The following is a 55,979-nucleotide window of genomic DNA, read 5'->3' as shown; positions in this document are numbered from 1 at the left end:
TGGCGGTGGACGCGGCCGGACGGATCACGATCTGCAACGACGCCGCCGCGCGGCTCCTCGGCGGCATGCCGGATTCGGGCACCGCGGTCGGCGACGCGGGCCTGCCGGCCGGCGTACGCACGCTCCTGGCCGAGCACCGCACGGTCCGCGGGGTGCTCCTCGCCACCGAGGACAGGATGCTGGTCGCCACGGCCGGACCGGTGCGGCGCGGGCAGCATGACCTCGGCCACGTGGTCACGCTGCGGGACCGCACCGACCTGGACGAGATGACCCGCGAGCTCGACGTGGTGCGCGCGCTGTCGGACGCGCTGCGCGCGCAGGCCCACGAGTACACCAACCGGCTGCACACGCTGTCCGGCCTGCTCAGCCTGGAACATCGCGACGAGGCCGTGGCCTACCTCCGCGAGCTCGCCGACGATCCCCTCGCGACGGAGTACGGCGACGGCGGGCGGCTGCGCGACCCGTACGTCCGCGGGCTGCTGGCCGCGAAGACGGCGGTGGCCTCCGAGTGCGCGGTCGACCTGCGGCTCAGCCAGGACTCGTTCCTGCCCGGTCCGCTCGCCTGTCCGCTCGACATGGTCACGGTCCTGGGCAACCTGGTGGACAACGCGATCAGCGCGGCGCGCTCCGGCGCCCGCAGGCCCGCCTGGGTCGAGGTGTCACTGCTGGCCGAAGCCGGCATCCTGCACCTCGTCGTCGTGGACAGCGGCGACGGCGTCCCGCCACATGCCTGCGACCGGCTGTTCGACCAGGACTTCACCACCAGCGCCGACGACGCCCGCCCGCACGGTGTCGGACTCGCGCTCGCACGGCGCGTCGCCCGCAGGCACGGCGGCGACCTCGCCCTGACCCGGCCCTCCGGCGCCGACTGCGGAGCGGTCTTCGTCGCGCGGATCCCCGGCGCGGTCGAGCCCGCGCCTCACCTGTCCGGAGCCCGGTCCGCCGGGTCCGTGGGGGTGCCGTGATCCGGGTTCTCGTCGTCGACGACGACTTCCGCGTCGCCAACCTCCACGCGCGCTATGTCGGCCGGGTGCCGGGGTTCGAGGTGGCGGGCATCGCCCACACCGCCGCCGAGGCCGTCGCGCTCGCCGGGCGGCTGCGCCCCCACCTCGTGCTGCTCGACCAGTACCTGCCGGACGCGCCCGGAACCTCGATCGTCCCGGACCTCGGCGGGCATGTGATCATGCTGACCGCCGCCGCCGAGGCTGGGGTCGTCCGCGAGGCGCTCGGCCGTGGGGTGGTCAACTACCTGGTGAAGCCCTTCACCGAGGGTGACCTCGCCGAGCGGCTCCGCGCGTACGAGCGGTTCCACCGGCGGCTGGGCGGCGCCGCGTCGCTGAGCCAGGCCGAGATCGACCGCGCGGTCCGCATGCTGCACGAGGGCGACCGGGTCGACGCCGCGGTCAGGAAGGGCCGGTCGAGCCACACCGCGCAGCTCGTCATCGACGCCCTGCGCGCCGCCGGGGGGCCGGTGACCTCAGCGGACCTCGCCGCCCGGCTCGGGCTCTCCCGGGCCACCGCGCAGCGTTACCTGTCCGACCTCGCCGCCGACGGACGGCTGACCGTCGGGCTCAGGTACGGAACCACCGGCCGGCCCGAACACCTCTACCGGCTTCCTGAGACGCCGGCGCAGTAGCCTGCCCCAGTCCGACGGGCCCGGCATCGTGAGGAACGCCTCCGCCTGGAGCGCGGAGACGCCGATGCGCGGCAGATCGCGGGCGGTCGGGTAGACCAGGAACCTCGGCTCCCACAGCGGCCTGAACTTGGCGTTGAAGCGGTACAACGACTCGATCTGGAACCAGCGGGACAGGAAGACGAGGATGCCGCACCACGCGCGCAGCACCGGCCCCGCCCCCAGCCGCTCCCCCCGCGCCAGCGCGGAGCGGAACATCGCGAAGTTCAGCGACACTCTGGTCACGCCGAAGTCCGGCGCGGCCTGCAGGGCCCGTACGATCAGCAGTTCGTTGAGCCCGGGGTCGGCCTCCCGGTCGCGCCGCATGAGGTCGAGGGAGATGCCGTCGGCTCCCCAGGGCACGAAATGCAGGACGGCCCGGATGTCCCCGCCCGGCGGCTCCTCGCCCTCGGGCGTGGCCCGGTGGGCGGTGACCACCAGGCAGCCGGCGTCGGCGGGGTCGCCGAACCGGCCGAGCGCCATCGAGAAGCCGCGCTCGGTCTCGGTGCCTCTCCAGAAGTCGGCCGCGTTGCGGATGCGCTCGCGCTCCGCCTCGCTCAGGTCTCCCGCCCGCCGCACCCGGCAGGTGTAGCCGAGCCGCTCCACCCGCTTGACCATCTGGCGCACGTTGCGCATGGCCCGGCCTTCCAGCGTGAAACCGGCCACCTCCACGACGGCCTCGTCCCCGATCTCCAGCGCGTCGAGGCCGCCCTCTCTGGTCCACACCTCGCCGCCGGTCTCGCCGCATCCGATCACGGCAGGGACCCATGCGTGCCGCCTGGCCTCCTCCAGGAACCGCCTGATCGCGCCGGGCCACGCCTCCGGGTCGCCGATCGGGTCGCCGCTGGCAAGCATCACCCCGGCGACGACGCGGTAGGCCACGGCGGCCTTGCCGCTGGGCGAGAAGATCACGCTCTTGTCCCGGCGGAGCGCGAAGTATCCGAGCGAGTCCTGCCGGCCGTACCGGTCGAGCAGGGCCCGCAGACGCCGCTCGTCGTCCCCGGTGAGCGCCGCGACCGGCCGTTCCGGCCGGAGGGCCAGGTAGATCGTGGTGACGGCGGTGAGCGCGCCGAGCCCGGCGAGCGAGAAGTAGACCAGGTCGCCGGTGCGCTCGGACGTGAACACGACCGGCCCCTCCAGGCCGACCAGGCCGAGCACGACGTGCCGCAGCTGATCGCCGAATCCGGGGTGGCCGACGACCGTCCGGTGATGCGTGGCGACGAGGATCCACCCGATCACGACGTCGAACGCGCCGAGCACCAGCAGGTTCCACAGCGCCCGCCAGCGCGAGCGCGGGTCGGACAGGGCGTAGAACTCCCGTCTGTTGACCAGCAGCACCACGCACAGGAGCAGCGACACCGACGCGGCGACCGGGTGCCGGTGCAGCCCCTCGAGCACGGTGCCCACCGGCAGCAGCACCACGACCGCGCGCCAGGCCCGTGCCTTACGCCGCCTGAGAGCGTGGGCAAGCATGATCAGCAAAATGCCGACCAGCAACGACGCCGTCTCGGCGAGCGTGGTGACACTGCCCGGCAGGACGCTCGCGATCTCGCTGATCCTGCTTCCGCGCAGGCGCGGGAACACGCCTTTGACGATGTCCAGGATGCCGATGAACAGCGCGGCGTACGCTGCCGCTGCGGGCACCCATGGACGCGCTATCCCGTTCCGGGAAATGTGTGTCCGACGGCTCACGGGACGAGACCTTAAATGGTGATATCCGCTCCGGGAGCAAGGATCGCGATCCTTAACCGCTCCCTTACGCCTCGCGAGTACCTTTGCATGAACCGGCACCACGGGGGACTTTAGGAGAGGCCGGATTTGGAGCTCACAACGGCGCACGTGCAGGTCCTGTTCGTCGCGCTCGCCGTCGGCGGGCTGGTCGCGACGGTCTGGCTGTGGCCCCGGCTGAGCGGGCCGTCCTGGCGCTCCGTCGCCGCGCGGGTGGGCGTGCTGGTCGCGGACCAGACCCTGCTGCTGCTCGCGATCGCCGTCGTGGTCAACGCGTACTTCGGGTTCTTCGGCTCGTGGGGCGACCTGCTGGGGACGAACGCCGCCGACGCGCCGGCGATCACGGCAGGCTCGGCGGGTACGGCGGCCGGCGGGGCGGGCCTCGTCCGGGTGCTCGGCAGCAGGCCGGTCGAGGTCACCAGGCCGAAGGCCGGCCTGCCCGCGGGGCGTCTGGAGGAGGTGACGATCGCCGGGGCGAGGACCGGGCTGAGCTCGTCGGCGTACGTGTACCTGCCGCCGCAGTATTTCGACACGAAGTACGCCGGCCGGCGCTTCCCGGTGATCCTCGGGCTGACCGGCTATCCGGGCGACGCGGAGAACCTGGTCACCCGGCTCGACATGCCCACGCTCACGGCGACCTCGATCCTCACCCACGAGATCGGCCCGACCGTCCTGGTGCTCATGCGCCCGACGGTCGCGCCGCCCCGGGACACCGAGTGCGTGGACGTGCCGGGTGGGCCGCAGGTCGAGACGTACTTCACCTCGGACGTGCCGCGGGCGGTGGCCGCGACGTTCCGGGTCGGCACCGGAGCCGCCAGCTGGGGCGTTCTCGGCGAGTCGACCGGGGGCTACTGCGCGCTCAAGCTGACCATGCGGCACCCCGAGGCGTTCTCGGCCGCGGTGTCCCTGTCCGGGTATTTCCACGCCCCGATGGACGTGACCACGGGCGACCTGTTCGGCGGGAACCGGCGGCTCCGGGACGAGAACGACCTGATGTGGCGGCTGGCCAACCTGCCGGCCCCGCCGGTGTCCGTCCTGGTGGCGAGCAGCCGTCAGGGCGAGTCCGACTACCGTGCGACGACGGACTTCATGGCGGCCGTGAAGGCGCCCATGCGGGCGTCCTCGCTGATCCTGCCGAGCGGGGGCCACAACTTCGCCACCTGGAACAGGGAGCTTCCCCAGGCCCTGCCCTGGCTCGCCCAGCAACTGCACGCGCCCGCGCAGACGCCGTCCCGGTCCACGAGCGAACAGGAAACCAAGCGCCTCGCCCGCGGATCGCCCCGGCGGCCTCGCCCCGGCCGTCACTCCCTCGCCCACAAGGTCGCGAAGAGGAGAGGTCCCAGGCCGGCGGGGAGGACGTGAGAGCGTCGCGCGGCCGCTGGTATCTGTACGTCCCGTAATCAGGCGGGGATACGCGGATGAGACGTCCCGGCGCCGCGGAAGGGCGCCGGGACGCCCTTGGATCAGTGCCGCTCGGCGGCCTCGACGACGTTGGCCAGCAGCATGGCCCGGGTCATCGGCCCCACCCCGCCGGGGTTGGGGGCGACGAAGCCCGCGACCTCGCGTACGTCGGGGGCCACGTCACCGGTGAGCTTCCCGTCGACCCTGGAGACGCCCACGTCGAGCACCGCCGCGCCGGGCTTGACCATGTCGGCGGTCACGAGGTGGGGCACCCCGGCCGCGGCGACCACGATGTCCGCCCGGCGCACGTGGGACGCCAGGTCCTGGGTGCCGGTGTGACAGAGCGTGACGGTGGCGTTCTCCGCGCGGCGGGTGAGCAGCAGGCCCAGCGGCCGGCCCACGGTGATGCCCCGGCCGACCACGACGACCTCGGCGCCCTTGAGCGGCACGCCGTACTCCTGGAGGAGGACCACGATGCCGCGCGGGGTGCACGGCAGCGGGGCGTCGACCATGTGGACGAGCCTGCCCAGGTTGACCGGGTGGAGGCCGTCGGCGTCCTTGGCCGGGTCCATGCGCTCGATGAGCGCCTGGGTGTCCAGGTGGCGCGGCAGCGGCAACTGGACGATGTAGCCCGTGCAGGCCGGGTCGGCGTTCAGCTCGTCGACCGCGGCCTCCACATCCGCCTGGCCGGCGCTCTCCGGAAGGTCCTTGCGGATGGAGGTGATGCCGACCTCCGCGCAGTCGCGGTGCTTGCCCGCGACGTAGATCTGGCTGCCCGGATCGTCGCCGACGAGGATCGTGCCCAGGCCGGGGGTGACACCCCGGGCGGCCAGGGCCTTCACCCGCTCCGCCAGCTCACTCTTGATCTTGGCGGCGGTCGCCTTGCCGTCCAGAAGCCGCGCGGTCATGGCTCTCCCTGTCCTTCCGGGTGATCCTTCCGGATGCTTTACTGTCCCCCCTCGCGCCGCTCGATGATCCGGCGGGTGAAGGGGATGAACTCCACGATCCGCCAACCGAAGTAAGCGGCCAGCGCGGCGACGGGCAGCAGCGCGATGGGGCTGTTCCACACGCCGTTCATCGTCGCGAAGGAGCTCATGATCGTATCAAGGGGCATGGAGGGACTCCGTGGGGAGGATGGGGTGGGGCGCTTCAGGCTAACCGCCCCATCGGGGTGATCGTGCCTTTTTCACCCCATCCATCCCTACAGCCGCCTCTCCGTGGCGGTACGTCGGCCTTCGCGATCAGTGGAAGAAGTGCCGGGTGCCGGTGAAGTAGAGCGTGATGCCCGCTTCCTTCGCCGCCTCGATGACCAGCTCGTCGCGGATCGAGCCGCCCGGCTCGACGATCGCCTTCACCCCGGCCTCCGCCAGCACCTGCAGGCCGTCGGGGAACGGGAAGTACGCGTCGGAGGCGCCGACCGACCCGGCCGCGCGCTCGCCGGCCCGGGAGACCGCCAGCCGGGCCGAGTCCACCCGGTTGACCTGGCCCATGCCGACGCCGACGGTCGCGCCGCCGGCCGCGAGCAGGATCGCGTTGGACTTCACCGACCGGCAGGCCCGCCAGGCGAAGGCCAGATCGGCCAGCACCTCGGGCGAGGCCGCCTCTCCGGCCTTGAGCTCCCACGTGGACGGGTCGTCGCCCGGCGCGTCCACCCGGTCCACCGTCTGCACGAGCAGGCCGCCGTCGATGCGGCGGAACTCCGCGGCGTTCGACGGCCCCTGCGGGCAGGCGAGCAGGCGGATGTTCTTCTTCTCCCTGAGCACCTCGAGCGCGTCCGCCGCGAACGACGGCGCGACCACCACCTCCGTGAAGATCGGCGCGATCTGCTCGGCCAGCTCGCGGGTCACCTCGCGGTTGACCGCGATCACTCCGCCGTAGGCGGAGACCGGGTCGCACTCGTGCGCCTTGCGGTGCGCCTCGACCACGTCGGCGCCCACCGCGATCCCGCAGGGGTTGGCGTGCTTGATGACGGCCACGCACGGCTCGGCGAAGTCCCAGGCGGCCCGCCAGGCGGCGTCGGCGTCCACGTAGTTGTTGTAGGACATCTCCTTGCCGTGGAGCTGCTCGGCGTTGGCCAGGCCGTCCTTGCCCCCGGTGTAGAGGGCCGCCCCCTGGTGCGGGTTCTCGCCGTACCGCAGGGCGGTCTTGCGCTTCCACGCCGCGCCCATGAAGGACGGCCACTCGCCCTCGGGCGCGTACACGTTGGCGAACCAGGACGCGACCGCGACGTCGTAGGCGGCGGTGTGCGCGTACGCCGTGGCGGCCAGCCTCCTGCGCTCGGTCAGCGTGAAGCCGCCCTCGGCGACCGCGGCGAGCACCTCGCCGTATGCCTTGGGGTCGACGACCACGGCCACCGTGCCGTGGTTCTTGGCCGCGGCGCGGATCATCGCGGGCCCGCCGATGTCGATCTGCTCGACGCACTCGGCGTCGGAGGCGCCGGAGGCGACCGTGGCGGCGAACGGATACAGGTTCACCACCGCGAGCTGGAACGGCTCGATCTCCAGCTCCTCCAGCTGCTTGACGTGGGAGGGGTTGGCGCCGTCGGCGAGCAGCCCGGCGTGGACCCGTGGGTGGAGGGTCTTGACCCGTCCGTCCAGGCACTCGGGGAATCCGGTGAGCGACTCCACCTTCGTGACCGGCACGCCGTAGGAGGCGATCGCGGCGGCGGTGCCGCCGGTCGACACGATCTCCACGCCCGCGGCCTCGAGCCCCCGCGCCAGGTCTTCGAGACCCGTCTTGTCGTAAACGGTGATCAGCGCACGGCGGATGGCGATGCGGGTCACTTCGTGATCCTTCCTGGTGTCGGGCCTTCTGCGGCCTGTCCTGCGACTCGTCCCGTCCCCAGGCGCACGGTCCGCCCGGTCAGGGTCCAGCCCTCGCGGGCCATGCGGCCCACCGTCTCGACGAGGAGGCGTCGCTCGACCGTCTTGATGCGCTCGTGCAGCGACTCCTCGTCGTCCCCCTCCCGTACGGGCACCGCCTCCTGGGCGATCACCGGGCCCGTGTCCACGCCGGCGTCGACGAGGTGGACCGTGCAACCGGTGACGCGGACGCCGTACGCGAGGGCGTCGCGCACGGCGTGCGCGCCTGGGAAGGCGGGCAGCAGCGCCGGATGGGTGTTGACGACGGGGAACGCGCCCAGCACGCGGGAGCCGAGGATCTTCATGAACCCGGCGGAGACCACCAGGTCGGGCTTGTGCTCGGCGATGCGCCCGGCCAGCCTCTCGTCCCACTCCTCCCGGGTGGGGTGATCGCCCACCCTCTCGACGAACGTGGGGACGCCGGCGCGCTCGGCCCGGGCCAGGCCCTCGATGCCGGTGCGGTCGGCCCCGACGGCCACGACGGTCGCGCCGAACGCGTCGTCTGCCGCCGCGTCCAGCAGCGCTTGCAGGTTGGTCCCCGAACCCGAGACGAGGACGACGAGCCGGACGGACAGAGCGGAACTCCTTCGTGAGCTGCCTTCGTTTTGCAGGTGATTGCCGGGAGATGGTTCCTTAGAGAGTGGTCGAGCGTGGAGGGCCGTCCCTCGACGCAGCTAAAGCGTATCGGGCGCCGGCCATCACGACTTACGACGGGCTATGCGGAACGCGAGGCGAGGAGACCGTGACAACACCCCTACAGACGCCGACCCCTGCAACCGGAGGGCGCAGGGCCCTCGTGCTCGCCATCATGGCGCTCGTCTTCACGCTGATGCTGCCGGCGGCCGGGCTGGCGCTGTCACTGTTCGCGATCGTCATCGCGATCCGTGACCTGCGCCTGCTCAACCGCGAACGACGCGGGATCGGCATGGCGACCGGAGCCGTCGTGCTCTCGTCGCTCGCGTTCGTCCTGGGCATCGTGACCACGGGATTCCAGCTCTACTTCTCCGACGAACTCACCGCGTACAACGAGTGCCGCAAGGGCGCGGGCACGGTGACGGCCCAGCAGGACTGCTCCGAGCAGCTGATGCGGGCGTTCGAGCGGAAGATGGGCGTGGCCTGGCCCGCGGGCGTCCCGGCGCCCGCCTGACCGCACGACCGCATGTGAGCCGTCCGCGCCGTCGCGAACGGCTCACAGGTCTTGCCTTTGACGCGCGGGTCAGGGGTTAGCGTCGCGGGGCCGTGCGGCTGTGCCGCACGAGCGGTTCCCCTCCGACACCGTAGGAGTTCCCCATGCCCCGAACCCTGCCCCGCGCCGCACGGGAGATCCGGCTCGCCGAGGTTCCGTCCGGCCTTCCCGGCCCCGAGCACCTGACCGTGGCCGAGGTCCCGCTGCCCGTGCCGGGGGCCGGTGAGGTCCTGGTGCGCAACCGCTGGTTCCAGGTCTTCCCTTCGCTGCGCACGCTGATCGCCGGAGGCGTGCCGGGCACGCCCTTCCCCCCGCTTCGTCCCGGGGACGCGCTGTTCGGCCCGGCCGTCGGCGAGGTCGTCACGGCCCCCTTCGTCAAGGGCACGGATGACGGCGGTCTGCGGCCGGGCGACCTGGTCGCGCACTTCCAGGGCTGGCGTGAGTACGCCGTGGTCCCCGTGTCCGCGCCGCTGGGGGACGCCCTGCCCGATCCGGCCGCGCACCTGGCTTCTGGCGCCACCGCGTACGCCGCCCTGACCCGGATCGCCCGCCTGCGTGCGGGCGAGACGGTGCTCGTCACCGGGGGCGCCGGAGGCGTCGGGTCGCTCGCCGGCCAGGTCGCCCGGCAACTGGGCGCGGCACGCGTGATCGGCACCACCGGCTCACCGGCGAAGGCCGAGCGCATGACCGCCGAACTCGGCTACGACGCGGTGGTCCTGCGCGACGGGAGCCCGATCGGCGGCCGGCTGGCCGAGGCGGCGCCCGACGGCGTCGACGTGGTCGTCGACACCGTCGGCGGCGAGCAGCTTCAGGCGGCGGTGGCCGCGGCGCGGCCCGATGCCCGCCTCGTCGTGGTCGGCACCCTGGCCACGCAGCTGTCGGCCGCGTCCGGCGGCACGACGGCCCCGGTGGAGCTGGACGCCTTCCAGCTCATCGCCAAGAACATCACCCTCCGCGGCCTCACCGGCGTCGGCGACGAGATCCACGCGGAGTGGACGGAGCGTTTCGGCGCCTGGCTCCGCTCGGGCGCCGTCGTCTTCCCGCACACGCGGATCGCGGGCATCGAACGCGCGCCGCGGGCGTTGCGTGAGTTGTTCGAGGGACGGCACGTGGGAACGGTCGTCGTAGAAGCCTGAGCACGGCACAGGAGGTCTCATGCGGATCGGCGACGCCGCGGCGGCGGCCGGGACCACGCCACGCGCGTTGCGCCTGTACGAGCAGCGCGGGTTGCTCCTGCCGCCCCCGCGGACCTCGTCAGGCCAGCGGGAGTACGGCCCGCGGGACATCGCCCGCATCCGCCTGGTGCGCCAGTTGCTCACCCTCGGCCTGACCCTCGAGGACGTCGCCCGCTGCGCCGACCGCCTGGACCTGCTGGAGGGCGACACGCTCCCGCCGTACGGCAGCCCCGGCTGCTCCGGCGGCAGCGGAAGCGGCGGAAGCGGCGTCGTGCAACGCCGGATCGCCGCCCTGGACGCCGAGATCGCCCGCCTGACGGACCTGCGGGACCGCCTCGCCTCGGCCGTCGCCGAGCCGCCTCAGAGGGCTCAGTCGCGGTCCCAGGCGTAGGGATCGACGTAGATGACGTGACCCCCGCGGTCGTCGCTCTCGTCCACGATGTCCTTGCGCGGCTTCGGCGGGGGGCTCGGGGCACGACGCTTCGCGGCCGGTTTGCGCGGGATATCGGCTATAGGGGGAATGGCGCCGGCCCGCCGCGCGCCCATGTCGTCGAAGGTCTCCGCCGCCGCCGCGGCGTGCTCGTCGGTCCAGTCGTCCCTGATGACCGGGATCGGCTGGGTGTCCGCCTCGGTGGCGTCCAGCCAGTGGCCGGGCAGGTGGGCGCCGCGGGCGGGCCGCACCCGCCCGGCCGCCTTGGCGATCACGGCGCCGGCCTTCCGCACCGGCTCGGGCGGGGTGGCCGGCCGCCGGGAGATCAGCCACCAGTTGGCGATGCCGGCCGAGATGCCGGCGGCCACGCCGACCTCGAGCGTGACCGACAGCGCCACCTCCCAGGGAGACGGCCCCACCGCGGCCAGGCCCGCCCCGCCGAGCGGGCCGCCGGCCAGCGCGGCGAGCGTTCCCGCGACGAGGCCGGAGGTGATTCCGCAGACGAACCCCCACAGCGGCGCGGCCTCGATCGACGGGGTCGGCGCGACGCGGGCCGTCACCACGCCGGCGACCGCCCCGGCCGCGAACGGCACCGCGATCACGCCCATGACCCAGGGGGGCGCGGCGCCGGACGACGGCAGGGCGCCCAGCAGCGGCAGCATGGGCACCGCGCTGAGCTTGACCCCGGTGGGAGCGACCAGCGTCCCGGCGCCCACCGCGAACCCGGGCCCCGAGATGTACGCCATGCCCCAGATGACGGCGTTGAAGAAGTAGAGGACCTCCAGGAGCAGGAGCAGCAGGCCGCCGACCACTCCGGGGCTGAGGACCTCCGACATCTGCTGGATCCGGGCGAAGTTGACCACCACCGACCCGAGGACCAGCACGGCCCCGGCCACGAGCATCAGCGAGGTCGCGACGGCCGTGCCGACCACGAGCGACCGCGGGCGCTCGGGCAGCAGGCGCAGCATCGACCGCCACGGCCCGATCGTGCGGGCGGTGGCCACCGAGCCGGTGACGAAGGCCAGCAGCAGGTGGCTGATCAACGCCTCCCCCAGGAACGGCTGCATGACCTCGTTGCCGGAGACGAGGGCGATCACCCCGGCGAGCAGCGCGTACGGCGCGGCCAGCGAGATGCCGGCCTGGGCGATGAGCGCGAGCTGGGCGCGGCGCCGGGCGTTCTCGAGGTCGCGCGGCGTGCCCTTGGGTAGCCGGGCCGGCATCCGCACCCGCAGGTCGGCGTCCCGCGCCATCCACAGGCCGGCCCGGTAGAGCAGCACCCCCGGCAGGATCATCAGGCCGATGGGCAGCAGGCCCACCCGGCCGCCCGGGATCGCGAAACCGGCGTGGTGGGCGGCGAGCCAGAGCTGGCAGGCCGTGCGGAAGACGCCGGGCAGGCCCTCGCCGAACGGCCCCCGGGGCGCGGCCATCCAGCCGATGAGCGTGAGTGTGGTGAGCACGGCGAGGCCGACGCCGAGCGTCCCGACCGCGGCCAGCATGCCGGAGACGGGGAGCGGACGGCGGGTCTCCTCGTCGTCGCCGCCGCCCATGCGGCCGAGCACGGCGCGGGGAGCGGTCCTGAATTGATCGAGAAGGCCCGTCACGCTACCGCATCATCCCAGCCCCGCCGCCTCCCTCCACGTCGCCACGCCGAGGAGTACGCAATCCGGACGCATTGGCACGCGTACCGGCCGGGCCCGAAAACGACCGCGACCTTGCGCTCGCACCACCGCGGCGGTAGGAGCGCAAGGTCGCGGACGACAGTCGGATGTACGCGCGATCAGCGGCTGGACATGATCTCGCGCATCAGGCGGGCGGTCTCGCTGGGCGTGCGGCCGACGCGGACGCCGACCTTCTCCAGGGCCTCCTTCTTGGCCTGGGCGGTGCCGGCGGAGCCGGACACGATCGCGCCGGCGTGGCCCATGGTCTTGCCCTCGGGCGCGGTGAACCCGGCGACGTAGGCGACGACCGGCTTGGTCACGTGCTCGTCGATGTAGGCCGCCGCGCGCTCCTCGGCGTCGCCGCCGATCTCGCCGATCATCACGATCGCGTCGGTCTCCGGGTCCTCCTGGAACGCCTGGAGGGCGTCGATGTGCGTCGTGCCGATGACCGGGTCGCCGCCGATGCCGACGCAGGTGGAGAAGCCGATGTCACGCAGCTCGTACATGAGCTGGTAGGTCAGCGTGCCGGACTTCGACACCAGGCCGACGCGGCCCTTGGTGGTGATGTCGGCCGGGATGATGCCCGCGTTGGAGGCGCCCGGCGAGGCGATGCCGGGGCAGTTCGGGCCGATGATGCGGGTCTTGTTGCCCTTGGAGACGGCGTACGCCCAGAACTCGGTCGTGTCGTGGACCGGCACGCCCTCGGTGATGACCACGCACAGCGGGATCTCGGCGTCGACGGCCTCGCGGACGGCGGACTTGGTGCCGGCCGGGGGCACGAAGACGACGGACACGTCGGCGCCCGTCTGCTCCATGGCCTCCTTGACCGTGCCGAAGACCGGCAGGCCCTCGTGCGTGATGCCGGCCTTGCGGGCGTTCACGCCGCCCACGACCTTGACACCGGCGGCGAGCATGCGGCGGGTGTGCTTGGTGCCCTCACCACCGGTCATGCCCTGCACGATGATCTTGCTGTTCTCGGTGAGCCAGATAGCCATTACGCACCTACCGCGGCGAGCTCGGCGGCGCGCTTGGCCGCTTCGTCCATGGTGTCGACCAGCTCGACCCGCGGCAGCGCGGCGTCGGCCAGGATCTGCCGCCCCAGGGCGGCGTTGTTGCCGTCCAGGCGGACGACCAGCGGGTGGGTCACTTCCTCGCCCCGGCTCTCCAGGAGCTTGAAGGCCGAGACGATGCCGTTGGCGACGGCGTCGCAGGCGGTGATGCCACCGAAGACGTTCACGAAGACCGACTTCACCGACGGGTCGGACAGGATGATCTCCAGGCCGTTCGCCATGACCTCGGCCGAGGCGCCGCCGCCGATGTCGAGGAAGTTGGCCGGCTTGGGCTGGCCGGGGAACTCCTCACCCGCGTACGCCACGACGTCGAGCGTGGACATGACCAGGCCCGCGCCGTTGCCGATGATGCCGACGTTGCCGTCCAGCTTGACGTAGTTGAGGTGCTTCTCCTTGGCCCGGGCCTCCAGCGGGTCCTCCGCGGCCTTGTCGACGTACGCGGCGTGCTCCGCCTGGCGGAAGTTCGCGTTGTCGTCGAGGGTGACCTTGCCGTCGAGCGCCTTCACCTGGCCGTCGGCCGACAGGATCATCGGGTTGACCTCGACGAGCGAGGCGTCCTCGTCGACGAAGACGGCCCAGAGCTTCTCGATCAGCTCGGCGGCGCCGTCCAGCGCCTGCTGCGGCAGGCCGCCCGCCACCGCGATCTCGCGAGCCCTGGCGCGGTCGACGCCCGTCAGCGGGCTGACCGGCACCTTCGCCACCTTCTCCGGCGCGGTGTGCGCGACCTCCTCGATGTCCATGCCGCCGGAGGCGGAGCAGATGGCGAGGAAGGTGCGGTTGGCACGGTCGAGAAGGAAGGAGAAGTAGTACTCCTCCGCGATCTGGCTGGCCTCCTCGATCAGGACCTTGTGGACCGTGTGGCCCTTGATGTCCATGCCGAGGATCTGCGTCGCCTTCGCCTGCGCGTCGGCGGCGTCGTCGGCCACCTTCACGCCGCCGGCCTTGCCGCGCCCGCCGGTCTTGACCTGGGCCTTGACGACAACGCGACCGGTGAGCTGCTCGGCAGCCGCCCGCGCCTCCTCCACGGTGTGCGCGACGATTCCGCGCGGCACCGGGATGCCGTATTCCGCGAAGAGCTCCTTCGCCTGATGTTCGAACAGGTCCACGAGGGTCCGTCCCTTTTGATGTCCGAGGCCGGGCGCCGTCGTCCCGCCCGGCGTTTCCGCGCATGAAGCCTAGTCCCCGTACGAGCGTGGGCGCGTCGTCGGGTCCCACTGGAGCCTTGCCAACAACTCTCATGTACGGCAAGGTTGGGCAAAATACCTAAACGGTGGCTGGGACCGCCGAACGGACCCATTCCACGATCTCCTGCGTCGTGGACCCGGGCGTGAAAATCCTGGCGACCCCCATCTTCGCGAGTTCGGGGATGTCGGCCTCGGGGATGATGCCCCCGCCGAACACGACAATGTCCTCGGCGCCCTCCTCGCGCAGGACCTCGAAGAGCCGGGCGAACAGCGTCATGTGCGCGCCGGACAGGATGGACAGCCCGATCGCCGCCGCGTCCTCCTGGATCGCCGTACGGACGATCTGCTCCGGGGTCTGATGCAGCCCCGTGTAGATGACCTCCATGCCCGCGTCGCGCAGCGCCCGCGCCACCACCTTGACCCCGCGGTCGTGCCCGTCGAGCCCCGGCTTCGCGACGACGACCCGAATCCTGCCTGCCATGAAGACCTCCCTACGGTGCCCGCTGCCCGAAGCGTAACCGCCGCCCGGGGCCCGGCCCCCGAACGGCCCTACGTCAGCCGCCCACCGGCCGCTCCCACCGCAGCGCATGCGGACCGTCCACGAGCCCCGGCTCTCGATACGGCGAGGAGTTCGATGGCCCGCAATCGAACGTTTTGTGGTGGCGAATTGATAATCAACCGGCATAACGGGCCACTAGCTGAAGACTCACAGGAAATGTGGATTATTGTGACTTTCCCGTGATCATGGTTCGAGAAGATTCCCCGGCTGCCCTCGTGATCATGAGGGCACTTACGGGAGGAATCACCTTGAAGCGAGCACTCATGGCGCTGGCGTGCGCCGCGACGGCCGCCCTCGTGGCGCCCGCCGTCGCCGCCCCCGCGCAGGCTCAGACCTCTACTCAGGCACAGGCCCCCGCCGCCGACCCGGTGGCGGCGCTGCGCAAGCAGTTCGTCTCCGGCCACGGCGTGCGATTCGTGTCCACGGGCACGATGAGCCTCGCCGGCATCACGGCCGTCAAATTCACCTCGAACGGCGGACTCGCCTTCGGCCGGTCCGGCGTCGTCGCCTCCGACAGCACGCAGAAGATGAAGTACAGCGACCTGCTGAAGGAGGAGAACGAGGACCTGAAGGACGCGGAGAAGCCCCTCCACGCGATCGTCATCGGCAGTACGGGCTACCTCTCGGGCGGGGTCTACGCGAGCCTGCTGCCCGAAGGCAAGACCTGGCTGCGGCTCCCCGGCCAGCGGCCGGGCTCCTCGTCGAGCCTGGGCGAGTTCGTGAACCCCGCCGACTGGCGCAGCCTCAAGACGGTCCTCGCGACCACCAAGGCCAAGGGTCCGGGCGGCAGCGTCAACGGCGCGAAGACCACGCTCTACCGCGGCACCATCACGCTGAGCCAGCTCATGAAGGTCAGTCCGGGCATCAAGGACAGCTTCGGCGGCCTGGGCTCCAACCCTGCCAAGACCGTGGTGTCCTGGAAGCTGTGGATCGGCTCCGACCAGCTCGTCCGCCGCGCCTCGGCCACCGCCGACCTGACGATGAAGGTCGAGGACGACTCCCTCACCTTCACCCTCAGCGACGTCACCACGTTCGCCGGCTGGGGCGGGAAGGTCACGGTCAAGGCGCCGCCGAAGAGCAAGGTCGCCAACCTGACCGACCTCGACGGCGACGTGCCGGACACGACGGGCACCGTCATCCTGCCCAACAACTGAACCGGGCGGGGCCGATCAGGCACGAGTGAGCATCGCGCGGCCGAGCCCCCCGCGCGGCGCTGAAATGAGGCGGCCGGCCCCCGGGTGACACGCCACCCGGGGGCCGTGGGGCCGGTCAGAGCTTGTCGATCAGAGCTTGTCGATCGGGGCGTAGGCGAGAAGCAGGGTCTTCTCGCCCTCGCTGCCGAAGTCGATCTTCACGCGCGTCTTCTCGGCCTGACCGTCCACCGCCACCACGGTGCCGAGCCCGAACGTGTCGTGGGTGACCCGGTCGCCCGGCGACAGGTTCGGGATCTGCCGGCCGCCGGTCTTCTGCGCGGGAGCCGTACGGGCGGCCGGGCGGGAGGTCGCGGCGGACCAGGCGGTCTTGCCCGGGTCGCCGCGCCAGTCGACCAGGTCGCCCGGCACCTCGGACAGGAAGCGCGAGGCGGGGTTGAACGACGGCGCGCCCCACGCCGAGCGGACCGCCGACCTGGACAGGTAGAGCCGTTCCTTGGCCCGGGTGATGCCGACGTACGCCAGCCTGCGCTCCTCCTCCAGCTCCTTCGGGTCGCTCAGCGAGCGCATGTGGGGGAAGACGCCGTCCTCCATGCCCGTGAGGAACACCACGGGGAACTCCAGGCCCTTGGCGGTGTGCAGGGTCATCAGCGTGACCACGCCGCCGCTGTCGTCGCCGTCGGGGATCTGGTCGGCGTCGGCGACCAGCGAGACCTGCTCGAGGAAGTCGACGAGCGTGCCCTCCGGGTTCGCCTCCTCGAACTCGGCGGCCACCGAGATCAGCTCGTTGAGGTTCTCCAGCCGGCTCTCGTCCTGTGGGTCGCCCGAGGTCTCCAGCTCCGTCCGGTAGCCGGTGGAGCTCAGCACCTCCTCCGCGAGGTCGGACAGCGGAAGCTCCTTGGCGCGCAGTTCGTCGAGCAACGTGACGAAGTCGCGGATCGCGTTCAGCGAGCGGGTGGCCACCCCCGGCGCCTCGTCGGCCCGGCGCAGCGCCTCCCAGAAGGCGATGCGCTCCCGGTTGGCGAACGCCTCGATCATCGCCTCGGCGCGGTCGCCGATGCCGCGCTTGGGCACGTTGAGGATGCGCCGCAGCGACACCGTGTCGCTCGGGTTGGCCAGGACCCGCAGGTAGGCGAGCAGGTCCTTGACCTCCTTGCGCTCGTAGAACCGCACCCCGCCCACGACCTTGTATGGCAGGCCCGTGCGGATGAAGATCTCCTCGAACACGCGGGAGGCGGCGTTCGTGCGGTAGAAGACCGCCACGTCGCCGGGGGTGACGCCGTGGTCGTCGCTGAGCCGGTCGACCTCCTGCGCGACGAACATGGCCTCGTCGTGCTCGTTGTCGGCCGCATAGCCGATGATCTTCGGGCCCGCGCCCTGGTCGGACCACAGGTTCTTCGGCTTGCGGCCCTCGTTGCGAGAGATGACCGAGTTGGCGGCGTTCAGGATCGTCTGCGTGGAGCGGTAGTTCTGCTCCAGCAGGATCGTCCGCGCGTCCGGATAGTCGCGCTCGAACTCCAGGATGTTGCGGATCGTCGCGCCGCGGAAGGCGTAGATCGACTGGTCGGCGTCGCCGACGACCACCAGCTCGGAGGGCTCGACGCCCTCCCGCACCACGTCGCCGTCGGCGGTGCGCACCTCGGGCCGCCCGACCAGCTCACGGATCAGCATGTACTGCGCGTGGTTGGTGTCCTGGTACTCGTCGACCATCACGTGCCGGAACCGCCGCCGGTAGTGCTCGGCCACGTCGGGGAAGAGCTGGAACAGCGTGACCGTCAGCATGATCAGGTCGTCGAAGTCCATCGCGCCGGCCTCGGTGAGCCGCCGCTGGTAGGTGCGGTACGCCTCGGCGAGCGTCCGCTCCAGATGGGTCGAGGCCCGGTCGGCCGCCGTCTCGTAGTCGATCAGCTCGTTCTTGAAGTTGCTGACCTGGGCCGAGAAGGACCGCGGCGGGTAGCGCTTGGGGTCGAGGTCGAGCTCACGGCACACCATCGCCATGAGCCGCTGGGAGTCGGCCTGGTCGTAGATCGAGAAGCTGGAGGAGAAACCCAGCCGCTTCGCCTCGCGCCGCAGGATCCGCACGCAGGCGCTGTGGAACGTCATGACCCACATGGCCCTGGACCGCGGCCCGATGAGCTTGTCGACCCGCTCCTTCATCTCCCGGGCGGCCTTGTTGGTGAAGGTGATCGCGAGGATCTCCCCCGGCTGGACGTCACGCTCCGCCAGCAGGTGGGCGATGCGGTGCGTCAGCACCCTGGTCTTCCCGGAGCCGGCCCCGGCGACGATCAGCAGCGGACTGCCCTGGTGGGTGACGGCGTCCCGCTGCTGCGGGTTGAGGCCGTCGAGCAACGGATGAGTGGCGGCTCGGGTGGACACTCTCCTTAGGTTATGGCCGCGCGCCGACATTCGGAGCCCACTCGCCCGGCAAGTCGCGTTTAAGGTGATGTGCCGGACCATGAGGAGGGGCTGCTCGTGCTGGACGAGGCGGATATCAAGAAGGTGCTGGTGGTCGTCGCACACCCCGACGACATCGACTTCGGCGCGGCGGGGACGGTCGCCCGGCTGACCGAGGCGGGGGCCGAGGTGGCGTACTGCCTGGTCACGGATGGCGACGCGGGCGGGTTCGACCGTGCGATGGACAACGGCGGCATGGCGGCGCTGCGCCGGACCGAGCAGACGGCCGCGGCCAAGTGCGTGGGCGTGAGCGACCTGCGCTTCCTCGGCTATCGGGACGGCGCGGTCGAGCAGACGCTCGGCCTGCGGCGGGACATCGCCCGGGTGATCCGCCAGGTGCGACCGGACCTGGTCGTCACCTCGACCCCCGAGCGCAACTACGCGCGGATCAGTCCGAGCCACCCCGACCACCGCGCGGTCGGCGGCGCCACCCTCGACGCCGTCTACCCCGACGCCCGCAACCCCTACGCCTTCCCCGAACTGCTCGCCGACGAGGGCCTGGAGGCCTGGACCGTCCGCGAGGTGTGGCTCACCGGCGGCATGCCCCCCGACCACTACGTCGACGTCACCCTGACCGTGGACCGCAAGATCGCCGCGCTGCGCGCGCACGAGAGCCAGACCTCGCACATCCCCGACCTGGACGGCATGATCAGGGGCATGCTCTCCGGTCACGCCGCCGCCGCGGGCCTCCCCGAGGGCTCGTACGCGGAGGCGTTCCAGCGGGTGATCACCGCCTGAGCCGGGCGAACCGGGTCCTCCACCCCCGGGTGGAGATCGCCTGATCTCCACCCCGGTTCTCCACCCGCGCGCCGATCCGGTGCGCGCCCGGTCTTCCTACCGTCGTGCGCATGGAAACCACGCAGATCGTCGCCCTCGCCCTTGCCGTCGTCGCCTTCGTGATCTACCGGCAGATGAGGCCGAGGCCCGTCGCCAGGCCCGTGGGCCTGATCATCGCCGCCGTGATGGTCCTGGCCGGCCTCGGCGGCGGCGGGCTCGTCGACCCCCGTCACACGGCGCTGAGCCTCGCCGTGCTCGTCGCGGAACTCCTCGTGGCCGCCGGCCTCGGTGTGCTGCGGGCCATGACGACGCGGGTGTGGCGCGACCAGCACGGCGTGGCGTGGTCGCAGGGCGGCGTCGCGACCCTGATCGCCTGGGTGGGCTCCGTCGCCGTGCGGGTCGCGATGATCGCCCTGACCTCCCTCCTCGGCCTCGCTTCGTCGCAGACCTCCGTGCTCCTGTTCGTCGGGGTGACCCTCGGTGTCCAGTTCCTCGTCGTCGCCCGGCGGGCGAGCGCCCTGCCCACCGTCCCCGTGCCGGGTGTCCAGACGGCCCGCTAACGTCGGGGCGTGCCCAGTCGTGACGGACATGCCGAGGCCGGCCCGGAATCCCGCCGCAGGAACGCGATCGCCGGCGCGTGCCTGCGGCTTGCCGTGATCGCCCTGCTGGTCGGCGGGCAGGCGACCAGCCCGCCGGGGTTCGGCCTGACCGGCGACCGGCTCGCCGTCACCGCGCTGACCGCCGCGATCGCCGTCACACTGACCCTCATGGTCGTCATCCGGTTGCGGGCGATCCTCCCCGGACGCTGGAACGACGGCCCGGCGGAGGCCGTCCTCATCGGGCTCACCCTCGTGGCGACCATCGCCCTCGACATGGTCTCGGACAGCGGCCCGGCCGTCGCCGTGCTCATGTTCAGCGTCGGGGCCGCTGCCGTACGGCACCCGCTCAGCCGGTCGCTGCCGCTCCTGCTGCTGGCGCTCGCGGGACTGGGATCGAGCGTCACGGGACTGCTACCGCCGCCGATCACCCCCGAAGCCCACCAGCGCGACCTCAGCCTGTGCGTGTCGATCTGCGTGGTCTTCGCGGTCGCCTACGCCATCAGGCAGCGCAGGGCCGCCACCGCCGCCCAGGCGGGCGAGGCCGTGCTGGCCGAGCGCGCCCGGATCGCCAGGGAGATCCACGACATCCTCGCGCACTCCCTGTCGGCGCAGATCGTGCACCTCGAAGGCGCCCGGCTGCTGCTGCGCGCCGACCGGTCGCAGGAGGCCCTCGACCGGGTCGAACGCGCCCGCGAGCTGGCCAAGCAGGGCCTCGAAGAAGCGCGCAGAGCCGTGGCCGCGCTCCGCGACGACGCCCAGCCGCTGCCCGCCGCGCTGGACGCGCTCGCCGAGGACTTCCGCGACGCGACCGGCGAGGAGTGCGCCGTCGTCGTCTCCGGGGTCGAACGCCGCCTGCCGCCCGAGACCGAGCTGGCGATGATCCGCACCGCCCAGGAGGCCGTCACCAACGTGCGGCGGCACGCCCCGGGCTCCCCCGCCACCGTACGGCTGAACTTCGGCGACCGGGAGTGCGAACTGGAGGTCGTCAACCCCCCGAGTGACGAGCCCGGGACGCCGGGAGGAGGATACGGTCTCGTGGGCATGCGCGAACGCGCCGAACTCCTGGGCGGCACCCTGGAGGCCGGCGAGACCGAGGACGGTTTCCTGGTCCGGCTGCGGGTGCCGGCATGACCGCCCGCGTGCTCGTGGTCGACGACCAGGCCGTCGTGCGCGACGGGCTCGTCCTGCTGCTCGGCCTGCTGCCGGACATCGAGGTGGTGGGGTCGGCGTCCGACGGCGAGGCCGCGCTCCGCCTGGTCGCGGACGAACGGCCCGACGTGGTGCTCATGGACCTGCGCATGCCCCGGATGGACGGGGTCGAGGCCACCCGCAGGATCCGCGCCGAGTTCCCGGACACCCAGGTCGTCGTGCTCACGACGTACACCGACGACGAGTCGGTCTTCGCCGCGCTGCGTGCCGGGGCGCGCGGCTTCCTCACCAAGAGCGCCGACGCCGAAGAGATCGCCCGCGCCGTGACCACGGTGATGAACGGCGACGCGCAGCTCGACCCCGGCGTGCAGCGCCGCCTTCTGAACACCGTCACCGGCACCGCGCCGCCCGGCGAGACGCCCGGCCCGGCCGCCGCGCCGGCTCACCGGTCGCGGTTCTCTCCGCGCCACGCCCGCGAGACGGCCCGGGCGGGCCGGAGGCCGGGAGCGGAGACGCCCCCGGACGCCGGGACGTCGCCAGGCGCCGGGCCGTCGTCCAGCGCCGGTACGCCGCCCGACGGGCTGACTCCGCGCGAGGCGGAGGTCCTGCGGCTCATCGCGCGCGGCCTGTCGAACGCCGAGATCGCCGCCGGCCTGTTCATCAGCGAGGCCACAGTCAAGACGCACATCAACAACCTCTTCGCCAAGGTCCGGGTGCGCGACCGCGCCCAGGCGGTCGCGTACGCCTACCGGACCGGTTTGGCCGACCCCCGCGAGGGCTGATCCAGGCGGCGGGCCACCCGGGCGGCGGCGTAGCCGAGGGAGTTCGTCGCCAGGTGGAGCAGCGCGGGCGCGAGCAGCCCGGCGCGGTGGCGCAGCCCGTGGAACACGAGCCCGGCGACCGCGGTGGACGCCACCGTCCCCGCCACCAGCCGTCCCGTCTCCAGCCGCGCCGTCTTCACGGGGCCGGCGGCCTCGTCCGGGGTCTCCCCGGCGGTCAGCCGGCCGAGGGCGGGGTTGGCCCTGGCCATGTCCATGGCGGGCAACACGTGCCACAGTCCGAACAGCGCGGCCGAGGCGGCGACGGCCGTACGCGGCGGGAGCGAGCGGCCGAGCAGGGCGGGCAGCGCGCCGCGGAAGCCCACCTCCTCCAGCAGCACGGTCCCGAAGGGCACCTGGACCAGGGCCTCCTCCAGCACCCGGCGGCGCGACAGCGCCAGCGCGCGCTCGTCGTGGAACAGCGCGCGGGTGCGAGGGTGGGCGACGCCCGCCGCGTAGACGGCCGCGACGCCGGCGGCGAGCACGCCCCCGGTCACGGCGCCGGCGCGGGCGCGGCGGAAGCCCAGCTCCCGCCAGGTCAGCCCCTCCCCGCGGGCGATCAGCAGCAGCGTGCCGGTCGCAGCCGCCGAGGTCAGCGGCGCCCACCGCCGGGCGACCCGGTTGTTGAGCACGTTCGCGGCCGTGAGCACCCCGAGACAGGCCACCGTCGCAGGCTTCATCCGTCCTCCACCTCACTCATGACCGCCCCCTCCGACAGGAGCCCGCGCAGCGCGTCGACGTACGGCTGGGCGGGGCCGCGGTGGCGACGGGAGGTCGCGATGCCGATGAAACGGGACGGGCTGGGCGGCTCAAGGGGGATCGCGACCACGTCGAGGCCCGGCGTGAGCGAGATCTCCGGGATGAGCGCGACGCCCACGCCCGCGGTGACCAGGGACTGCGCGAAGAAGTAGTCGGTGGCGCTGCACGAGATCCGCAGCTCGAAGCCCGCCAGCTCGGCGTAGCGGCGAAGGAGGTCCACGGTCTTCAGGCATCCGAGGATCCAGCGTTCGGCGGCGAGCTCGGCCAGATGGAGGCGGGCGCGCCCGGCCAGAGGATGCGTACGCGGGAGGACGACCCGGAGCGGGTCGGCGATCAGCGGGGTCCAGTTCATGCCGGAGCGGTCACCGGGACGGACGGGCGGGGGCCCGTCGAAGTGGTAGGCGAGGGCGAGATCGGCGCGGCCCTCCCGGACCAGGGGCAGGCTGTCCTCCGGTTCGCGTTCGAGGATCGTCAGCTCGGCCTCGGGGTGCTCGGCGACGAAGCGGGTGAGCGCCGGCGGCAGGAGGCGGCGGCCCCCGCTGGCGAACGCCGCGATCGTGAACCCGGCCCGCGCGGTGGAGAGCCGGTCGATGCGCTCCTGGGCGTCGCTCAGTTCGGCGGCGATGGCCTCGGCGGCATCGACGAGCATGCGCCCCGGCTCGGTGAGGACCACTCCTCGCGTGCTGCGTTGCACCACGGGGACGCCGAGGCCGCGTTCCAGTGCGGCGATCTGCTGTGAGACGGCCGAAGGGGTGAACCGCAGGGCGGCGGCCGCGCGGTTGAAGCTGCCGTGGCGGGCGACCTCACGCAGAACGCCGAGCCGGTGCACGTCGATCAACAGTTTTCCTTACGACTGGCTAAGAAGATCGCCACTACCGCTGACGACTATACGTGGACACTCTGGTGGTCGTGAGCGAGATGTGCATCATCGGCGGGAGCCGATACTTCGGCAGGCGGCTGATCGAGAACCTGCGGGACGCCGGGACGGCGGTCACGGTCGTCAACCGGGGATCGACTCCGGTGCCCGAGGGCGTGACGCACCTGCGGGCCGACCGGAACGACGAGGACTCCCTGCGCCGCGTCCTGGGCGACCGTCACTTCGACGCGGTGATCGACCAGGTCTGCTACACGCCCGTGCAGGCGGCCGTCGCGCTGCGGGTGTTCGCGGGCAGGACCAGGCGCTACGTCATGACCTCGACCGTCGAGGTGTACGCCGGCCTCGACGACCCGCCGCACGCGGAACACGTGGTCGATCCGGAGGCCTGGCCGGTGGGCACGGACCGGCCGTGGGACGACCCGGCGTTCCTCGACGCCAACTACGGCGAGGGCAAGCGCCAGGCGGAGGCGGTCTTCACGCGTGACAAGGCGTTCGACTTCGTCAGCGTCCGGACCGCGCACGTGCTCGGCGGCGCGGACTTCACCGGAAGGCTCGCGCACTACGTCCGCAGGATCCGGGCCGGCCTTCCGGTGATCGTGCATGAGGATCCCCGGCCGGCGTCGTTCATCCACGAGCGGGAGATCGCGCGGTTCCTCGCCTGGGCCGCGCGGGCGGACTTCACCGGCCCGGTCAACGCCGCCTCGCACGGGACCCTGGACGTACGGCAACTGTGCGCGGCCATCGGTGAACCCGTGTACGCGGTCGGCGAGGACACCTCGCCGTTCTCCTTCGACCGCGGCTATGCCGTGGACAACGGGCGCGCCGCGGCTCTCGGCTTCCGCTTCTCGCACGTCGCCGACTGGCTGCCGTCGGTCGTCCGGGAGGCGCTCGCCGGGGAGGAGCGGACGTGCGCACCCGCCTGATCGGAGACGTCCCGGTCAGCGCCGTCGGCCTCGGCGCCATGCCGCTGTCCATCGAGGGCCGGCCCGACGAGGCCAGGGCGATCGCCACGATCCACGCCGCCCTCGACGCGGGCGTCACCCTGATCGACACCGCCGACTCCTACCACTGGCACGCCGGCGAGATCGGCCACAACGAACGGCTGATCGCCCGCGCTCTCGCCTCCTACGGAGGCGACGCCGGCGACGTCCTCGTCGCCACCAAGGGCGGCCGCGGCCGCCCCGGAGACGGCTCATGGACGGTGAACGGCGACCCGCGCCACATCAGGCGGGCCTGCGAGGCGTCGCTCGAGCGACTCGGCGTCGATTCCATCGGGCTCTACCAGCTCCACAAGCCCGACCCGGACGTCCCCTTCGCCGAGTCGGTCGGCGCGCTGCGCGACCTGCTCGACGCGGGCAAGATCCGGATGGCCGGGATCTCGAACGTCGACGTCCGGCAGATCCGCGAGGCCGACCGGGAGCTCGGCGGCCGTCTGACCTCGGTCCAGAACCGCCACTCCCCCGCCGTGCGGGACAGCGAGCCCGAACTGCGCCTGTGCACCGCGCTCGGCGTCGCCTTCCTGCCCTGGAGCCCCCTCGGCGGCATCTCCCGCAGCGCCCTGGACTCCGGCGGCCCCGCCGGTGGGACGGCGTTCCACGCGATCGCCCGCCGGCGCGGCGTGAGCCCGCAGCGGGTCTGCCTGGCCTGGCACCTGGCCCGCTCCCCGCGGATCGTCCCGATCCCCGGCGCCAGCCGTCCCGAGTCCATCCGCGACTCCGCCGGGGCTGCCGAGCTCACGCTCACCGCCGACGAGCTCGCCGAGCTCGACCGGCCGTGAGGAGATGGCCTCAGCAGGTCCCCATTCCCTCGGTGTAGCCGTGGGCGAAGTACTGCTGGCGCTGTCGCGGGGTGCCGTGGGCGTCCGGCGCCAGCCAGATGTCGGTGGGGTCGCCCGCCGCCTGGAGGTTGGCGAGCAGTTCCTCCTCGTCGCCCTGCTCCGTGTTCAGCACTCCCACCCGGATCAGGCCGCTCAGCGCGGCGCCCGCGTAGCAGTCGGCCTGGAGCTCCCGCTCCACGTTGAAGCGGAAGTCCTCGACGAGCTGGGCCTGCACGGCGTGCCCCAATTCATGCGGAATCACCACATAGACCGCCCCGTCGCCCATCTGGTCGTACATCGCCTTGAGCCAGGCCGCGTCGTAGGCGATGAAATGGCCGTACGGACAGTAGAAGGCGTTCTCCGGCACGGCCGCCTGCCCACCGCAGTCGGGGCCGTTGGCGCCCTGATAGGCGACGAAGCGGGTGATCGGGCGGTAGGTCCCGCCGTTCTCCTGGAAACGTTGCGACCAGAACCACTCGGTGAGGCACCGGGCCAGCTTGACGTCGCCGGGGAAGTCGTCGCCGGCGCCCTCGCACGGCGTCCCCCGGGACGCCGCGTCCCCCGGCTGGGCCCGGTCGGGCGGGGAGCCGGTAAATGTGCCACAGGACGCGACGAGGACCGCCAGGAGCAGCAGCACGGCCAGTGTTCGGCGGGTCATTTCAACGCGAATACCCATTTAGGCGGCAAAGATTTGCGATTCTCGCCGAACGCGAAAGTTTTACATTCCCCAGGTGTGGACGGGCTCGTTGGTGTGCATGTGCTGCAGGTAGCGGAGCGTCATACGGCGCAGCGCCTCGTGGTCCCCGCCGAACGCGCGGGCCGTCCTGACCTGCCAGTCCGCCCCCGTACGGCCGGTCACACAGCGCCGCTCGATGATGCCGAGCAGCCGGTCGCGCTGGACCGGGTCGACCTCCCACAGGTCGAGCCCGTGGTAGGCCATGGGCAGCAGCCTGCGCAGGATCAGCTCGGCGGCGGGCACCTCCCCCAGGCCCGGCCAGTAGAGGCGGGCGTCGAGGCCGTGCCGCGCGGCGTTGCGGAGGTTGTCCTCGGCGGCGGCGAAGGACATGCGCGTCCACACGGGCCGCTCGGCCGCCGGGAGCACGCGCATGAGCCCGTAGTAGAACGCGGCGTTGGCGGCGATGTCGGCCACCGTCGGCCCGGCGGGCAGCACGCGGTTCTCCACCCGCAGGTGGGGGACGCCGTCGGAGACGTCGTAGACGGGCCGGTTCCAGCGGTAGACGGTGCCGTTGTGCAGGCGCAGCTCGTGCAGCTCGGGCACCCCGCCCTCGTCGAGGACCCGCCTCGGGTCCTCCTCGTCACACAGGGGCAGCAGCGCGGGGAAGTAGCGGACGTTCTCCTCGAACAGGTCGAAGACCGACGTGATCCACCGCTCCCCGAACCAGACGCGCGGCCGCACGCCCTGAGCCTTCAGCTCCTCGGGCCGGGTGTCGGTGGCCTGCTCGAACAGGCTGATCCTGGTCTCGCGCCACAGCTCCTTGCCGAACAGGAACGGCGAGTTGGCCGCGACCGCGACCTGCGGACCGGCGATGACCTGGGCCGCGTTCCAGTGGTCGGCGAACGTCTCGGGGCTGACCTGCAGGTGGAGCTGCACGCTCGTGCACGCCGCCTCGGGGGTGATGCTGTCGGCGTAGGTGTCGAGCCGCTCCACCCCCTCGATCATGAGGTGCAGATCCTCGCCGCGGGCGGCGAAGATCTGCTCGTTCAGCAGCTTGTAGCGGGGGTTGGCCGACAGCGTCCCCTCGCTGACGTCGCTCTCGCGCAGCGTCGGCAGGATGCCGACCAGCATGAGCTGCCCGCCGACACGTGCCGCCCGCTCCTGCGCCCGGTTGAGGCGCAGCCGTACGGACTCCTCCAGCAGGCGGCTGCCCTCGCCGGACAGCACCTGCGGCGGAATGTTGATCTCGACGTTGAACTGGCCCAGCTCCGTCGCCCAGTCGGGCTCCGCGATGGCGGCCAGGACCTCGGCGTTCTTCATCGCCGGCTCGCCCCGGGAGTCGACCAGGTTCAGCTCGATCTCCAGGCCCATCTGGGCCCGGTCGAACCCGAACCGCGACTCCCGCAGCATCTCGGCCAGGACGTCCAGCGACAGCTTCACCTTGTCCCGGTAGCGACGGCGGTCCTCCCGGCTGAAGGAGACGGAGGGTACGTCACGGCCCATTGACTGAGCGTCGCACGTCAAGGGGCGATCGCACCAGACGGGTCCGCACAGACGGGTTCAGACCAGACGTCTGGCGGTGGCCCAGCGCGACAGCTCGTGGCGGTTGGACAGCTGCAGTTTGCGCAGCACGCTCGACACGTGCGTCTCGACGGTCTTCACCGAGATGAACAGCTCCTTGGCGATCTCCTTATAGGCGTAACCCCGGGCGATCAGCCGCAGCACCTCACGCTCCCGCTGGGTGAGCGAGTCGAGCTCCGGGTCGATGGGCGGGGCCTCCGTCGAGGCGAACGCGTCGAGGACGAACCCGGCCAGCCGCGGCGAGAACACCGCGTCGCCATCGGACACCCGGATGATCGCGTCGGTCAGCTCCGCGCCGCTGATCGTCTTGGTCACGTAGCCCCGGGCGCCGCCCCGGATGACCCCGATCACGTCCTCGGCCGCGTCCGACACCGACAGCGCGAGGAAGCGCACCTGGGAGCCGGAGCCGAGCACGCGCCGCAGCACCTCCTGGCCGCCGCCGCCCGGCATGTGCACGTCGAGCAGCACCACGTCGGGCTGCAGCTCGCCGATCGCCGTCACCGCCGACTCCACGTCCTCGGCCTCGCCGATCACCTGGATCGACGGTCCCAGCTCGGCCCGCACGCCGGACCGGAACAGCCGGTGGTCGTCGACGATCAGCACGCGTACGGTCTTCATCAGTTACCTCCGAGGAAACTCCGCCTGCGGGCGGGAGGAATCAGAGCTCTGCGGAGTAGCGCAGGGACAGACGATTGTCCCAAAGGCAAACCGCCATCTACCGCAACCGGCCAGTGCGCGACCGATCCGTCGCTTAGTGTGACGCTGTGGCGCAGATCGTGAAGCGGTCCTACAAGTACCGCTTCTACCTGACCCATGAGCAGGCCGACGAGCTTGCCCGGACGTTCGGCTGCGCCCGCCTGGTCTATAACAAGGCGCTGGAGCAGCACATCCGTGCCCATAGGACCGAAGGCCGCCGCGTCTCCTACATGGAGTCCTCGTCCGCTCTCACCGCGTGGAAGAAGACCCCCGAGCTTCGGTTTCTCTCCGAAGTGTCGTCGGTGCCGCTGCAGCAGGCGCTGCGCCATCTGTACGCGGCGTTCGGGAACTTCTTCGCCAAGCGGGCCAACTACCCTGCGTTCAAGTCCCGCAAGCGATCCCGGGCATCGGCGGAATACACCCGCTCGGGCTTCCGCTGGCGCAACGGCCAACTGACGCTGGCCAAGATGGACACCCCGCTGGACGTCGTGTGGTCGAGGCCGCTCCCGGACGGCGCCCGACCGTCCACGGTGACCGTGTCCCGCGACAGCGCGGGACGCTGGTTCGTGTCGATCCTGGTGGAGGAGAGGATCCGCCCGCTCGCCCCCAACGGGGACGCGGTCGGTGTGGACGCGGGGATCAGCGCTCTGGTTACGCTGTCCACGGGGAAGAAGGTCACCAACCCGCGCCATGAGCGGGCCGACCGGCGCAGGCTGGCCAGGGCGCAGAAGAACAGGAGACTCGCCCGCGCCATATCCGATGCATCGTGGCGGGAGATGCGGGCGATGCTGGAGTACAAGGCCGCCTGGTACGGGCGGGAACTGCTGGTCGTGGACCGGTGGTTCCCCTCCTCCAAGCTGTGCTCGGCGTGCGGCACACTCCAACACTCCCTGCCGCTGCACGTCAGGGAGTGGCGATGCGCCTGCGGTGCGGTCCATGACCGGGACGTCAACGCCGCCAAGAACATCCTCGCCGCCGGGCTGGCGGAGAGGCGAAACGCCTGTGGAGCTGGTGTAAGACCTCAACGAGAGTCCTCTCGGGCGGGCGGCCGGCGGTGAAGCAGGAAGCCCAGCCGGCGACGGTTGGACTCCCCTCCTTTCTGGGAGGGGAGGAAGTCAAGGCTCCCTCTTCATGGTCAGCATGACCTCGGTTCCGTCGCCCGGCTCGGTCCTGACCCGGGCGCTTCCCCCGTTGCGCTCCATCCTGCCGATGATCGACTGGCGGATGCCCATCCGGTCCCCGGCGACGTCGTCGAGCACGAAGCCCTTGCCCCGGTCCCGGACGAACACCGTCACCTCGTCGGGCTCGACCTCGGCGTAGACGGAGACCACCGGAGCCCCACTGTATTTGCACGCGTTGACCATCGCCTGCCGGGCGGCGTGCAGCAGGGCCACCAGGCCCTCGTTCAGCTCGCAGTCGCCCACGCAGACCACCTCGATCTGCACGCCGTGGGCGTCCTCCTCCTCGGCCGCGACCCGCCGCACGGCGGCGGCGAGGGTGGCGTCGGCGTCCTGCTTGGGCTGATAGAGCCAGTTGCGCAGCTCACGCTCCTGCGACCGGGCGAGCCTGGCGACCTCCCGCGCGTCGTGGGCGTTGCGCTGGATGAGAGTCAGCGTGTGCAGCACCGAGTCGTGCACGTGGGCGGCCACCTCGGCCCGCTCCTCCTGCCTGATGCGCTCGGTGCGCTCCCGCTGGAGCTCCTTCACGAGCGAGGCCAGCCAGGGTGCGGCGATCATCAGCATGCCGCCGACGACGACCGCGGTGAACACGAGCCCGGTCCCGGCCTTGGCCAGCTCGCCGCTCGCGGCCAGGAAGCCGATCGCGCCGACGACGACGAGCAGCGCCCCGATGCCGGTGCGCACCCAGGTCGTGCTGACCTGTTTGACCGCGCCCGACATCCACCGCTGCCGCCGCCCCGGGTCGGCCTGCTGCCACAGGATCAGCGCGCCGATGCCGCCGACCGCGATCGGCCACGTGCCGAATCCGCCGCTGGAGGCGCCCGTCATCCAGGCGAAGCCCGCCAGCGCCAGCCACAGCACGCCGTACGCGGCGAGCTGGCCCCACTCGCGGGCCGGCTCGCGGCCTTTCACCTCTTCCTTGGGGGTGAACATCCACAGCGCGGCGTACGCCACCACGCCCAGCCCGTCGACGACGGTGAGCAGCACGAACGCGAGGCGCAGCACGACGGGGTCGAGCCGCAGCTGGGCGGCGGCACCCTGCGCGACGCCCGCGACCACCCGGCCCGAGGCGGGCCGGACCATCCGGGGGTACGCCGCGGGGGCGTTAGTCATCTCAGACATCTCGGGAAGCATCGTCACACGTCACCGACGATGAGCGCATCAGGGCATGCCCTGACGCCACCCCTGAGGGGTCGGGGACGAGTCAGGGGTTCCCCCGATGGCAGGGGTACGGCGGGCGAGGCCAGGATGGGACCATGACCGAGGCACCACCGACCCCTGCTCCCGACTCCGCCGGCACGCCCGAGCCCGAGAAGGTGCTGAGCCGCTCGAGGGACGGGCGCATGATCACGGGCGTCTGCGCGGGCCTCGGCAGGTTCACGGGCATGGACCCCGTGCTCTTCCGGGTCGGCTTCGCCGTGCTTGTCCTCGCCTCCGGCATCGGCGTCATGTTGTACGTCGCGGCGTTCCTGCTGATGCGCCAGCCGGGCGGCGGCCCCGGCCATCTGGAGCAGTGGACCCGGCGGCTGTTCGACGCCGAGACCGTGCTCGCACTGCTGGCCGCGGTCTTCGCGTTCGGCCTGATCATCAACGTCGCCTCCGGAGGGATCAACCGCGGCACGATCGTGGTCGGCACGCTGCTGGCCATCGTGCTGATGGCCGCCCACGCGCGCGGCGTCGACCTGCTGACGATGGCCAAGTCGATGCCCGAGCGGGCGACCGGACGGCGCGGTATGACCCGGGCCACCCCGAACTTCGCGCCGTTCGCGCCCTTCACCCCGCCGCCCGCGAGGGAGCCGTACGGATCGGCCGGCGCCCCCGGGGCGCAAGCGCCGATGGCGGAGACGCCGCTGCGGGAGACCCCGGCACCGCAGGCACAGGCGCCGCAGGGAGCCGCAGCGCAGGCGCCCGCGGCGGACACCGCAGCCCCCGGCCCGGCCACGGACAGAACCCCCGACAGAGCCGCGGACAGAGTCACGGACGACACCGCGATCCAGGACACGATGGTCCAGGCCGCGGCCGTGGACGACACCGCGATCCACGACACGGTCATCCAGGACCCGGTGGCAGCAGCCCCGAAGGCCGTGGACGACACGCTCGTCCAGGAGGCCGTCGCGGGGGACACGGCGGCACCGGCGGGGCGGGCCGACGGCGACCCGCCGACCCGGCCCTTCGAACCCGTCAACCGGCTGGCCGCGGAGCCCGCCCCCGGCACGTCGTACACCGACCCGAGCGCCGCAGGCCCGAACAGCGTGGGACCGGACGTCCACGGGACGCCGGCCGGCTGGGCTCCCGGAGCGCCTGGGCCCTCCGTCTCCGCGCCTCCCGCCGGCGACGGCTACCGGCGGCTGTCCGACCTGGCTCGCGAGGCACGGGCGGGCGCGTACGGTGACAGCGGCGCCCAGGACCACCGGCACGGCATGCGGGGACACGGAGCCGGAGGGCACGGCTACGGAGCCGGGGAGCCCTTCGCCCCCCACGGCCCCTTCACGAGGCGGGAGCCGTACCAGCCCTACGGGTCGCCCTACCCCCCGCCGAGCCCCTACGCCCCGCCCACGCCGCCGCCCGCGCGGCCGGTGAAGCCCAAGCGTCCCAGGTCGTTCGTCGGCGGCCTCACCATCTGCCTCGCCCTGATCGTTGGAGGGATCATGGTCACCATGCAGCGGACCGGCTCAGGCTCGGTCGGCCTGCCGGTCGTCGGCGGGGCGGTCCTCGTCACGATCGGGGCGGGCCTGCTGGTCGCGGCCTGGTTCGGCCGGGGCGCGGCGCTGATCGCCGCGGGAACGATCGTGGCCCTCGTGCTCGTGGGAAGTTCGACGGTGAACGGCATCCCCCGCAAGGTCGGCAGCTTCGTCTGGCACCCCGTCGGCTCCGTCCAGTCGCCCGGCGCCTACGAGCTGGGCATCGGCGAGGGCAAGCTCGACCTGAGCGACGTGACGCTCAAGCCGGGCGGCCGGGTCAGGTTCGACGCCTCGGTGTCGATGGGACAGCTCACGGTGATCGTCCCGACGACCGCCCGCGTGGAGGTGCACGGCTCCGCCAAGCTGGGCGAGGTGAAGATCGACCACAAGGTCGAGGACGGCAGCGACGTGCGGTTCGACCGCGTCCTCGATCCGGAGACGCCCGTCGAGGGCGACGTGCCGACGATCGAGCTGCACGTCAAGGCCGGGCTCGGCGACGTGGAGGTGCGCCGTGCGGCCTGAGTCGCGACCCGAGCGCCCGCGCCGGGTGCACCGTACGAACTGGATGTGCCTGCTGTGCGGCCTGCTGTTCATCGGCATGGGCATCCGCTACCTGACCGGGCCCGATCCCGACGCCGTCATCATGGCGCCCGTCCTCGTCGGGGGGCTGGGCTTCGCGGCCTTCGTCGCCATCCTCGCCAAGGCCATCCGCCGCTGAAGCCTCCAGGCAGCCTCCCGGTCTCACGGGTACGCCCGGCCGGTCACGTTAGACTGAACCGATGTCCTCGTTGCTGGCCCTGGAATTCGTGAGCACCATCCGCGCGGACCGGTCCGGCCCGGTGGACGCGCTGGAGGACGTCGGCGGCCTTACCGCCTGGGTCGGTGACCACGCGCCCGAGCTCGACATCGACCCCGCCACGTTCGTCGCCACTCCCGAGATGCGTGACGAGGTCGTGGCGCTGCGACAGGCGATCCGCGCGCTGTTCGCCCGGGCCGTGTCCCCCGGGCCGGCGAGCGGCGCGGACGCGGCCCGGCTGCCGGCCTTCGAGCCCTCCCTGGATCTCGTGAACACCACCGCGGCGGCGGTGCCCGTCGCCCCCCTGCTCGAATGGCCGCCGGACGAGGCGCCCCGCGCCCGGACCCTGCCCGCGCGGGCCGCCGGCGACTCCGCCCGCCTGCGGGCGGCCCTCGCGGCCGCCGCTGTCGACCTGCTGGGCGGGCCGCACCGGGAGCAACTTCGCGCCTGCCCGGCGCCCCGGTGTGTGCTGTATTTCGTCAGGGAGCACCCGCGCCAGGAGTGGTGCTCCGTGGCCTGCGGAAACCGCGCCCGCGCGGCTCGTCACTACCGCCAGCACAAGAACGCCTGAACCCCTCCACTCGCACCCTTTCCGATCCCAGCGCTGACAGAGGCATACTCAGTATGCATACTGAGTATTCATGTCAGTACGACACGGCCTGCTCGCCCTGCTGAGCCGGGGCCCGCGCTACGGCTATCAGCTCAGGGCCGAGTTCGAGGCGTCCACGGCGACGACCTGGCCACTGAACATCGGACAGGTCTACACGACGCTGTCCCGCCTCGAACGCGACGGCCTGGTGTCCCGCGACGACCAGGGCGACCAGGACGAGCAGGGCCGGGTCCGCTACGCCATCACCCCCGAAGGCCGCGACGAGCTCGACCGGTGGTTCGCCAAACCCGTCTCCCGGGCCGACCGGCCCCGCGACGAGCTCGTCATCAAGCTCGCGATGGCGGTCACCACGCCCGGCGTGGACGTGGCGGCGGTCATCCGGGCCCAGCGGTCCGCGACGATGCGGGGCCTACAGGAGCTCACTCGTGCCCTGCGGAGCCTCGACGCGTCGTCCGAGGCCGCACAGCGCCTGGTCGTCGACTCGATGATCTTCCATGCCGAGGCGGAGCAGCGCTGGCTCGACCACTGCGAGGCCGTCCTCGCCCGTCCCTCCGAGGAGAATCCGTGACCGAAACCCGATCTCCGGACCGGTTACCCGCGCCGGACGGCGAGCCGGTCGTCCGCATGACCGGCGTCGTACGCGTCCACGGCGAGGGGGCGGGGGCCGTCCACGCGCTGCGGGGCGTCAGCCTGGACGTCGCCGCCGGGGAACTGGTCGCGGTCATGGGCCCGTCCGGGTCCGGCAAGTCCACCCTGCTCAACCTCGCGGGCGGGCTCGACCGCCCGACGGAGGGATCGGTGACGCTCGAAGGCCGCGAACTGCGGGGTCTGTCACCGAAGCGACTGGCGGAGCTGCGCCGCAGGAGCGCCGGCTACGTCTTCCAGGACCTCAACCTCATCCCGTCGCTGACCGTCGCAGAGAACGTCGCGCTGCCGCGCGAGCTGGACGGCGTCCCTACGGCGAAGGCCAGGCGGGAGGCCCTGGCGGTGCTGGAGGAGGTCGGGCTCGCCGGCATGGGCGACCGGTTCCCCGACGACCTGTCGGGCGGCCAGCGCCAGCGGGCCGCCATCGCCCGCGCGCTGGTCGGGGAGCGGCGGCTGCTCCTGGCGGACGAGCCGACCGGCGCCCTCGACACCCGGGCGGGCGACGAGATCATCCAGGCGCTCCGGCAGCGGGCCGACGCCGGTGCCGCCGTGCTGCTGGTCACGCACGAGCCGCGCTACGCCGCCTGGGCCGACCGCGTCGTCTTCCTCAAGGACGGGCAGATCGTCGACTCGGCGGCCGCCGGGATGGAGACCGCCCGATGAATGGGCTGAGAGCGTCATTACGGATCTCCCGCCGCAACGCCCGGCGGTCGAAGTGGCGCAGCGCGCTGATCCTCGCGATGATCGGGCTTCCCGTCGCCCTCGCCTCCTTCGTGCTGAGTGCCGTCTTCGGCCCGGGGCCGCTGCCCGACCGTCAGCACTACCCCCTCGGGCAGGCCGACGCGCTGGTGACCGGCGCCCACGAGTGGACGGGCCTCACCCAGGACGCGTGGGGAAACGGGAGTCCCTGGCGGCTCGGACGCGAGGGGACGCCGTTCACGCAGGCCGAGATCACGGCGCTGCTCGGTCCCGGCAACCGGATCGTCCCCTTCGCCCAGGCGGATTTCCGTTACCTGACCCCTCAGGGGTACGACATGGGGCAGATCCGTCAGGTCGATCTGAACGATCCGACGTCCCGGGGCACCTTCCGGCTGATCGAGGGCAGGCTTCCCGCCGCTCCCGGCGAGGCGGTCGTGTCCGTGGACCGGCTCGGCCCGGACACGGCTCCGGGTGTGACGCTCCTCGTCGGCGAGGAACGCCGGGCGCTCCGGGTCGTCGGCGTCGCCCTGTTCGACCTGACGGGGTTCCCGCCCACGCTCGTGGCCTTCCCCGGCAGCCTGCCCGACGCCGCCTTCGGGCCCGTCCATCCCGGGCTGATGTCGCGCGGCTGGCTGGTGGACTCTCCGCGCCCCGTGACGTGGGCGGACGTACGGCGCCTCAACGCACACGGCCTCGTGGTCGTCAGCCGTGCCGTCGTCGACGGGATCCCGCCGGACGAGTCACCGACGCGCCCGTCCTCCCTCGTGGAGACCGCGCCGTGGGTCGCGATCATGCTGCTGGAGGTCGTCCTGCTGGCCGGGCCGGCCTTCGCCATGGGCCGGCTGCGCAGGTCGCGCGAGTTCGCGCTGGTCGCCGTCCAGGGCGGCTCCCCCGCGCACCTGCGGACGATCGCGCTCGCCGACGGCCTGCTGTTCGGCGTCGCCGCCTCGGTGGTCGGCGCGGCGCTCGGCGTCGGCGCGGCCTTGCTCGCGAGACCGGCTCTGGAGCGGCGGGCGGGCTACCTACTCCCCCCGTTGGCCGTCCCCTGGGCGGCGGTCGCCACCGCCGCGGTGCTGGGCGTCGTCGCCGGGTTGCTGGCCGCCCTCGCCCCGGCTGTCGCGGCGAGCCGTACGGACCCCGTCGCCGTGCTGTCGGGCAGGCGCGAGCGGGGCCGCGAGCGGGCGGGCCGGCCGCTGCTCGGGATCGTGCTCGTCGTCGCGGGCACGGCGGCGACCATCGTGAGCGGCGGTCACGAGCTCGGCTGGATCGCTACCTCGGCCCTGGTCACCCAGCTCGGCCTGGTCGCCCTGACGCCGGCGCTCGTCGCGGCCGTGGCCCGGCTCGCCGCCCGGCTCCCCCTGCCGCTCCGGTTCGCCGCCAGGGACGCCGTACGCAACAGGGGCCGTACGGCGCCCGCCGTCGCCGCGGTGATGACCGCGGTCGTGGCGCTCACGGCGGTGGGGGTGACCTGGCAGAGCCGGCTCGCGCAGAAACCGGTGTACGTGCAGGACTACCCCCAGGCGCCCACCGGAGCCCTGTGGATCGCCGGACCGGACCTCACTCCCGGGCTCTGGGACCGCGTCCGCTCCGCCGTACGCGAGGAACTGCCCGCCGGCGTGCCGCTGGTGGAGGTGCGGACGCTCACGTCGAGGTCCGGCGTCCCGATGTACGCCTCGGTGCCGGACACCGCCCCCAACGTCAGCAGAGTGGAGTGGTCGGACGCGAGCCGGTCGGGAGGCCTCCTGGTCGGGACCGACGACCTGCTCCGTTACGTGCTGCGGCGCGACGACCCCCGGGCGGTGGCGGCGCTCCACGAGGGGAAGGCCGTCGTGCTCAACCCGGCCGTGATCCGGGACGGACGGCTGAGGATCGACTTGACGCCCGCGTCCGGGCCGGGCGATTCGGTGCCGCTCACACTGCCCGCCGCCGGCGTGCGGGCCGACGGGGAGGGCTGGGCCCGGGCGGTCGTCGCGCCCGAGGTGGCCGCGAAGAACGGGTACGGCATCTTCACCACCATGCTCGTGGTGGATCCCACGGACTTCCGCGTCCCGAGGGCGACGGCGGAGCGGATCACCGCGAAGGTGGAGCGGATCACCGGCAAGGCGACCGTGCGACTCGAAGTGCCGGAGGCTCCCGACGACACGATCCTCCTGATCGTGCTGGGCATCGCCGCGGCCGTGCTCGTGCTGGGAATGACGTTCGTCGCCACCATGCTGGCCGCCGCCGAGGCGCGTCCGGACCTGGAGACCATGTCGGCCGTGGGGGCGGCCCCACGGGTGAAACGCGCGGTCGTCGCCGGGCAGGCCCTGGTGATCGCACTGCTGGCCTCGGTCACGGGCGTGCTCGCCGGCCTCGCTCCGGGCATCGCCGCGGCCCGGCAGGGCGTATCCCATCCGGTGGCGTTCCTGCGCGCCGACGGAGTGACGACGATCGTGCCGGCGGGCGCCGCGCCCGCGTTCGCGATCCCCTGGGCGCTCGTCGGCCTGCTCGTCGTGGTGCTTCCGCTGCTGGCCGCGCTCGGCGGCGCGGTGTTCACGCGATCACGGCTGCCACTCCCCCGGCGAAGGGTCACCTGATCTTCTAATGGACTTTCCCGTTAGATCCCGTTAGTCTGCTCTCATCTTCTAACGGAATCCTCCGTTAGGTCTCGCCATGAGGGGGCAGACTATGAGCTTCACCACGGGGCACGTCGGGCTGAACGTCTCCGACCTCGACAGGTCGGTCGGCTTCTACCGGAAGGTCTTCGGCTTCGATGTGGCCGGCGAGTCGGCCGACGAGGCGCGCCGGTACGCGTTCCTCGCCCAGGACGGCACGCTGGTGCTGACGCTGTGGCAGCAGAGCGAAGGCAGGTTCGCCGCCGCCCTGCCGGGACTGCACCACCTGTCCTTCCAGGTGCCGGACATCGACGCCGTACGCAGGGCGGAGGCCGTCGTCCGGGAGACCGGGGCGACGATCCACCACGGCGGCATCGTCCCGCACCGCGAGGGCGCCTCCTCGGGCGGCCTGTTCTTCGAGGACCCCGACGGGATCCGGCTGGAGATCTACGCGCCGAGCGGCGCCGAGGAGCGCCCCGCTCCCCGGTCCGACGCCCCGACCTGCGGGTTCTTCTAGACATGCGGCACGCGGGAGAGGTCGCGGTCCAGCGACGCACGGGCGTCAGGCTGGCCGAGCACGGGTCGGCCCGCGTACGGGCCGAGATCCCGGAGGTCGCGGCGCGGTTCCTGGAGTCCCAGCGCATGGTCGTGATCGGCGCGGAGGACCGTGAAGGCCGGGTGTGGGCCGCGCCGCTCACCGGCCGGCCGGGCTTCGTCACGCCGGCCGGCGACCGCACGATCCTCGTGGACGCGGTGCCCGGCGCGCCGCTCGCGGGAGTGTTCGACGACGAACACGACATCGGCATGCTGGCCGTCGAGCCGTGGTCTCGGCGCCGGATGCGGGTCAACGGCCGGGCCCGGAGAGACGGCGAACGCCTGAACGTACGGACCGAGCAGGTGTACTCCAACTGCCCCAAATATCTGCAGAAGCGTACGATCACCGAGGACCTTGAGCCCGGTGAGCGGACGTCGTGGTCCGGGGACCGCCTGTCGGAGGCCCAGCGGGAGTGGATCAGGGCCGCCGACACCTTCTTCGTCGCGACGCACGCGCCTGGGCTCGGCTCGGACGTCTCGCACCGGGGCGGCAACCCCGGGTTCGTCGAGGTGGTGGACGACCGGCGGCTCGTCTGGCCCGACTACGCGGGGAACCTCATGTACATGACCCTCGGCAACCTGGAGCTGAACCCCGCCGCGGGCCTGCTCTTCCTCGACTGGACCACCGGCGACGCGCTGCACCTGACCGGCAGGGCGCGGGTCGAGTGGGACCCGGGCGACGTGCCGGGCGCGCAGCGGCTGGTCACGTTCGACGTCGAGCAAGTGCTCCAGGTCGGCGGCGCGAGCCCGCTGCGCTGGGCGTTCGAGGAGTACTCCCGGTTCAACCCGCCCGTCAGGGGTGCGTGAGGGCGGCCTGCACGGCGGACAGGCAGCGTTCGACGACCGGCCGGGGGGCGAAGGCGTACGTGCCGTCGCCGAAGAGCTCGAACGTCATGAACCCGTCATAACCGCGGCGGGAGAAGGCGGCGAGATAGCCGGCCAGCGGCAGCTCCCCGTCACCCCACCCCAGGTGCCCGGCCGGGCGGCCGTCGATGAGGTGCACGTGGCGGACCCGGTCGCCGAGCGCGTCGAAGTAGTCGTCCACGCTCTCCCCCGCGACCGCCATGCCCACGGTGTCGAGCACGGCGGCGAGGTTCGGCGCGCCGACCTCGTCCAGCATCCGGGCGAGCGCCCGCGAGTCGTTGAGCAGGTTCGACTCCACCCGCTGGAGCGGTTCGAGCACGCAGGTCACCCCGAACCCCTCGGCATACCCGGCGATCTCGGCGAGCGCGTCGGCGGACCTGCGCCACGCCGCCTCCACCGGCTCGTCCTCGTAGCCCCGGCCCGGCGTGAGCAGGAGCAACTCGGCGCCGAGCTCCGCGCACAGCTCGGCCGCCCGGCGGAACATCGCGATGCTGGAGGCGCGCAGCCGCGTGTCGGCCGAGGCGATGTTGACCGGGTACATCACCTGCTCGGGCGTGAGACACCGCACCCGCAGGCCGCGCGAGGCGGCCCGGCGGCGTACGGCGCGGGCCTCGGCGTCGCTCACCTGCGGCACGTGGAAGTGGGGGGCGATCCCCCACAGCTCCAGTTCCTCGCGGCCGAGGTCGGCGGCGTCGTCGAGGAACCGCTCGAACGGCAGGTGCTGATAGGAGAAGTTCGATCCGGTGATGAGGGGCATGGAACTCATTTTCCGACTCCGTCCGCGAGTCCTTTGACGATGTAACGCTGCCCGGCGAAGAACAGCAGCACGACCGGGAAGGCCGCGATCGCCATGCCGGCGAAGACGACGGGAAACTCGGTGCCGTGCTTGCTCATCAGGCTCATCAGGCCGACGGGAAGGGTCTGCACGCCCGCGCCGCTGGTGAAGACCATCGCGAACAGGTACTCGTTCCAGGCGAACAGGATGTGCAGCAGCACGGTCGAGGTGATGATCGGCTTGCACATGGGCAGGATGATCCGCCAGAAGGCGGTCCACCGGCCGCAGCCGTCCATCTCGGCCGCCTCGTCCACCTCCCGCGGCAGGTCGAGCATGTACGCCCGGATGAGGAAGGTGGTGAAAGGCACCCGGAAGGCCGTGTAGAGGGTGAGCAGCGCCCAGAAGCTGTTGTACAGGCCCATGGCCTGGAACATCTTCACCAGCGGCACGAGCGCCACGCTCGGGGCGAGCATCAGCCCGCCGAGGATGACCCCGGTGGTCAGCTTGGAGAACGGGATGTTCACCCGGGTGAGGCCGTACGCCGCCCACGCGCTGACGAACACGGTCGCGACCGTCGAGGTCACGGTGACCAGCACGCTCGTGGTGAGGTAGTTGCTCACCCCGCGGTTCCAGGCCTTCTGGTAGCTGTCGAAGCTCCAGTGGGAGGGCAGCGAGAAGGGGTTGCCGAAGATCTCGCCGTTGGTCTTGAACCCGTTGAGCACCATCCACAGCAGCGGATAGACCACCACCGCCGCGAGGCAGAGCAGGAACGCCCACAGGAACACCCGGGCGACCGCCCCCAGGAAGCCGATGCGACTCACCACGCCACCCTTCTCCTGCGCGCGACCCACAGTTGCGCGACGGCGATGCCGAGCGTGACCACGAAGATGACGGTCGCGATCGCGGCGGCGTAGCCGAAGTCGTTGCGGACGAAGCCGCTGCGGTAGAGCCAGGTCCCCAGCACCTGGGTCGAGTTGTCGGGCCCGCCGCTGGTCATCACCATGACCTCGTTGAACACCTGGAACGCCCCCGAGATCGTGACCATCGACATCACGCCGGTCATCTCTCGCACCAGGGGGACGGTCACGTGGAAGAAGCGGCGGACCGGCCCGGTGCCGTCGAGGGCCGCCGCCTGGTAGATCTCGCGCGGGATCCGCTGGATGGCGACGGCGAACAGCAGCGTGGAGTAGCCGAAGCCCTGCCACTGGCTCATCGCGATGATCGCCGGCATGGCCGTGCTCTCCTCGCCCAGCCACGCGTGGCCGAGCCCGCCGAGGCCGACCGCCTGCAGCAGGTGGTTGAGCAGGCCGAGGTCGGGCTCGTAGATGAAGTAGAAGAGCAGGCCGGCGACGGTCAGCGAGATCGCGGAGGGGATGAAGTAGACCGCCCGCAGGAGGCGCTGCCACCGCTCGCTGCGCACGCCTTCGATGAGCGCGGCCAGCACGAGCGCGCCGAACACCTGGAACACGATCGACACCACGGCGTACAGCACGTTGTTGCCGAGCGACCGCCAGAAGACCGGGTCCTCGACGAGCTTGGTGTAGTTGGCGAAGCCGACGTACTCCTGGCTGCCGCTGTAGATGTCCCACTTGAGCGTGCTGAACCCGAGGTTCTCGGCCAGCGGGAAGTAGACGAACACCCCGACCAGCACGAGGGCGGGAACGACCCACGCGAGCCCGAGCGCCCGTTTGCCGATGGTGCGCACCTGCTCTCCTCCGGCTACTTCGCCGACGCCGAGGCCTGGCGGACGCTGTCGAGCACCTGCTCGGGGGTCTTGCCGCCGGTGATCAGCGCCTCGCCTCCGGACAGCCAGGCGTCGGCGACGTCGGGCACGGTGACGGTGTCGAGCCAGGCGGCCAGCTTCGGCGCCTTGTTGACCAGGCCGACGCCCTCGTAGACCGCCTTGCTGGAGGTCTCGGGCGTGACGGCCCCGATGACCGTGCTGGGCTGGCCGTACGGCGGGGACGACAGGGTCTTGGCGTTCTTCACGCTCGTGACGAACTTCATGAAGTCGACGGCGAGCGGGATGCGCGGGGAGGCGGCGTTCACCAGGTATCCCTCGGGCGCGCCCTCGATCACCGTGGGGTCGCCCTTCGCCCCCTGCGGCGCCGGCAACTGGAAGATGCCGAAGTCGTCCGTGGGGAGCTTGCCCTTGGCGGTCTCGTTGTCGAACTCCAGGATCTCCTGGTAGTACATGGCCGCCTTGCCGTCGGCGAACTTCTCCTGCGCCGAGCTGTACAGCACGCCGTTGGTGCCGCTCTTGGTGTCGGTGCAGGTGTCGACGAGGGTCTTGAACCGGGTCAGCGCGGTGACGTAGCCCGGGTCGTCCAGCTTCGCCGTCGCGGGCTTGAGGTCGGCCTGCAGGGTGTCCCACGGCACGTCGTAGGCGAGCATCTGCTGCAGGTAGTGGAGGGCCGGCCAGCCGTCCTTGTTGCCGAACGCGATCGGCTCGTACCCGGCCTTGCGCAGCGGGCCGCAGGCGGCGATCAGGTCCTCGAAGGTGGCGGGCACCTTCACCCCCGCCTTGGCGAACGCGGCCTTGTTGTAGCCCATGAACTTGCCGTTGCCGTACAGCGGGATCCCGTAGTACTTGCCGTCGTAGGCGAAGGCCGACAGCGCCCCCTCGCTGAAGGTCTTCCCCCACTCCGTGCCCGGCCCGACGACCTTGGTCAGGTCGGCCGCGCGGCCGCCGCGGACGAAGTTCTCCGCCCAGTTGCCGGTCCACGTGAAGTAGACGTCCGGCAGGGCGTTCGACGCGGTCAGCGTCTTGGTCTTGTCCTTGATGCTCTGGTCGGTCTCCTGGATGAGCTGGATCTTCACCCCGGGGTGGAGCTTCTCGTACTCGGCGGCCAGGTCCTCGAAGTACGGCTCCAGCGGCTCTCCGGCGAACTTGGTGAGGATGCTCAGGGTGCCCGAGTAGTCGGGGGCGGCGGTCACGTCGGCCGCGGGAGCCTTCTCCGCCTGCCCGCCGCCGGTGCACCCGGCGAGGGCGAGCACCGACGTCCCGGCGAGTGCCGCGAACGTCGTCAGTGCGCGAGGGCGCATGGGCTTCCTCTCTCTCTGGTCTGTCTGGGGGCTGGTCCGTCTGCGGAGGGAGGACCGCCGGTGCCGGGGCCCTGGGATCCGCCGGGCACCGCGTTGCCATGGCACCGGGATCCGCCGGGACGCGCCGCGGCACGACCCGCCTGGTGTGGGGTGACTGTACAGAGCATCTGATACCGGTACCAGTCCTAGTTCCAAGAATTTTTTCCCGCGCGACGGCTCCGGGACCGCAAGAGGCCAGAAACAGCAGCTAGATGCGGCATGTGCATGGGAAGAAAGGTCGCGGTGTTGACGTCGTACGTTCACCTGTGCCAGCGTGACCCCCGCGTGATACCGGTATCAGGCAGCAGGGGCGCCGCCGGTCCGCAGGTGATCCTGAAAGGACGCGACAATGCTCGGATTCAACGAGCCGGAATTCCTCTCCCAGCTGGCGAGCGCGGTGGCGCTGCGCCCGCAGATCGAGGAACTGGTCGATCGGCTCGTGGACGGGGGATTCGACAACCTCTACCTCGTCGGCGCCGGCGGCACCTACGCCCAGATGTGGCCGTACGAGCGCCTGGCTCGTCAGCGGTCCACCCTCGACGTGCGCGCGGTGATCGCGGCCGAGCTGGTCGCCGCGGACGAGAAGGCGCTCGGCGAGCGCTCGGTGGCCATCTTCACCTCGGTCTCCGGCACCACCGAGGACGTCGTCCGGGCCATCGAGTTCTGCACGTCGAAGCGCGCCTACACCGTCGGCTTCACCGGCTACCCCGACTCCCCGATCGCCCAGAACGTCGACCTCGCGCTGCTGACCGAGCCCAAGACGTGGCCGTTCGACATGCAGATGCTGCTCTTCATGGGCCGGCTGCTGTCGCGGCGGGGTGAGTTCGACGGCTACGAGAAGTTCGCCGCCGAGTTCGACGACATCCCGCGGATCCTCCTGGAGGTCTCCAAGCAGGCCGAGCCGGTCGCCGAGGCGTTCGCCGACGCCCACAAGGACAGCGACTACTACTTCCTCATCGGCGGCGGGAACCTGTGGGGGTTCACCTACCTCTACTCCATGTGCATCCTCGAGGAGATGCAGTGGCTGCGCACCACGCGGGTGCACAGCGCCGAGTTCTTCCACGGCTCGCTCGAACTGCTCGAAGAGAACACCAGCGTGCTCGTCTTCCAGGGCGAGGACGAGGCGAGGGCGCTCACCGACCGCGCCGAGGCCTTCGCCAAGCGGATCTCCAAGGACGTCACGGTCTTCGACACGAAGGACTACCCGCTCGACGGCATCAGCCCCGAGTTCCGCGGCCTGCTCGCGCCGCTCGTCCTCGACACCGTCATGAGCCGCGTCAGCAAGCACCTGGAGCGGGTGCGCGACCACTCGCTCGACCTGCGCCGCTACTACCGCGTCATGGACTACTGATCCCGCCGTTCCCCCCTTCCGGGCCCTCGCGCGTGCCTGCGCGGGGGCCCGTCCACAGGAGAGTCCTTTGAGAGTCCTCGGCTTCGGCGACAACATCGTCGACCGGTTCGTCGACCGCGGCGTGGAGTACCCGGGCGGCAACAGCGTCAACGTGGCCGTCTACGCCCGCCGCCTCGGCCTCCAGGCGGCCTACCTGGGCGTGTTCGGCGACGACGAGCTCGGCGACTTCCTGCGTGCCTCGATCGCCGCCCAGGGAGTGGCGATCGACCACTGCGTCGTGCGGACCGGCGAGAGCGGCGTCTCCACCCTGCGCGTGGACGACGGCGACCGCGTCTTCCTCGGCTGGAACGGCGGCGGCGTCACGCTGCGGGAGCCGCTCGTCCTCGGCGACGACCTGCTGCGGTACGCCGCCTCCTTCGACCTGGTGCACTCCAGCGTGTACTCCCGAAGCGAGACCGAGCTGCCCAAGCTGGCCGGGCTCGGCCCGGTGGTGAGCTTCGACCTGTCCAGCGAGGACGAGTTCCGCACCCCCGGCTACCTCGACCGGATCTGCCCGCACGCCGACCTGGTGCTGCTGTCGTGCTCACACCTCGACGAGGCCGCCACGCGGGCGCTGCTGGCCGAGGCCGTACGGCGCGGCGCGCGGCTCGCGCTGGCCACGCGCGGCGTGGAGGGAGCGATCGCGCACGACGGCAGGGTCACGGTCGCGACCGCCGCGCGCCGGGTGGAGGACCCCGGCCTGATGGTCGACACGATGGGCTGCGGCGACGCCTTCCTCGCCGGGTTCGCCGTCTCGCTGCTGCGCGGCGGCTGGACCACCGGCACGTCGCCGGACCGCGACGCCGTCGAGCGCGCGCTCCACGACGGCGCGCGGTCGGCCTACGAGCAATGCCTGGTGGAGGGCGCGTTCGGCCACGGACGGCCCGTTCTCACAAGATGAGCGGAGGATACCTCTGCCTGTGAACGGAGGAGGAGACATTCACACTTCATGGGCAGTGAGGGTAAAGACGCTAGGAAGGTGATCGTTCGGTGCCACAGATACGAGAAAACGGCAGGCCCTCCGGCCGTCCGAACTCCAACCGTGCGACGGCTACGGCTGCCGCTGGGAACACGGACCGAGGGAACCTCAGGCGCCTGGCCTGGCGCGTGACATCGTCCATAACGCCGTCGGCGGTTTCTACGGCTGGCACGATGTCACTCCAAGGCAGGAGATCGCGCAGGCTGTTCGCCGTGCCCGCGAGATCGCCGTCATCGGCACCGCCGAGATCGCCGTTCGTGATGCTGCGCCGGAGGATGGTGTGACAACGTCAGCGGTAGCTGAGCAAGCCGGGCACGCCCGGCACACCTACCGCCTTCGCGTGCCGTCGGCCGCGCTTGCCGCGCTGCTGACCGAGTGGGACCGGTGCCGCTGGGTGTGGAACGAGTGCGTCGCCCAATCCCGGGCGGCCCACCAGGCGAAGCAGACGTGCGGCCCGGCTCAGCTCGACAAGATGCTGACCGGGTGGCGCACCGAGCACGAGTGGCTGCGCACGGGGGCGTCGGTGCCGCAGCAGCAGACCATCCGGGACTTCGCCAAGTCGCGTGCCAAGGCCTTGAAGGACATCAAGGCCCGGCGGCGCACGCAAGTGGGCCAAGAAGGTCGTGAGGGACCACGATGTGATCGCGGTGGGAGGACTTCCGCCCGAAGTTCCTCGCCAAGACCACCATGGCCCGCAAGGCAGCGGACGCCGCGATCTCGGCCACCAAGCAAGCCCTGATCGAGATGGCACGCAAGCACGGGCGGGATATCCGCCTCGTGCATCCCGCACACACCACCATGGACTGCGGGCACTGCGGAGCGAGAACCAAGCACGTACTGCCGCTGTCGGAACGCACCTACACCTGCACCACGTGCGGAGCCGTCTCCCCAAGGGACAAGAACTCCGCCCGCGTGATGCTCATCCGGGCTGGTCTGAACCCGGCTGGCGTTGATCGCGTAAGACCTGACCGTCCGCCGGGCAGTCAGGCAGCGTGAGCCAGGAATCCCCCGCCCTCAGGCGGGGGAGCGGTCAATAAGCTGCCCTGAGACGAGAGAGGGAGGAACGCCAGCCATGCCAGCTGAGCGGAGCCAGGCCGCCGGGCGGGTGACGATCTCCGAGGTGGCGGCCGAGGCGGGCGTCGGAAGGGCGACCGCCGCCCGCACGCTCGGCGGGTATGGACACGTCAGCCCGGAGCTGCGCCAGCGCGTGCTCGCCGCGGCCGAGAAGCTCGGCTACCGCGCCAACGCCCTCGCCCGCAGCATGTCGACCGGTGTGAGCCACACCATCGGGGTGATCGTCGCCGACATCGGCAACCCCTTCTTCGCCGGACTGGTCCGCGGCGTGTGCGACGCGTCCCGGGCCCGCGGCTTCGACACGATCGTGCTGAGCACCTACGAGGACCTCGACGAGGAGGTCGCCGCCACCAACGTGCTGATCGACAAGCGCGTCGACGGCATGATCATCGCGTCCGCCGCGGTCAGCGGCCGGGAGGTCGGCCACGTCAAGGAGGCGCTGACGCGCGGCGTCCCCGTCGTACTGGTCGACCGGGCCATCCCGGCGCTCGACCTCGACGCGGTCGTCATCGACAACCGCGACGCGGCGCGTGAGGCGGTCGAGCGGCTGATCGCGGCGGGGCACCGGCGGATCGGCTTCGTGTGGGGACCGCCCATGGCGCAGCCGCCGGCGACCCGGCGCGAGCTGCTGGCGGCGGCGTCCCGCAACCTGTGGACCGACGGCGAGCGCCTGCGCGGCTACCTCGACGCGCTCGACGACGCGCGTATCCCCTTCGACCCCGAGTTGGTGATGGTCGGGCGCAAGGTCGAGGAGCGGGTGACCCAGGAGGTCGCGCGCATGCTCAGCCTGCCCGACCGCATCACCGCGCTGTTCTGCACGGAGACCGAGGCGGTGACGGGGGCCCTGCGCGCCCTGCGGGCCGCCGGGCTCTCCTATCCGCGCGACGTCGCGCTCATCGGGTTCGACGACAGCGCCTGGGCGGCGGTCATGGATCCGCCGCTGACGATGATCGCGCAGCCGGTGCACGAGCTCGGCGCGAAGGCGGCCGAGGTGCTCCTCGACATCGTGCAGGGGGCCGAGGCCGGCCGTGAGACGCACACGCTCCGCTCGCGCCTCATCGTGCGGTCGTCGGTCGGCCCCCCGCCTGGCGCCTGAGATGCCCGAGAGGGGATGTCAGCGGGGAAGCAGTTCGTAGGAGCGCTGCTGGGGCAGGCCGGCGAGCCGCCGCTGGCCCTCCGTCAGCAGCGCGGCGATCGGACCGGGCTCGCGCAGCCGGGTGAGCCGGTCGCGGTTGTACTTGCGCAGCCGCGCCGCGCGCCGCTTGGCCGCCGCCGCCTTGAACGCGACGACGTGCTCGCGGTCGGGCTTGCGCGCGCCGCTCAGCTCGTAGCCGTACGCGGTGAGCCGCTCGCCGAGCACCTCCTCGCACAGCGAGATCTCCCAGGGCTCCAGCCGGGAGGCCCACTTGCCCGAGTGGGCGGTGGTCACCTCCTCGTGCGTGTTGCTGTGCCACACCTTGTGCTTGGGCACGGCCAGCTCGGCCATGTGGCGCGGATCGCACATCGCAGGGTCGTAGTCCTCGCCGATGAACACGCACAGCTTCTTCAGCTCGGTCTCCGGGTCGGCGGTGAGGTCCTCGTACCGCAGCTCGTAGAAGCTGTCGGCCGGCAGCTTGCGCGCGTGCCGGCGGCCGAAGTCGACGGCCTCGGCCCAGTTGGCCATCGCGTGCACGGCGTCCGCCTTGTACCAGGGCATCTGCTTGAGCGAGGCCACGCAGTCGCGGCCGTCCCTGACAAGGTGGACGAACTGCGCGTCGGGGAACATCCGCATCAGCATCTCGACATGCCGGTAGTAGCTGGGCCGCTTGTCGCCCCAGCGCGGCTTGCCGAAGCGCTCGGCGTAGCACTTGAAGACCATGCCGACGACCGAGCCGAAGCTGCCCGGGCCGAGCATGGCCGCCTGGACGAAGTCGGGGCGGCTCAGCCCGAGCTCGTGGAACTTCGTGGTCCGGCCCTCGGCGATCCAGGTCGCCAGCCTGCGCCTGTTGTCGGCCAGCCGCATGTCGCCGTACGCCCGGCGGGAGAAGTAGGCCGGGACGAGGAACCGCGTCTCGGGCGGGACCGCGATGCGCGGGTGCGAGTGCAGCATGAGCTGCAGCATGGTGGTGCCGGAGCGCGGGCAGCCGACGACGAAGACAGGTCTGTCCGAATGCATGAGTTCTATCCCCCGTGGTGAAATTGCCAGACGCCAGGCCGCCGCCCTCCCCCGGGCGCGGCTCGTGACGCGGGTCCTACGGCGTCACGCCGTACGAGCGTGCGGATCCGGCCGGGACGGCCGGTCAGACAAGGATCTTCTGTTTCTCGGCGGCGGTGCGGGGCACCTGGCGTGCTGCCAGCCAGACGCGGTAGACGAGGCTCATCTCGAACGCCAGCAGCAGCGCGCCGGCCACGATCGAGACCGGCGCCAGGGCCTTGGGACCGAACAGCGGGCCCACGACGAAGACCGCGGCGTGGAACTCGATGCCGCTCACCACGTGGGTGCGCACCCGGTGCCGCACCAGGAAGACGCGGAACCGGTCATACCAGGGGAAGCGGGCGTGGAACGCCTTCTGCAGGTCGACCACCCTCGCGCCGTCGTCGGCGGCGACCCCGCCGAACTCCGCGGCGGCCTGCCCCAGCTCGGTCCGCGGCCTGGAGCGAAGGACGCTCTCCGCGAGGACGTACTGCCCGTCCAGCCGCGCCTCGAGCAGCGCGCGGGTGGCGTCCTTGACCCGCTTCAGCTGGGGGCCGTTGATGTAGCGGAACAGGTCGAGCACGACGACGCCCACGGCGGCGAGCACCACGTCCGTGTCGCCCGTGCGGGTGTACTCCCCGAACCCCCACCCGAAGGCGCAGCAGACCACCCGCACCCGATCGCCGACGTAGTCGAGCCACAGGCCGAAGGGCGTCCCCGTGCCCTTGAGCCTGGCGATCTTTCCGTCCATGCAGTCGACCGTGAAACTCAGATAGAACAGAGCCGCCCCGGCGACGAGCATGCCCTCCGCGAAGGCGGCCGCCGAGGCGAAGCCGATCAGCATGGACAGCCGGGTCAGCCCGTTCGGCGTGATCGATGTGTGATTGGCCACGAGCAGCGCGAGCCGGCAGGCGAGCGGATCGACCATGAAGACGGTCCACCACGAGTCTCTCGGCTTGCGCGTCGCGAGTATGTCGTCCAGCGTGAAGCCTCCCATGCAGGCAAGAATGACTACAAGCGGTAGCCGTGGCCTGCTCTTCTGTAACAGGCAGGGCATCTCATTGCCGGTTCTTGACCGTCTCCCTTATCTACGTAAACCCTGCGCCAATCCGGTCGCCGATCGGTTACAGTCCGTGTTCGAGGGGGAGACCATGCCCGTTGTCACGTTGTACCGGCGGCTGCAGGGGCGGCTGCCGTCCTGGGAGCCCGCGCCGCGGGCCGCGCTCATCCGGGCGGACGCGGGTCCGCTCCAGGCCCAGCGCGAGACGCTGGACGTGGTGTGCGCCCTGCTGACCGAGGCGAATGTGCCGTACTTCTGCGTGCGCCCACTGCCCAACCGGCCGCCGGTGATCGCCGTGCCCGAGAACGACCGAACGCGCGCGTTCGCCGCGCTCGCGGCCGGCAGTCATCCGCTGTTCGCCGCGCGGCAGCCGTACGGCAGGCAGGGGGCGCGGGCGCGCCAGGCGGACGCGGGCCGGATGCGCCCGGTGCGGCGGGCGGCGGCGCTGCTCGGCGACGCCAAGGTCGTGCGGCTGGCCATGTATTTCGCCAGCCCCTCGCGCACGCTGATGCTCGGTCCGGAGAACGGGTGCGACCTGGAGTTCTGGGCCCGGGAGGGCGACGAACTGGTCGCCCCGAGGCCGAACCCCGCCTGCGACCGCGTCCCCGCCGACGGCCCCGCCGTGGACGGCGGCGAGGAGCTGTTCACGCCGCTGGCGTGCGCCGCCCGCCGCGCCCGCGCCTACCGCACCCGGCCGGAGTTCGTCCGGCGGCTGCTGGACGACATCGACTTCCCGATCGACGCCGTCTACACGTGGGTGGACGGCGGCGACCCGGCCTGGCGGGCACGCCGCGACCAGGCCGAGCGCGACGAGGCGCTGCGCACCGGCGCCCCGCTGAGCGAGATGGCGACCACGGAGGCACGGTTCACCAGCAGGGACGAGCTGCGTTACTCGCTGCGCTCCCTGCTGATGTACGCCCCCTGGATCAACCGGATCTGGATCGTCACCGACGGACAGACGCCGTCGTGGCTCGACACCACCCACCCCATGGTCGCGGTGGTCGACCACAAGGAGATCTTCACCGACCCGTCGATGCTGCCGGTGTTCAACTCCCACGCCATCGAGACGCAGCTTCACCACATCGACGGGCTCAGCGAGCACTTCCTGTATTTCAACGACGACTTCTTCCTGGGGCGGCCGCTGCCTCCCCGGACGTTCTTCGAGGGCAACGGGATCACCCGCTTCTTCCCCAGCACCGTCCACGTGCCCTTCGGCGTGCCGGAGACCGAGGAGTCCCCGGTCCACGCCGCGGGCATGAACAACCGGCGCATCCTGGAGAACCTGACCGGCCGCACGATCACGCAGAAGCTCAAGCACGTGCCGTACGCGCTGCGCCGGTCGCTCATGTACGAGCTGGAGGGGCGTTTCGCGGCGGAGTTCGCGGCGACCGCCCGCAGCAGGTTCCGCACGTCGCGGGACATCTCCGTGGTGTCCTCGCTGGCGCACTACTACGGCTACCTGAGTGGCCGGGCGGTCCCCGGCACGGTCGACTACACCTACGTGGACCTGTCGCTGCCGAAGACGCCGGCCAAGCTGCGCCGCATGCTGGCCCGGCGCAGGCACGACGTGTTCTGCCTCAACGACACCGCCCCCACGACCGTCGACCAGGACGCGCTGCTGGCGCGGTTCCTGGATGCCTACTTCCCCACCCCGGCGCCGTTCGAGCGGTGAGCGTGCCGCAGGACGTACCTGTCCACGAACAGGCCGCGGAAGGTCCAGCGGCCGGCCGGGGCGAACGAACGGGCGACCAGGGCGTGCCTGCGGGCGGGCATCGCGTTCTTGCCCGTGTGGCCGACGACCCAGAGCGTGCTCAGCCCGTCGAGCCGGGCGGCGAGCACCCGGGTGCCCACCTCGCGGCCCGGGAAGCTGCCGTCCTGCTCGGGTGACCGGGCCAGCGCCACGTCGCGGAGCCTGCCGAAGACCGACGGGTAGACCGCTTCGTACTTCCTGACCTTGGCGGGGACGAACAGCACGCCGTCGCCCGGCTGCGCCTCGGCCGCCAGCAGCGCCATGACCGGCCGCGGGTCGTCCTGCCTGCCGTCCGGGCCGCGCGTGGCGAACTGCCCGGGAACCGACAGGCCGAGCCAGGCGGCCAGCACGGCGGCGGCGAGGCCGGGGGGCAGCGCGGCAAGGCCCGCCCCGGCGAGCAGCGCCGCCGCGGGGACGCAGCAGAAGACGTAGCGGAACACGTACACGGGATGGACGGCCCAGGAGACCGTCAGCAGCACCAGCGCGGGCACGAGCAGCCACGGCAGCGCCAGCCGCACGAGCGCGGCGGACGTCTCGGCCCGCTCTTCGGCCGGCGTCTCAGCGGGCTTTTCCGCGGGATCCTTTGTGCGACGGGCCGCGCGAGCGCGGCGGACGCCCACGACCGCGGCGTACGCGAGGCCGAAGAGCGCGAGCGCCCAGGTCAGGGGGGCCACTCCGGGTCCCGTCGCCCCGCCGAGGTCGCCGGACAGCTGAACGGCCAGCCTGCCGACATCGGTCACGCCCGGCCGGGGTATCCAGCCCACCTGCGCGCTCTGCCGGGAGCCGAGCCAGGCCAGCGGCGCCACGGCGGCCAGCGCCGGCGTCGCCGCGCACGCCCACCGGAGCAGCGGTCCCCTCGACAGGATCAGCGCGACGCCGTGCGCCCCCACGACCAGGAACGCGAACAGGTTGAGGTAGGCCAGCACGGTCAGCGCCGCCGCGTACGCCGCCAGGACCGCCGACGTGGGCGACCTCAGCACGCGCAGGAACAGCAGGGTCACGCCGACGGCCGCCGCCGCCGTCATCGCGTACGGCCGGGCCTCCTGGACATACCTGGAGAAGATGGGCATGAGGGCCAGCAGCACGCCGCCGTACAGGCCCGCCCTGGGGGCGCCGAGCGCGCGGCCGATCGCGCCGGTCCCGGCCGCGGCCAGCGCGCCCGCGACGACGGACGGGATCCGCAGCGCGACCTCGGCGGTGCCGGACAGCCCCGCGACGACGTGCATCAGCGCGTAGTACAGGCCGTGCACCGCGTCGACCGACTGCAGCAGGTGCGCCAGCTGGGGAAGGGTGCGGCCGGCCGCGCTGACGGTGGCCGCCTCGTCCCGCCACGGCGGCGGCCCGCCCAGGTCCGACAACCCGGCGGCCAGCGCGAGAACGGCAGGCACGACGATCACGATGGAAGGCCGGTCCAGTCGGGCGGCCCGCTCGGGCACCTCGGCCGGGCACGCCGCGGGCGCGATGCGTCGCGACGGCGATTCGGCCGTACGGCGGGGCGAATGGCCGGCGACGTGCCGGGACGGGCGGCTCATGGCCGCATGCGCGCGACCACGCGCGCCGAGGCGTGCCCGTCGTCCCAGGGGCAGTATCTGCGGGCGAACCGCTCGTAGCGCGCCGCGGATTGCCCGAGGTCGCCATACCGCAGCACGTCGAGCACGTCGTCGGCGCCGCCGAGGACGGGCCCGGGCGCCTCGGCCTCGAAGTCGAAGTAGAAGCCGCGCACCTCGTCGCGGTAGCGCTCCAGGTCGTGCGTGAAGAACACCATGGGCCTGCCGGTGCACGCGAAGTCGAACATCGCCGACGAGTAGTCGGTGACCAGCACGTCCGCGGCGGCCAAGAGATCCGCCATGTCCGGAAATCTGGAGACATCGCGGATGCGATCGCCGTTCGGGATCGCCATGTCCCGCGCCACCAGGTAGTGCGCCCGCACGAGCAGCACGTCGTCGTCGCCCAGCGCCCCTGCCGCCCTGACCGGGTCCAGCGCGAGCCGTCCGGTGGTGTCGTCGTCCCGCCACGTCGGCGCGTACAGGATGATCCGCCGGTCGTCCGGCAGGCCAAGCCGCCGCCGGGCCGCGCGGGCGCGTGCGGGATCGAACAGCACGTCGTTGCGCGGATAGCCCGACTCAAGGATCTCCCCCTCGTAGCCGAACGCCCCGCGCAGCGCGGAGGTGGCGAAGGGGCTCGGCGACAGCAGCAGGTCCCAGGTCGCCACCTGCCGCGCCAGTTCGTCGCGCGGCACCCGCTGCGCGTACGGCATGCCCTCCAGGTCGAGCCCCAGGCGCTTGAGCGGCGTGCCGTGCCAGGTCTGCACGACCGTCTGCCCGCGCGGCTTGCGATACCACCCCGGCTGGGTGCGCCGGTTGGCCACCACGAAGCGGCTGGTTCGCAGCGCCTCCTCGTGCTCGCGCGAGCCGTACAGGACCAGGCGCACGCCCGGCGGGACGGTGAACTGCCCGTCCCGGGTGACCCAGACGATCTCCACGTCCGGGTGGCGGCGCGCCAGCTCCTCCGAGACGGCCCGGGGATTGCACGAGTACTGCCCGCCGCCGTAACTGTCGAACACCGCCGCGTCCCGCAGGATCGTGCGTCGCGGCGCCGCCGCCCGCCGTCTGCGCGTCGCGTACGGCCCACGCTCGTGCGGGCCGAGCGCGGGGCGCACCGCGAGGCTCAGATCGCCGTCGCGTGAGGTGCGGACGGAGATCTCGTGGAACCCGGTGACCCGCGGCCGCGGCGGGTCGGCGATCAGGGCCGGGCTCAGGCGCACGCGCGCGTCCCCGCCCGCCGGTGACGGGGCGAGCACCCGCCAGGTCCCGCTGCGGAGCGGAAGCCCTTCGGACGTCCTGCCGACGGCGGCCGTCCACGTTTCCTCGTCCTGTCGGGCCGGCCAGGAGTGCCGCTCCGCGCCACGCTCCAGGACGATCCGGCCGGCCGGGCACCGGCCCGTCCCCTCCAGGACCAGCTCGCCGGACTCCGTCCACCGGACCGTGCTGACGTGGCCGCCGGGATCGGGATGCGGGCCGCCGGCGGCGCGGGGGCCGAGCGTCAGCCCACGGTCCCGGGTGAGGGAGACGCGCAGGTTCCCGGCGTCGAAGACGCGCTCGCCCGGGGCTCCGATCGCCCGGCCCGCCCGGGTCACGCCCCGCGCCCGGACCCGCGCGTGCAACGCCCACCGGCCGGCGGGCAGGGTGTCGAGGGCGATCACGGTCTCGAAGCCGGAGTCGTCGTGGCAGGCGACCGACTGGCGGGAGTCGGCGGTCACGTCGGGCCTGCGGGTGCGCCGCACCGGCAGGGTGATCCGCTCCTCCCCCCGCTGGAGCCACAGCTCGATCCGGCTGCGCCCGCTGTCCAGGTGGGCGATGTACGCGTGGCCGGTCAGGGCGAGCCTGTCGTCCGCGTGGCGTACGTCGTCCACGCAGGCGACGAGCCGCAGGTCGCGGGTGGCGTCGAACAGCGAGCGCGGGAGCCGGGGGTCGCGGCGGAAGGGGTAGTCGAGATACCAGCGGCGGGGCCGCAGCCCCCGCCGGAGCACGCCCCTGTGCCTGATCTCCGACGCGGCGAACATCCGCAGCTCCGCCAGCTCGCCGGTCATGCCGTGGGCGGCGAGGTGGATCTGGAGCCGCCTGAGGACCGGCAGCCGTTCCACCGCGCCGGGGTCCAGGCGGCCCAGGCGGCCCAGGACCTCGGCCAGCCGGTCGGGAACCCGGTCGCGTACGGCCTCCAGCACGGCGTCGAGGTCGGGGCCCTCCGCCAGGCGCTGGTCGTAGGCCGTGCGCAGCTGCGGCGCGTGCCGTCCGAGCAGGTCCGACACCTGCAGCATCGCCTCCAGGCGGCGCAGCGGGTCGGCCGGCGGCCGGGACCCGCGCGTGAGGCAGACCACGTCGCCGAGCACGTCGGCCGAAGTGGACAGCACATGGGCGGGGATCGTCACCGGGAAGTCCTCGCCCAGGCCCGCGGGGAAGGCGAACCCGTGCCGGGTCCAGAACTCCCGGCGGAACACCGTGCCGCCCGCCCGCGGGTCGTCCAGCAGCTTCTGATGCCGGGTGATGTGCGTGCGCAGCCTGGCCTTCTGCGCCGGGACGGGCGCCTTGTCCGGCGCGTACGGCGTCCAGGTGCGGATCCGGCCGCAGGCGAGGTCGGACCCGGTGTGGTCGAGGGCGCCGACCAGCGCGCGGTAGGCGTCCGCGGGGACGACCGAGCCGGGGTCGGCGAAGGCGAGGTAGCGTCCGGTGGCGAACGCCGCCCCCGCGTTGCGCGCCGTGCCGGGGTCGTCGCCGCCGTCGCCGAGCGTGAGGAGCGTGAACCTGTTGTCGGGCGGGCGAAGGCCCCGCGGACGGCCGACGAGGATCACCTCCATGTCGTCCAGGGTCTGGTCGCGCAGGGATTCGAGGCACTCCTCGGCGTGTTCCTCCCCGCCGTGCAGGGGGACGACCACCGAGAGCCTGGCAGACACCGTCACGCCGTCAGGATGCCGACGCGCGGCGGCACGCCACCCGGCCCATCCCCATTGCCTTACGGTCGCTTTGCAGCCTCTTGACCCGAGACCCTGGGCCGGGAGATCCACTGAGCGGTGGGGAGGAGATCGGATGTCGAGGAACGTCATCGTCGTCCTCGGGGCGGACGTCACGTCCGGCGACGTACGGGAACTGGTCGAGTCGCTGGGCGGCGAGGCCGGCGAAGGCTCGCCCGAGTACTCCGACGTGGTCCTCGAACGCGGAGGGGGGACCGTCTGGGCGTGGCTCGACCCGGACCTGCTCCG

At 72.0% G+C, this 55,979-nt stretch carries 50 protein-coding genes and 2 pseudogenes (2 of these 52 cut by a window edge); 28 read left to right on the top strand and 24 right to left on the bottom strand.

Annotation, left to right across the window (positions count from 1 at the left end):
- A protein-coding gene (locus QSK36_RS05250) for a sensor histidine kinase (RefSeq protein ID WP_285781524.1) crosses the window boundary here: on the top strand, nucleotides 1–965 show its 3' portion. It extends 694 nt beyond the left edge of the window; 965 of the gene's 1,659 nt are visible here — the last part of the coding sequence; its start codon lies off the left edge, out of view; the stop codon is at nucleotides 963–965.
- Nucleotides 962–1,636: a response regulator gene (locus QSK36_RS05245; protein ID WP_139573543.1), complete on the top strand. Its 675-nt coding sequence runs from the start codon at nucleotides 962–964 to the stop codon at nucleotides 1,634–1,636. Before QSK36_RS05250 ends, QSK36_RS05245 begins: the two co-directional genes overlap by 4 nt.
- A 102-nt stretch (nucleotides 1,637–1,738) precedes the next feature.
- Here QSK36_RS05245 and QSK36_RS05240 read toward each other — a convergent pair.
- Nucleotides 1,739–3,316: pseudogene (locus tag QSK36_RS05240) on the bottom strand (phosphatidylglycerol lysyltransferase domain-containing protein); the annotation flags it as partial.
- A gap of 174 nt (nucleotides 3,317–3,490) precedes the next feature.
- Between QSK36_RS05240 and QSK36_RS05235 the strand changes: the two are divergent.
- Nucleotides 3,491–4,762 (top strand): alpha/beta hydrolase, encoded by a 1,272-nt coding sequence (locus QSK36_RS05235; RefSeq protein ID WP_285781523.1) that lies wholly within the window; start codon nucleotides 3,491–3,493, stop codon nucleotides 4,760–4,762.
- Nucleotides 4,763–4,863: 101 nt separating this feature from the next.
- On the opposite strand, the gene QSK36_RS05230 is transcribed toward QSK36_RS05235, so the two are convergent.
- The 4 genes from QSK36_RS05230 to purN form a co-directional block, all read right to left on the bottom strand.
- Complete coding sequence (locus QSK36_RS05230; protein ID WP_285781522.1) at nucleotides 4,864–5,709, bottom strand: bifunctional methylenetetrahydrofolate dehydrogenase/methenyltetrahydrofolate cyclohydrolase; 846 nt, start codon at nucleotides 5,707–5,709, stop codon at nucleotides 4,864–4,866.
- A gap of 38 nt (nucleotides 5,710–5,747) precedes the next feature.
- A complete protein-coding gene (locus QSK36_RS05225; protein ID WP_167538689.1) occupies nucleotides 5,748–5,915 on the bottom strand; it encodes a hypothetical protein in 168 nt (55 codons plus the stop codon).
- A gap of 127 nt (nucleotides 5,916–6,042) precedes the next feature.
- Entirely contained in the window at nucleotides 6,043–7,584 is a 1,542-nt protein-coding gene (gene purH / locus QSK36_RS05220) for a bifunctional phosphoribosylaminoimidazolecarboxamide formyltransferase/IMP cyclohydrolase (RefSeq protein ID WP_285781521.1), read from the bottom strand.
- The gene (gene purN, locus QSK36_RS05215; RefSeq protein WP_183535809.1) at nucleotides 7,581–8,237 is read right to left on the bottom strand and encodes a phosphoribosylglycinamide formyltransferase; all 657 of its coding nucleotides are present in this window, start codon (nucleotides 8,235–8,237) and stop codon (nucleotides 7,581–7,583) included. The genes purH and purN overlap by 4 nt, the downstream gene beginning before the upstream one ends.
- Before the next feature lie 167 nt (nucleotides 8,238–8,404).
- Between purN and QSK36_RS05210 the strand changes: the two genes are divergently transcribed.
- From QSK36_RS05210 to QSK36_RS05200, 3 genes are all read left to right on the top strand, one after another.
- Complete coding sequence (locus QSK36_RS05210; RefSeq protein WP_183534437.1) at nucleotides 8,405–8,809, top strand: hypothetical protein; 405 nt, start codon at nucleotides 8,405–8,407, stop codon at nucleotides 8,807–8,809.
- A gap of 143 nt (nucleotides 8,810–8,952) precedes the next feature.
- Complete coding sequence (locus QSK36_RS05205) at nucleotides 8,953–9,984, top strand: MDR family NADP-dependent oxidoreductase (RefSeq protein WP_285781520.1); 1,032 nt, start codon at nucleotides 8,953–8,955, stop codon at nucleotides 9,982–9,984.
- A gap of 19 nt (nucleotides 9,985–10,003) precedes the next feature.
- Nucleotides 10,004–10,414 (top strand): MerR family transcriptional regulator, encoded by a 411-nt coding sequence (locus QSK36_RS05200; protein ID WP_183534433.1) that lies wholly within the window; start codon nucleotides 10,004–10,006, stop codon nucleotides 10,412–10,414.
- On the opposite strand, the gene QSK36_RS05195 is transcribed toward QSK36_RS05200, so the two are convergent.
- The 4 genes from QSK36_RS05195 to icmB form a co-directional block, all read right to left on the bottom strand.
- Nucleotides 10,393–12,054: a cell division protein PerM gene (locus QSK36_RS05195; RefSeq protein WP_183534431.1), complete on the bottom strand. Its 1,662-nt coding sequence runs from the start codon at nucleotides 12,052–12,054 to the stop codon at nucleotides 10,393–10,395. The two genes, QSK36_RS05200 and QSK36_RS05195, sit on opposite strands and share 22 nt — an antisense overlap.
- Before the next feature lie 176 nt (nucleotides 12,055–12,230).
- Entirely contained in the window at nucleotides 12,231–13,106 is an 876-nt protein-coding gene (sucD, locus tag QSK36_RS05190; RefSeq protein ID WP_183534429.1) for a succinate--CoA ligase subunit alpha, read from the bottom strand.
- Nucleotides 13,106–14,287, bottom strand: a complete 1,182-nt coding sequence (sucC, locus tag QSK36_RS05185) for an ADP-forming succinate--CoA ligase subunit beta (protein ID WP_285781519.1) — start codon at nucleotides 14,285–14,287, stop codon at nucleotides 13,106–13,108. Before sucC ends, sucD begins: the two co-directional genes overlap by 1 nt.
- Before the next feature lie 157 nt (nucleotides 14,288–14,444).
- Complete coding sequence (gene icmB, locus QSK36_RS05180) at nucleotides 14,445–14,846, bottom strand: coenzyme B12-dependent isobutyryl CoA mutase small subunit (RefSeq protein ID WP_076433118.1); 402 nt, start codon at nucleotides 14,844–14,846, stop codon at nucleotides 14,445–14,447.
- A gap of 326 nt (nucleotides 14,847–15,172) precedes the next feature.
- Here icmB and QSK36_RS05175 point away from each other — a divergent pair, with 326 nt between their 5' ends.
- A complete protein-coding gene (locus QSK36_RS05175; RefSeq protein ID WP_183534424.1) occupies nucleotides 15,173–16,078 on the top strand; it encodes a hypothetical protein in 906 nt (301 codons plus the stop codon).
- 129 nt (nucleotides 16,079–16,207) lie between these two features.
- Here the strand turns inward: QSK36_RS05175 and pcrA are convergent, their stop codons facing one another.
- On the bottom strand, nucleotides 16,208–18,481 hold the full coding sequence (gene pcrA, locus QSK36_RS05170) for a DNA helicase PcrA (protein WP_285781518.1): 2,274 nt from the start codon (nucleotides 18,479–18,481) through the stop codon (nucleotides 16,208–16,210).
- A 66-nt stretch (nucleotides 18,482–18,547) separates the two neighbouring features.
- On the opposite strand from pcrA, the gene QSK36_RS05165 reads away from it, so the two are divergent.
- The 4 genes from QSK36_RS05165 to QSK36_RS05150 all read left to right on the top strand — a co-directional run bounded on the left by QSK36_RS05165 (nucleotide 18,548) and on the right by QSK36_RS05150 (nucleotide 21,836).
- Nucleotides 18,548–19,267 carry a PIG-L deacetylase family protein gene (locus QSK36_RS05165; protein ID WP_285781845.1) on the top strand — a complete coding sequence of 240 codons (720 nt, stop codon included), beginning with the start codon at nucleotides 18,548–18,550 and terminating at the stop codon, nucleotides 19,265–19,267.
- Between the two features lie 110 nt (nucleotides 19,268–19,377).
- Complete coding sequence (locus tag QSK36_RS05160) at nucleotides 19,378–19,866, top strand: hypothetical protein (protein WP_183534421.1); 489 nt, start codon at nucleotides 19,378–19,380, stop codon at nucleotides 19,864–19,866.
- A 9-nt stretch (nucleotides 19,867–19,875) separates the two neighbouring features.
- Nucleotides 19,876–21,036 (top strand): sensor histidine kinase, encoded by a 1,161-nt coding sequence (locus QSK36_RS05155; protein WP_285781517.1) that lies wholly within the window; start codon nucleotides 19,876–19,878, stop codon nucleotides 21,034–21,036.
- On the top strand, nucleotides 21,033–21,836 hold the full coding sequence (locus tag QSK36_RS05150) for a response regulator transcription factor (protein WP_285781516.1): 804 nt from the start codon (nucleotides 21,033–21,035) through the stop codon (nucleotides 21,834–21,836). Before QSK36_RS05155 ends, QSK36_RS05150 begins: the two co-directional genes overlap by 4 nt.
- On the opposite strand, the gene QSK36_RS05145 is transcribed toward QSK36_RS05150, so the two are convergent.
- Complete coding sequence (locus QSK36_RS05145; protein WP_183534415.1) at nucleotides 21,800–22,552, bottom strand: CPBP family intramembrane glutamic endopeptidase; 753 nt, start codon at nucleotides 22,550–22,552, stop codon at nucleotides 21,800–21,802. The genes QSK36_RS05150 and QSK36_RS05145 overlap by 37 nt on opposite strands.
- Nucleotides 22,549–23,460, bottom strand: coding sequence for a LysR family transcriptional regulator (locus QSK36_RS05140; RefSeq protein ID WP_285781844.1), 912 nt, complete (start codon nucleotides 23,458–23,460; stop codon nucleotides 22,549–22,551). The genes QSK36_RS05145 and QSK36_RS05140 overlap by 4 nt, the downstream gene beginning before the upstream one ends.
- A gap of 89 nt (nucleotides 23,461–23,549) precedes the next feature.
- Between QSK36_RS05140 and QSK36_RS05135 the strand changes: the two genes are divergently transcribed.
- Nucleotides 23,550–24,431, top strand: a complete 882-nt coding sequence (locus QSK36_RS05135) for an NAD-dependent epimerase/dehydratase family protein (RefSeq protein ID WP_285781843.1) — start codon at nucleotides 23,550–23,552, stop codon at nucleotides 24,429–24,431.
- Nucleotides 24,416–25,285, top strand: coding sequence for an aldo/keto reductase (locus QSK36_RS05130; RefSeq protein ID WP_285781515.1), 870 nt, complete (start codon nucleotides 24,416–24,418; stop codon nucleotides 25,283–25,285). The genes QSK36_RS05135 and QSK36_RS05130 overlap by 16 nt, the downstream gene beginning before the upstream one ends.
- A gap of 10 nt (nucleotides 25,286–25,295) precedes the next feature.
- On the opposite strand, the gene QSK36_RS05125 is transcribed toward QSK36_RS05130, so the two are convergent.
- From QSK36_RS05125 to QSK36_RS05115, 3 genes are read right to left on the bottom strand one after another with little or no spacing between them, the layout of a single operon-like run.
- Nucleotides 25,296–25,982 carry a neutral zinc metallopeptidase gene (locus tag QSK36_RS05125; protein ID WP_285781514.1) on the bottom strand — a complete coding sequence of 229 codons (687 nt, stop codon included), beginning with the start codon at nucleotides 25,980–25,982 and terminating at the stop codon, nucleotides 25,296–25,298.
- 60 nt (nucleotides 25,983–26,042) lie between these two features.
- The gene (locus tag QSK36_RS05120; protein WP_183534405.1) at nucleotides 26,043–27,503 is read right to left on the bottom strand and encodes a glutamate-cysteine ligase family protein; all 1,461 of its coding nucleotides are present in this window, start codon (nucleotides 27,501–27,503) and stop codon (nucleotides 26,043–26,045) included.
- 57 nt (nucleotides 27,504–27,560) lie between these two features.
- On the bottom strand, nucleotides 27,561–28,199 hold the full coding sequence (locus QSK36_RS05115; RefSeq protein WP_030508417.1) for a response regulator: 639 nt from the start codon (nucleotides 28,197–28,199) through the stop codon (nucleotides 27,561–27,563).
- A 146-nt stretch (nucleotides 28,200–28,345) separates the two neighbouring features.
- On the opposite strand from QSK36_RS05115, the pseudogene QSK36_RS05110 reads away from it, so the two are divergent.
- A pseudogene (locus tag QSK36_RS05110) lies at nucleotides 28,346–29,421 on the top strand (RNA-guided endonuclease InsQ/TnpB family protein).
- On the opposite strand, the gene QSK36_RS05105 reads toward QSK36_RS05110, so the two are convergent.
- Complete coding sequence (locus tag QSK36_RS05105; protein ID WP_406540335.1) at nucleotides 29,393–30,568, bottom strand: ATP-binding protein; 1,176 nt, start codon at nucleotides 30,566–30,568, stop codon at nucleotides 29,393–29,395. The pseudogene QSK36_RS05110 and the gene QSK36_RS05105 sit on opposite strands and share 29 nt — an antisense overlap.
- A 143-nt stretch (nucleotides 30,569–30,711) precedes the next feature.
- On the opposite strand from QSK36_RS05105, the gene QSK36_RS05100 reads away from it, so the two are divergent.
- From QSK36_RS05100 to QSK36_RS05065, 8 genes are all read left to right on the top strand, one after another.
- Nucleotides 30,712–32,658 (top strand): PspC domain-containing protein, encoded by a 1,947-nt coding sequence (locus tag QSK36_RS05100; protein ID WP_285781512.1) that lies wholly within the window; start codon nucleotides 30,712–30,714, stop codon nucleotides 32,656–32,658.
- Complete coding sequence (locus QSK36_RS05095) at nucleotides 32,648–32,854, top strand: hypothetical protein (protein WP_139573565.1); 207 nt, start codon at nucleotides 32,648–32,650, stop codon at nucleotides 32,852–32,854. The genes QSK36_RS05100 and QSK36_RS05095 overlap by 11 nt, the downstream gene beginning before the upstream one ends.
- Before the next feature lie 61 nt (nucleotides 32,855–32,915).
- Nucleotides 32,916–33,503 (top strand): CGNR zinc finger domain-containing protein, encoded by a 588-nt coding sequence (locus QSK36_RS05090; protein WP_183534399.1) that lies wholly within the window; start codon nucleotides 32,916–32,918, stop codon nucleotides 33,501–33,503.
- Between the two features lie 70 nt (nucleotides 33,504–33,573).
- Nucleotides 33,574–34,110, top strand: a complete 537-nt coding sequence (locus tag QSK36_RS05085) for a PadR family transcriptional regulator (RefSeq protein ID WP_285781511.1) — start codon at nucleotides 33,574–33,576, stop codon at nucleotides 34,108–34,110.
- Between the two features lie 56 nt (nucleotides 34,111–34,166).
- Nucleotides 34,167–34,850, top strand: coding sequence for an ABC transporter ATP-binding protein (locus QSK36_RS05080; RefSeq protein ID WP_285781842.1), 684 nt, complete (start codon nucleotides 34,167–34,169; stop codon nucleotides 34,848–34,850).
- Entirely contained in the window at nucleotides 34,847–37,462 is a 2,616-nt protein-coding gene (locus tag QSK36_RS05075; RefSeq protein WP_285781510.1) for an FtsX-like permease family protein, read from the top strand. Before QSK36_RS05080 ends, QSK36_RS05075 begins: the two co-directional genes overlap by 4 nt.
- Before the next feature lie 91 nt (nucleotides 37,463–37,553).
- Nucleotides 37,554–37,997, top strand: a complete 444-nt coding sequence (locus QSK36_RS05070; protein WP_183534393.1) for a VOC family protein — start codon at nucleotides 37,554–37,556, stop codon at nucleotides 37,995–37,997.
- Nucleotides 37,998–37,999: 2 nt separating this feature from the next.
- Nucleotides 38,000–38,881, top strand: a complete 882-nt coding sequence (locus QSK36_RS05065) for a pyridoxamine 5'-phosphate oxidase family protein (protein WP_285781509.1) — start codon at nucleotides 38,000–38,002, stop codon at nucleotides 38,879–38,881.
- Here QSK36_RS05065 and QSK36_RS05060 read toward each other — a convergent pair.
- Genes QSK36_RS05060 through QSK36_RS05045 form a run of 4 tightly spaced genes read right to left on the bottom strand, consistent with a single transcriptional unit; the run spans nucleotide 38,868 to nucleotide 42,758 of the window.
- Nucleotides 38,868–39,704, bottom strand: a complete 837-nt coding sequence (locus tag QSK36_RS05060; protein ID WP_285781508.1) for a sugar phosphate isomerase/epimerase family protein — start codon at nucleotides 39,702–39,704, stop codon at nucleotides 38,868–38,870. The two genes, QSK36_RS05065 and QSK36_RS05060, sit on opposite strands and share 14 nt — an antisense overlap.
- Nucleotides 39,701–40,534, bottom strand: a complete 834-nt coding sequence (locus tag QSK36_RS05055) for a carbohydrate ABC transporter permease (protein WP_285781507.1) — start codon at nucleotides 40,532–40,534, stop codon at nucleotides 39,701–39,703. Before QSK36_RS05055 ends, QSK36_RS05060 begins: the two co-directional genes overlap by 4 nt.
- Nucleotides 40,531–41,418, bottom strand: coding sequence for a carbohydrate ABC transporter permease (locus QSK36_RS05050; protein ID WP_285781506.1), 888 nt, complete (start codon nucleotides 41,416–41,418; stop codon nucleotides 40,531–40,533). Before QSK36_RS05050 ends, QSK36_RS05055 begins: the two co-directional genes overlap by 4 nt.
- A gap of 14 nt (nucleotides 41,419–41,432) precedes the next feature.
- Complete coding sequence (locus tag QSK36_RS05045; protein WP_183534385.1) at nucleotides 41,433–42,758, bottom strand: ABC transporter substrate-binding protein; 1,326 nt, start codon at nucleotides 42,756–42,758, stop codon at nucleotides 41,433–41,435.
- Between the two features lie 388 nt (nucleotides 42,759–43,146).
- Between QSK36_RS05045 and QSK36_RS05040 the strand changes: the two genes are divergently transcribed.
- The 4 genes from QSK36_RS05040 (at nucleotide 43,147) to QSK36_RS05025 (ending at nucleotide 47,336) form a co-directional block, all read left to right on the top strand.
- The gene (locus tag QSK36_RS05040) at nucleotides 43,147–44,148 is read left to right on the top strand and encodes an SIS domain-containing protein (RefSeq protein ID WP_285781505.1); all 1,002 of its coding nucleotides are present in this window, start codon (nucleotides 43,147–43,149) and stop codon (nucleotides 44,146–44,148) included.
- A gap of 67 nt (nucleotides 44,149–44,215) precedes the next feature.
- On the top strand, nucleotides 44,216–45,088 hold the full coding sequence (locus tag QSK36_RS05035) for a PfkB family carbohydrate kinase (protein WP_285781504.1): 873 nt from the start codon (nucleotides 44,216–44,218) through the stop codon (nucleotides 45,086–45,088).
- 765 nt (nucleotides 45,089–45,853) lie between these two features.
- Nucleotides 45,854–46,162, top strand: a complete 309-nt coding sequence (locus tag QSK36_RS05030; protein ID WP_352239707.1) for a zinc ribbon domain-containing protein — start codon at nucleotides 45,854–45,856, stop codon at nucleotides 46,160–46,162.
- 76 nt (nucleotides 46,163–46,238) lie between these two features.
- Entirely contained in the window at nucleotides 46,239–47,336 is a 1,098-nt protein-coding gene (locus tag QSK36_RS05025) for a LacI family DNA-binding transcriptional regulator (protein ID WP_183534379.1), read from the top strand.
- 18 nt (nucleotides 47,337–47,354) lie between these two features.
- On the opposite strand, the gene QSK36_RS05020 is transcribed toward QSK36_RS05025, so the two are convergent.
- Together QSK36_RS05020 and QSK36_RS05015 are read right to left on the bottom strand one after the other, a co-directional pair.
- On the bottom strand, nucleotides 47,355–48,395 hold the full coding sequence (locus tag QSK36_RS05020; RefSeq protein ID WP_183534377.1) for a sulfotransferase family protein: 1,041 nt from the start codon (nucleotides 48,393–48,395) through the stop codon (nucleotides 47,355–47,357).
- Nucleotides 48,396–48,519: 124 nt separating this feature from the next.
- Nucleotides 48,520–49,410 carry a CDP-alcohol phosphatidyltransferase family protein gene (locus QSK36_RS05015; RefSeq protein ID WP_183534375.1) on the bottom strand — a complete coding sequence of 297 codons (891 nt, stop codon included), beginning with the start codon at nucleotides 49,408–49,410 and terminating at the stop codon, nucleotides 48,520–48,522.
- Nucleotides 49,411–49,564: 154 nt separating this feature from the next.
- On the opposite strand from QSK36_RS05015, the gene QSK36_RS05010 reads away from it, so the two are divergent.
- Nucleotides 49,565–51,145 (top strand): stealth family protein, encoded by a 1,581-nt coding sequence (locus QSK36_RS05010; protein ID WP_285781503.1) that lies wholly within the window; start codon nucleotides 49,565–49,567, stop codon nucleotides 51,143–51,145.
- Here the strand turns inward: QSK36_RS05010 and QSK36_RS05005 are convergent.
- On the bottom strand, nucleotides 51,112–52,755 hold the full coding sequence (locus tag QSK36_RS05005; protein WP_285781502.1) for a glycosyltransferase family 39 protein: 1,644 nt from the start codon (nucleotides 52,753–52,755) through the stop codon (nucleotides 51,112–51,114). The two genes, QSK36_RS05010 and QSK36_RS05005, sit on opposite strands and share 34 nt — an antisense overlap.
- Nucleotides 52,752–55,679 carry a bifunctional glycosyltransferase/CDP-glycerol:glycerophosphate glycerophosphotransferase gene (locus QSK36_RS05000; RefSeq protein ID WP_285781501.1) on the bottom strand — a complete coding sequence of 976 codons (2,928 nt, stop codon included), beginning with the start codon at nucleotides 55,677–55,679 and terminating at the stop codon, nucleotides 52,752–52,754. Before QSK36_RS05000 ends, QSK36_RS05005 begins: the two co-directional genes overlap by 4 nt.
- 127 nt (nucleotides 55,680–55,806) lie before the next feature.
- Between QSK36_RS05000 and QSK36_RS04995 the strand changes: the two genes are divergently transcribed.
- Nucleotides 55,807–55,979 carry the start of a hypothetical protein gene (locus tag QSK36_RS04995; RefSeq protein ID WP_285781500.1) on the top strand. It continues 670 nt past the right edge of the window, so 173 of the gene's 843 nt are visible here — the first part of the coding sequence; the start codon lies at nucleotides 55,807–55,809; its stop codon lies beyond the right edge, outside the window.

The organism is Microbispora sp. NBRC 16548, assembly GCF_030268985.1.
In the GTDB taxonomy this organism is placed as follows: Bacteria; Actinomycetota; Actinomycetes; order Streptosporangiales; family Streptosporangiaceae; genus Microbispora; species Microbispora catharanthi.
The sequence above is the reverse complement of the archived record's forward strand: the minus strand, read 5'-3'. Positions and strand labels throughout refer to the sequence as shown.

Excerpts from the sequence above, each read along its gene's own strand:
- QSK36_RS05010 (WP_285781503.1), top strand. The coding sequence starts at position 49,565 with ATGCCCGTTGTCACGTTGTACCGGCGGCTGCAGGGGCGGCTGCCGTCC.
- QSK36_RS05125 (WP_285781514.1), bottom strand. The coding sequence starts at position 25,982 with ATGACCCGCCGAACACTGGCCGTGCTGCTGCTCCTGGCGGTCCTCGTC.
- QSK36_RS05150 (WP_285781516.1), top strand. The coding sequence starts at position 21,033 with ATGACCGCCCGCGTGCTCGTGGTCGACGACCAGGCCGTCGTGCGCGAC.
- QSK36_RS05040 (WP_285781505.1), top strand. The coding sequence starts at position 43,147 with ATGCTCGGATTCAACGAGCCGGAATTCCTCTCCCAGCTGGCGAGCGCG.
- QSK36_RS05105 (WP_406540335.1), bottom strand. The coding sequence starts at position 30,568 with ATGACTAACGCCCCCGCGGCGTACCCCCGGATGGTCCGGCCCGCCTCG.
- icmB (WP_076433118.1), bottom strand. The coding sequence starts at position 14,846 with ATGGCAGGCAGGATTCGGGTCGTCGTCGCGAAGCCGGGGCTCGACGGG.
- QSK36_RS05045 (WP_183534385.1), bottom strand. The coding sequence starts at position 42,758 with ATGCGCCCTCGCGCACTGACGACGTTCGCGGCACTCGCCGGGACGTCG.
- QSK36_RS05070 (WP_183534393.1), top strand. The coding sequence starts at position 37,554 with ATGAGCTTCACCACGGGGCACGTCGGGCTGAACGTCTCCGACCTCGAC.
- QSK36_RS05145 (WP_183534415.1), bottom strand. The coding sequence starts at position 22,552 with ATGAAGCCTGCGACGGTGGCCTGTCTCGGGGTGCTCACGGCCGCGAAC.
- QSK36_RS05205 (WP_285781520.1), top strand. The coding sequence starts at position 8,953 with ATGCCCCGAACCCTGCCCCGCGCCGCACGGGAGATCCGGCTCGCCGAG.
- QSK36_RS05015 (WP_183534375.1), bottom strand. The coding sequence starts at position 49,410 with ATGGGAGGCTTCACGCTGGACGACATACTCGCGACGCGCAAGCCGAGA.
- QSK36_RS05020 (WP_183534377.1), bottom strand. The coding sequence starts at position 48,395 with ATGCATTCGGACAGACCTGTCTTCGTCGTCGGCTGCCCGCGCTCCGGC.
- QSK36_RS05025 (WP_183534379.1), top strand. The coding sequence starts at position 46,239 with ATGCCAGCTGAGCGGAGCCAGGCCGCCGGGCGGGTGACGATCTCCGAG.
- QSK36_RS05230 (WP_285781522.1), bottom strand. The coding sequence starts at position 5,709 with ATGACCGCGCGGCTTCTGGACGGCAAGGCGACCGCCGCCAAGATCAAG.
- QSK36_RS05030 (WP_352239707.1), top strand. The coding sequence starts at position 45,854 with ATGGCCCGCAAGGCAGCGGACGCCGCGATCTCGGCCACCAAGCAAGCC.
- QSK36_RS05005 (WP_285781502.1), bottom strand. The coding sequence starts at position 52,755 with ATGAGCCGCCCGTCCCGGCACGTCGCCGGCCATTCGCCCCGCCGTACG.
- QSK36_RS05135 (WP_285781843.1), top strand. The coding sequence starts at position 23,550 with ATGTGCATCATCGGCGGGAGCCGATACTTCGGCAGGCGGCTGATCGAG.
- QSK36_RS05120 (WP_183534405.1), bottom strand. The coding sequence starts at position 27,503 with ATGGGCCGTGACGTACCCTCCGTCTCCTTCAGCCGGGAGGACCGCCGT.
- pcrA (WP_285781518.1), bottom strand. The coding sequence starts at position 18,481 with ATGTCGGCGCGCGGCCATAACCTAAGGAGAGTGTCCACCCGAGCCGCC.
- QSK36_RS05100 (WP_285781512.1), top strand. The coding sequence starts at position 30,712 with ATGACCGAGGCACCACCGACCCCTGCTCCCGACTCCGCCGGCACGCCC.
- QSK36_RS05065 (WP_285781509.1), top strand. The coding sequence starts at position 38,000 with ATGCGGCACGCGGGAGAGGTCGCGGTCCAGCGACGCACGGGCGTCAGG.
- QSK36_RS05080 (WP_285781842.1), top strand. The coding sequence starts at position 34,167 with ATGACCGGCGTCGTACGCGTCCACGGCGAGGGGGCGGGGGCCGTCCAC.
- sucD (WP_183534429.1), bottom strand. The coding sequence starts at position 13,106 with ATGGCTATCTGGCTCACCGAGAACAGCAAGATCATCGTGCAGGGCATG.
- QSK36_RS05225 (WP_167538689.1), bottom strand. The coding sequence starts at position 5,915 with ATGCCCCTTGATACGATCATGAGCTCCTTCGCGACGATGAACGGCGTG.
- QSK36_RS05060 (WP_285781508.1), bottom strand. The coding sequence starts at position 39,704 with ATGAGTTCCATGCCCCTCATCACCGGATCGAACTTCTCCTATCAGCAC.
- QSK36_RS05085 (WP_285781511.1), top strand. The coding sequence starts at position 33,574 with ATGTCAGTACGACACGGCCTGCTCGCCCTGCTGAGCCGGGGCCCGCGC.
- QSK36_RS05075 (WP_285781510.1), top strand. The coding sequence starts at position 34,847 with ATGAATGGGCTGAGAGCGTCATTACGGATCTCCCGCCGCAACGCCCGG.
- QSK36_RS05160 (WP_183534421.1), top strand. The coding sequence starts at position 19,378 with ATGGAAACCACGCAGATCGTCGCCCTCGCCCTTGCCGTCGTCGCCTTC.
- QSK36_RS05090 (WP_183534399.1), top strand. The coding sequence starts at position 32,916 with ATGTCCTCGTTGCTGGCCCTGGAATTCGTGAGCACCATCCGCGCGGAC.
- QSK36_RS05115 (WP_030508417.1), bottom strand. The coding sequence starts at position 28,199 with ATGAAGACCGTACGCGTGCTGATCGTCGACGACCACCGGCTGTTCCGG.
- QSK36_RS05200 (WP_183534433.1), top strand. The coding sequence starts at position 10,004 with ATGCGGATCGGCGACGCCGCGGCGGCGGCCGGGACCACGCCACGCGCG.